Here is a 55,871-nt window from a genome sequence, read left to right on the forward strand (position 1 = left end):
CGGACTAAGTGCAAATGAGAGTTGAGGCTGGAACATGATATTCACCCTTCCGACGTGATACTGAAAGTATACAAGAAAAAAGGCACAGCGCCCTCAAAATATTGAGGGTCTGTGCCTTTATATCTAACGGACTTTTTCAGTGGCCTCCCAATATGGGAGGCCTCTTTTGTTACTCGTTGCTCGGGAGGAAGAGATAGCTATAGTCTCTTTCCTGCGCGATTCATATGTTGCATATTTACGTTAAGTTAAACAGGCCTAAAGTTGAGCATTTGTCGTATTCATCAGCAATAACTTCATCCAGTTGAATGTCCAGCAAATTACATAAAGCAGTCATATAAAACAAATTGCGGCCAAGATCGGCCTTGAGCGCATCGCGGCAATGCTCGCATACGGCTCCAGTGAGATGACTTTGCAGCGTCGTTTTCGCATTTTCAAGATTTAGTTCGTCCGAGTATTGTTGTTTGCGGGCATTTAGTTCAATACATCCACAGTCTGTGACTGCTTTCGTGACTGCACGATTTACCGAAGCGCCTGACTGTCCAAATTTGGACATAACATCTAGCAAGCTGCGGTGCCGAAGCAACAATTCGGATACTTGCTGCTGAAATTGATCCAGTGTAGGAGCGCTCATCGGTTCCACCTCTTTCACCAACCTCTTATGTTTTCTTCCTAATATCCATTATAAGCCTCCTATCCCCCTTTTACAAAATGTGAATTATTAAAAATTATAAATGTTTTCAATTAATCCGTGCCCCCACGGTTAGCGATCCAATTATTGGAACATAATTATAGTGGAGGTGAACCATAATGGTTAGACGAATAATTCAAATATTGGGTATGTTGTTCGGTGGTATGGCAGGCGGTGAAGTATACGGATGGATAAATGGAGCGGCCGTATGGTCTGGCTCATCCTTCGGAATGCTACAGCGATCCGGCACTTATTACATGAATGTAGCAATTGGCGCGGTTTTTGGTGTAGTTGTAGCAACGATGGTTGCAGGGCAAGTCATTCGCTATATGCAGAAGGGTGCGGAGCAAACCGCAGCGCTTCCTATGCAGCAGCTGATTGCTGGAGCTGGCGGTCTTCTAGCAGGTTTATTGCTTACGGTTCTGATCTATCCCGCAGTATCGGGTCTAGATGGTATAGGAAGTCTCCTTCCTGCTGCTATGATGTTATGCTTCGGTTATTTGGGCATGCGAATTGGTCTGCATAAGCAGGAGGAGCTGGCAGAAGGTTTTGCAGCTCTGCTGGAGAAACGGAGAGTCGCGCCTGTAGATGAGGCGGGTGGTTACGAGGAGCATAAGATACTCGATACCAGCGTTATTATTGACGGCCGTATTGCAGACATCTGTAAAACTGGATTTATTGAAGGCACGTTAGTCATTCCTGAGTTTGTGCTTGAGGAGCTGCAGCATATTGCTGATTCATCTGATTTATTGAAGCGCAATAGGGGACGCCGTGGACTTGATATTTTGAACAAGATTCAGAAAGAGCTGGACGTAAAGGTTCTTATTTATGAAGGAGATTTTGAAGAAATCGGAGAAGTAGACAGCAAGCTGGTCAAGCTGGCTAAGGCGCTTCATGGTAAAGTTGTTACCAACGACTTCAACTTAAACAAAGTATGTGAGCTTCAAGGCGTGTCGGTGCTCAATATTAATGATTTGGCTAATGCTGTGAAGCCGGTTGTTCTACCTGGAGAAGAAATCATCGTACAAGTGATAAAGGACGGCAAAGAGCATGGACAAGGTGTCGCATATTTGGATGATGGCACGATGATCGTTGTTGAGGGCGGACGTGAATATATCGGGACAACGATGGAAGTGCTTGTAACGAGCGTGCTTCAAACCTCTGCGGGCCGAATGATATTTGCAAAGCCGAAGCTGTTGGAAAAAGCGCAGTAACAAGGTATGATAGTACTATTGTTATAGCGCAAACGGCTAACGTCGACAAAAGACGGCACAAGCTCGTTTCGCAGAGAAACGTAAGTTTATTTATAAGAAGCTAGGTTTATAAATACTTATGTTTTAACTCAGTGTAAGGCGGGTCGAGGCATGGGAGCAGATTGGGGAGTTATCATCGTAGCAGCCGGACGAGGCACGCGGATGGGAACGAAAGAAAGCAAGCAGTATTTGAAGCTGGCGGACAAGCCTATTCTTGTGCATACGCTAGAGCTGTTTCAATCGATGGATTTGGTAAATGAAGTGGTTCTGGTCGTAGGCAGCGAGGACGTGGAGCGTTGCCGCAATTGGGCTTCCCTATATGGTATAACGAAGGTAACCGCTATTGTTGCCGGGGGGAAAGAACGACAGCACTCGGTATACTTAGGTCTGCAGGAGCTGAAGAGCGATTGGGTGATGGTGCATGACGGTGTACGTCCGCTGGTATCGGCGAATGCCGTCCGTGCTTGCTGTTCGCAGGCTGAGCAGAGCGGTGCATCTGTGCTGGCTGTTCCAGTAAAGGATACGATTAAACAAGTCAATGAAGCGGGAGTTATCGTTTCGACTCCGGACCGCCGAAGCTTGTGGGCGATACAAACGCCGCAAGCTTTTCGACGTGTTCTATTGCAGGAGGCGCATGAGCGTGCACTTGCAGAAGAGTTCATTGGAACAGATGACGCAATGGTTGTAGAGCGCATGGGCGCAAGCGTTACTGTTGCAGAAGGCGAATATACGAATATTAAAATTACGACGCCTGAAGATTTGCCGTGGGCGGAATTTTTGCTTGCGAAGCGTCATGCCAATAGGGCAGAGGGGAAAGGTGAGCAAGGATGATTCGAGTTGGTCAAGGATTTGATGTGCATCAATTGGTAGAAGGACGTCCATGTATTATTGGGGGAGTAACGATTCCATATGAGAAGGGGCTTCTTGGTCATTCTGATGCGGATGTTCTGTTGCATGCCATAACGGATGCAGTGCTGGGCGCGCTTGGACTTGGCGATATCGGTAAACATTTTCCGGATACAGACGCCGCTTTTAAAGATGCCGACAGCTTAAAGCTGCTGGAGGAAGTATGGAAGCTTGTGCGTGAGCGCGGATATAAGCTTGGGAACATTGATTCCACGATTATTGCTCAAAAGCCAAAAATGCTGCCTTATATTCCGCAAATGGCTGAAATTATAGCGAAGGCGCTTGAGGCTGATGTAACACAGGTGAATGTGAAAGCAACGACAACCGAGCAGCTTGGATTCACAGGACGCGGTGAAGGAATTGCAGCGCAATCCGTTGTCTGTCTAATCAAGGATGTGCTATGATCGGGAGTATTCATTAATCAGCATATGCTTCGCAAAACTTTATCTGTATATGCTTACGAAGCTAGATTTTGCTTCGCAAAACTTTTAGGAGGTTATATATATGACTGCAGAAGTTCGTGTACGTTATGCCCCATCCCCAACGGGTCATTTACATATTGGTAATGCAAGAACGGCCTTATTCAATTATTTGTTCGCGAGAAACCAGGGCGGTAAATTTATTATTCGGATCGAAGATACGGATGTAAAGCGCAATGTTGAGGGCGGAGAAGAGAGCCAGCTTAAGTACTTGAAATGGCTGGGCATGGATTGGGATGAGAGTATCGATATTGGCGGCGGGTACGGACCTTACCGTCAGACTGAACGTCTTGATATATACAACAAATACTGGCAGGAACTGCTTGATCGTGGTCTTGCTTATCGCTGCTACTGCTCGGAAGAGGAGCTTGAGAAGGAGCGGGAAGAGCAAACGGAGCGCGGCGAAACGCCTCGTTATTCCGGGCGCCATCGCAATCTGACGGAAGAACAGCGCCAAGCATTCGAAGCGGAAGGACGTGTGCCGAGTATTCGTTTCCGTGTACCGGAGAATCGGACTTATGCTTTTGACGATATCGTAAAAGGCTCAATCAGCTTCGAAACAACAGAGATGGGCGATTTCGTCATCGTGAAGAAGGACGGTATCCCGACTTATAACTTCGCTGTAGTACTGGACGATTATTTGATGAAAATCAGCCACGTATTGCGTGGAGAAGACCATATCTCGAATACGCCGCGCCAGTTGATGATTTATGAAGCTTTTGGCTGGGAAGCTCCAAAATTCGGCCATATGACGCTAATCGTGAATGAGCAGCGCAAAAAACTAAGTAAACGAGATGAATCCATCATTCAGTTTATTTCGCAGTATGACGATCTCGGTTATTTGCCGGAAGCGATGTTTAACTTTATTACATTGCTTGGATGGTCGCCCGAGGGTGAACAGGAAATGTTTACTCGCGAAGAATTGGTTAATGTGTTTAATCCTGAACGTCTTAGTAAAAGCCCAGCCGTATTCGATACGCAGAAGCTTAGCTGGATGAACAATGAATATTTGAAAAAAGCGGACTTGAACCGCGTTGTTGATCTTTGCCTGCCACATTTGCAAAATGCGGGTCGTGTCGCTGCTGAACTTGATGCAGAAGGCAGAGCCTGGGTGACTGCGCTAGTAGCGCTGCATCAGGACAAACTGCGTTCCGCCTCAGAAATCGTTCCAATGACAGAGCTATTTTTCCGTGATACGGTAGAGGATGAAAGCGAAGCGGTAGAGGTTCTTGCCGAGGAGCAAGTGCCTACTGTTTTGCAGGCCTTCCTGTCAAAAATCGAAGCGGGAGAAACAGCCTTTGAAGTGGATGGCATCAAAGAGATGATCAAAGCTGTACAGAAGGAAACTGGATTTAAAGGCAAGCAGCTGTTCATGCCGATTCGTGCAGCCCTTACTGGACAAACGCATGGTCCTGATTTGAATCAATCGCTTGCTTTGCTAGGCAAAGATAAGGTTGCTGATCGTCTGCGTGCGCGTTTGGCAGGATCTTTAGCTTAATTCTTGTAGATGAGAGTATGCATAATGCCCTTGTCACATTTTTGGGTATTCGGTATACTATGACTAATAAATGAATGAATCAAACGGCCATGAACAGGAGAAGTACGTTTGCTTGTGGATTCGCAGAGAGGACAACCGTCATTCGAGTCGGAGTCGCATCACCATGTGACTATGAGGAAACGTAATGGGGCTGCAAGTTGTCTGGTCCGCCGAACGGAAATATGCACCTGGGAGCTTTGTTCCGAGCTGTGTCAGCAGGTAATGCGCAATGATGAGGATGGCGGCGACGCTTAATCGGCAATATTGGCATATATTTGGCTGGACAGGGTAGGCAGCAACGTATCGTCTGCGTTAAAGACCTTAAGGTGAATAAACTTCAGCGAGGATAGCTGTCGATTTATTCAAGCAGAGTGGAACCGCGAGATCACACGCCTCTGCAGCATATTATGCTGCAGAGGCTTTTCTTTTATTAGAAATTTATGAGCGTAGGAAAAAGGAGCATTGTTTATGTTTCGTCATTTTCGATCGGACATACTAGCTGTTTTTGAGAATGATCCGGCTGCTCGCAGTCGCTTCGAGGTTATTTTCACCTATTCAGGTGTGCACGCTATTTGGGCGCATCGCATTGCCCATCCCTTATACCGTAGAGGTTGGTATACTACAGCGCGCTTGATCTCCCAGGTTAGCCGCTTTATGACTGGCATCGAAATTCATCCAGGTGCTCGTATCGGCGAGCGATTGTTTATCGATCATGGCATGGGTGTCGTCATTGGTGAAACCTGTGAGATTGGCGATGATGTCGTTATTTATCAGGGAGTAACTCTTGGCGGAACGGGTAAAGAAAAAGGGAAGCGTCACCCGACAATTGGCAATAATGTAGTTATTGGCTCAGGAGCGAAGGTGCTCGGCTCATTTCAAGTGGGCGAATTTTCTAACATAGGATCAAACGCGGTTGTACTCAGAGAGGTTCCTGCCAATTGTACGGTAGTTGGAAACCCGGGACGCGTGGTCAAAAGAAACGGCGAGCGTGTAGGCGATCGACTTGATCATACGAAGCTGCCCGATCCGGTCATCGAAATGTTCCGTACAATGCAGAAGGAAATAGACGAATTAAAATCCGAGCTCGATAAGCTTCGGAATCCTGTAGCTGGAGGAGAAATGCGAAAATGACAGTATCCATTTATAATACAGTATCGCGGCTAAAAGAGCCTTTTGTATCGCAAGAGCCAGGTAAGGTGAAAATGTACGTTTGCGGACCAACCGTTTATGACTACATTCATATTGGAAACGCTCGTCCGGTTATTTTCTTTGACGTTGTTCGTCGTTATTTGGAGGACGTAGGTAATGAAGTTCAATATGTGGTTAACTTTACAGATGTCGATGATAAGCTGATTCGTAAAGCAGAACAGCTTGGTACGACAGTCCCTGAAGTAGCGGAGACGTTTATTGCGGCATTTTATGCAGATATCGAATCGCTGGGTGTTCATAAGGCGACACTTAATCCAAGGGTAACGGAGCATATTCCGCAAATCGTTGCGTTTATTCAAGGCTTGATAGATAAAGGCTATGCTTATATGAGTGACGGAGACGTTTATTATCGTACGTCTGCATTCGCGGATTACGGCAAGCTCTCTCATCAGAATATTGAAGAGCTTCAATTCGGTATTCGAGTAGAGATTGGCGACCGCAAAGAGAATCAACAGGATTTTGTATTATGGAAAGGCGCTAAGCCGGGCGAAATCAAATGGGAAAGCCCTTTCGGCGATGGACGCCCAGGCTGGCATATCGAATGTTCGGCTATGGCTCGCGCATACCTTGGGGATACTCTTGATATCCATGGCGGCGGTCATGATTTGCAGTTTCCGCATCATGAATGCGAGGTTGCGCAATCTGAGGCGCTGACAGGCAAACCGCTGGCGAACTATTGGATGCATAACGGCTATATTCATATAAATAATGAGAAAATGTCCAAATCGCTTGGCAATGGCATTTCGGTGCATGAGCTGGTGAAGCGGGTTAAACCTCATGCGATTCGTTATTTTATGCTCTCTACACACTACCGCAGTCCACTCAACTTCAGTGATGACACGGTTGCACAAGCTGAGAACAGTGTAGAGCGGATTGCAAACAGTGCAGCGAATCTAAAGCATAGGCTTTCATCGTTTGAAGGCAAGCTAAATGAAGCGGCAGGCAGTGGCAACGGACTTGTCCCTTCTGGCGATGAAGCGCTGGATGCAAGACTAAAAGTGATTCATGAACAATTCCATGCCAAAATGAGCGATGATTTCAACACCCCTGATGCGATTACAACGGTGTTTGATTTGGTAGCTGAGGCTAATCAATATTTGAATCGTGCAGACGCCTCTGCTGAAGCGATTTATGCATTGCTTACATTGTTTGAGCGTATGGATGCTGTACTTGGCTTGCTGCCGCAGCAACAAGCGGATGCTGAACTGCTGGATGCGGATATCGAACAGCTTATAGTGGAGCGGACCGAAGCTCGCCAGTCCAAAAACTGGGCTAGAGCGGATGAAATTCGTGATTTGCTCATAGAGAAAAACATCGTCCTTGAGGATACACCGCAAGGTATCCGCTGGCGGCGTAAATGAGCGAGCATATCGATTCGAACCGCTTGCTCTTTTACCCGCCGTCCAAGACACCGCAGCTGATGAACCCGGTCGTTCTCGCTTATATGGGCGATGCTGTGTTTGAGCTTCTTGTAAGACAATATTTTATTTCACTGCCGAATCAGAAATCGCATCACCTTCACCGTGAGGCAACAAAATTTGTTTCTGCCAAAGGACAAAAGAAAACGTTGGATCTCTGGCAGCCGCATTTAACCGAGGAGGAGGCGGACATCGTCCGCCGAGGCCGCAATTCAAAATCGGGAGCGCCTCCCAAAAACGCTGATTTAGCTGATTATCGTCTAGCAACAGCGTTGGAGAGCTTGGTTGGATTTCTTTATTATGAAGGCCGAATCGAAAGAATACATGAACTATTTGCCATTGCAATAAAGAAGCATGAGAATTAACAAAGCTCATGAAGCTATTTTGTAAATGAAAAAATAAAGGAGGGTTACCGATGACAGAAGAAACGATTCAAGATCAAGATGAAATGATAGCCGGTAAACATCCTGTGCTCGAAGCACTGCGTTCCGGACGAGAAATTAATAAAATATGGATTGCTGACGGTGCTCAAAAAACGTTGACGCAGCCCATTGTAGCGGAAGCTAAGAAATCCGGTATCATCGTACAGTTTGTCGACAAGCGGAAACTCGACAGCTTAGCACCTGGAGTTACACATCAGGGAGTTGTCGCTCAAGCAGCGGCTTTCGCTTATGTGGATGTTGAGGACATTCTGGAACGAGCAAAACAACGGGACGAGGTTCCATTTATTTTGCTATTGGATGAAATCGAAGATCCTCATAATTTGGGCTCTATATTGCGGACAGCGGAATGCACAGGCGTACATGGCGTTATCATTCCAAAACGTCGTGCAGCAGGGCTGACGGCTACGGTGCTTAAAACATCTGCGGGTGCTGCTGAGCATGTGCCGGTTGCACGCGTTACTAATTTGGCGCAAACGATCGATAGGCTGAAGGAAGCGGGCGTATGGGTAGCGGGAACCGATGTAAGTGCAAAGCAGGATGTTTATAAAATGAAATTCGACATGCCGCTGGTTGTCGTTATAGGCAACGAGAGTAAAGGCATGGGAAGACTGATTAAGGAGAAATGTGATTTTCTCGTTAAACTTCCTATGCTTGGTCAGTTGAACTCGCTAAATGCTTCCGTTGCAGCTGGTGTTCTTATGTATGAGGTCGTTCGGCAGCGCCGGAGCATTTAGGTTATGAACCGGCGCGACGATATTTTATTAGTCGACGGTTATAACATAATTGGCGCTTGGCCGGTACTCGAGAAGCTGAAGGAACATGATCTGGAAGAAGCGCGGGATAAATTGCTCGATTTAATGGCGGATTATCAAGGTTTTACAGGAATGAAAGTGTATGTTGTGTTTGATGCGCATCAGGTGCCTGGATTAGGCGCTACTTACAGGCACCACAGGCTGACTATCGTTTACACAAAAGAGAAGGAAACAGCTGATGAATGCATCGAGCGTTTATGCTCGGAGCTGTTCGTCAGACGCAGAAATATATATGTAGCCACTTCGGATTTGGTCGAGCAGCATGTGGCATTCGGTAAAGGTGCGCTTCGTGTATCGGCACGGGAATTGCTTATTGATATAGGCCAGAATCGCAAAAATATCGAGCAGACACTCCGTGAGGAACAGCCGGGAAAACGGAATTCAGTAGACGGCAGAATTAGTTTAGAGGTTCGAAGCCAGCTGGAGAAACTTCGGCGCGGAGAGAAATAAAAGATTGGAAAAGCGATAATCTTCAAATAGATATAGAATGATTGACTCGGGTCGTTCCACTAAGTTACAAAATTCCCAGTATATCTGTGGTTGTCGGGGCTCAGATTGGTTGACGGTGTAAGGTTACATAATGTATACTGACTCTATTATTAGCGATAAGAACGTGTTGATTTTGTTCAGTATACATTCTTATCTTTCGACGTGAAGCGCTGTATGAGCTCAGACTTTGAGTTCAATCAGATAGGTTTGCGTGAATAAGAATCTAGCGGTGTACGCCTTGCAGGCCGGAGGGATAGTTCGTGAGTATCGACCTCAAAGAATGGAGTACGCTCGAGTATGACAGCAGTACGGACGAGGATATCGTCGAAGCGGTCCGCAATGGTGATAGCATAGCGTTGGAATATTTGATAAACAAGTATAAGAATTTTGTGAGAGCCAAAGCGCGCTCGTATTTTCTTATCGGTGCGGATCGTGAAGATATCGTGCAGGAGGGTATGATTGGTCTTTATAAGGCAATTCGTGATTTTAAAGGGGACAAGCTAGCAAGCTTCAAAGCCTTTGCTGAATTGTGTATAACCAGGCAAATTATTACCGCCATCAAAACAGCCACGCGTCAGAAACACATTCCGCTAAATTCCTACGTTTCGCTAGATAAGCCCATTTATGATGAAGATTCGGATCGCACACTGCTGGATGTCATTTGTGGTACGCGAGTATCTGATCCAGAAGAATTAATTATTAATCAAGAAGAATTCATTGGCCTTGAAGATAAGATGTCCGAAATATTAAGCGACCTTGAACGCAAGGTGCTTATGCTTTATTTGGATGGAAGGTCCTATCAGGAAATTGCTGTTGATTTGGATAGACATGTGAAATCTATCGACAACGCTCTTCAAAGGGTGAAACGCAAGCTCGAACGTTACTTGGAAGTCAGAGACATTAGCGGCTAGCCGCATTTATACGTAAATCATTTTTACGAGGACTGTCTTCCATCTGGCGGTGTCTAGGTGGAATATACGGTCCTTTTAGTTTTAAACGGACAAAAGTAGACTATACTGGTAGATACGAGACCGATGGCGCTTTTGTTTCCAATCATTCACAGGCTTAACACTTATCTTTTACATTGACATCAAAATTGCTGTATGATAAAGTGTTTAGGTAGGCCTAAAATCGAGGTTTTATTTCGTTTTGGCGTTGGAATCAATGAACTTTCATATAGAGCTTCATGATTCGTATTTTGTAGCAGTTCGGGAGGTGTAATTCAATGCGGGTAATTATCACGTTGGCATGCACAAACTGCAAACAGAGAAACTATGCGAGCAGCAAGAACAAACGCAATCACCCCGACCGCATCGAGTTGAAGAAGTTTTGCAAGTTCTGTAACGAGCAGACTCCTCATCGCGAGACGAGATAGTCAATTGGAGGTGTGAACGTGGCATTTTTGGCTAAACTAAAGCAAAGCTTTGGTACAACGTTTAGTTTTTTTGCCGACAGCTGGGCGGAACTTAAGAAGGTTCGCTGGCCAAGCCGTAAAGAGTTGACAAGCTATTCGATCGTGGTTTTGCTCACGATTACGCTTGTGACTATTTACTTCTGGCTTCTTGACATCGGGATCTCGTCTCTGGTTGAACTCATTGTTTAAGAAGGGTCCAAAGGTGGATTTGTGATGGAAAAAAGATGGTACGTCGTGCATACCTACTCAGGTTATGAGAACAAGGTGAAAGCCAATTTGGAACGCCGTGTTGAATCAATGGGCATGGAAGATAAGATTTTCCGTGTGCTTGTTCCTATGGAAGAAGAAGTGGTAGAGAAGGATGGTAAGAAGAAGACTGTCCAACGTAAGGTCTACCCAGGCTATGTTCTTGTGGAAATGGTTCAAACCGACGATTCATGGTACGTTGTTCGAAATACACCAGGTGTAACTGGATTCGTAGGATCAACAGGTTCCGGTTCAAAACCGATTCCTCTATTGCCAGATGAGGTTGAGCAAATACTCAAACACATGGGCATGGAAGAACCAAAACCGAAAATCGAGTTCGATTTGAAAGAAACGGTTCGCGTCAAAGTGGGTCCTTTCGCAGATTTTGTTGGTACAGTAGAAGAAATTTTGCTGGACAAAGCGAAGTTGAAGGTTCATGTAAACATGYTTGGCAGGGAGACCCCACTAGAGCTGGATTACACTCAAGTGGAAAAGATATAATATCTGGTTTCCGAACCCACTGGGTTAAACTAGTGGTGGTTTGGACGCGAAATAGCAATGCCCCCTTGCGGAGGCGGATGCTATTTACGCATGGAATAAAGGGTTAGGAGGTGTGTCAGGCATGGCAAAAAAGGTCATCAAGATGGTCAAATTGCAAGTTCCTGCAGGTAAAGCAAACCCAGCGCCGCCGATCGGTCCAGCACTTGGTCAAGCAGGCGTTAACATCATGGCGTTTTGTAAAGAGTTTAATGCTCGTACCGCAGATCAAGCAGGCTTGATTATTCCGGTTGTTATTACAGTGTTTGAAGACCGTTCTTTCACTTTCGAAACAAAAACGCCGCCCGCAGCAGTATTGCTTCGCGTCGCAGCTGGTATCGAAAARGGTTCAGGCGAACCGAACAAGAAAAAGGTCGCTACTGTAAAACGTGACAAAGTTCGCGAAATCGCTGAGCAAAAAATGCCGGATCTTAACGCAGCGTCTGTAGAATCAGCGATGCGTATGGTTGAAGGTACTGCTCGCAGCATGGGCGTAACTATTGTTGACTAATACCGCGAGGTAGCTTGCTTTGCGTAAGCTTCGGCTTTCGCGAGTGGGAGGATCATCCCTAGGAGGATTTTCCGCTACAACCACATGAGGAGGAAATTACAATGGCTAAACAAGGTAAAAAATATGTAGAAGCTGCTAAGCTATTTGATAGCGAAGCAACTTACGAGCCTCTAGAAGCGATTGAGCTTGTTAAGAAGGCTGCAACAGCTAAATTCGACGAGTCCGTTGAAGTAGCAGTTCGTTTGGGTGTAGACCCACGTAAACAAGACCAAGCTGTTCGTGGCGTAGTTGTACTACCACACGGCACTGGTAAAACAAAACGCGTTCTCGTTTTCGCAAAAGGCGAAAAAGTGAAAGAAGCGGAAGCTGCGGGTGCTGATTTTGTCGGCGATGCAGACATGATCAACAAAATCCAACAAGGCTGGTTCGAATTCGACGTTTGCGTAGCAACGCCGGACATGATGGCTGAAGTTGGTAAACTTGGACGTATCCTTGGTGGTAAAGGCTTGATGCCAAACCCTAAAGCTGGTACAGTAACGTTTGACGTTGCTAAAGCCGTTCAAGAAATCAAAGCCGGTAAGATTGAATACCGTCTTGATAAAGCAGGTCAAATCCATGCGCCAATCGGTAAAGTATCTTTCGATGCTGAGAAACTCAACGAGAACCTCAAATCATTGATCGATGCACTTAATCGTGCTAAACCGGCTGCGTCAAAAGGTGTTTACCTGAAAAACATTGCCGTTTCTTCAACAATGGGCCCTGGCGCTCGTGTTTCTACAGCGGTTTACCGCTAAGAAGAACGGAACTAAATTCGAATACGCATACCGTAGACAGTAGGTGCCTTAAGGCTTAATTTCCTACCGAGGTGTTATGATAAAACGTTTGTAAGCAACATTCGATCCTTTAGGGTTGATGCGCGATAACGACATCATGGCCTTCGCAGTGTCTGCGAAGGCCTTTCTCATGCATCGAGGCGTGGAAAGCCCGTCGTAATTAACGGAATGTATACTATTACGGGAGGTGTACAGTTTGGCTAACGCAAATATCATCCAAGAGAAACAAGAGGCAGTTGCCGTAATCGCGGCAAAAATTGCTAATAGCTCTAGCACAGTAGTAGCTGACTATCGTGGATTGAACGTTGCTCAAGTAACTGAACTTCGGAAACAACTTCGTGAAGCAGGAATTGAATTCCAAGTTCTTAAAAACTCGCTCGTTCGTCGCGCAACTGAAGGTACGGATTATGTAGAATTGAACAACATTCTTACAGGTCCCACAGCAATTGCATTCGGTAAAGAAGACGCTGTTGCTCCAGCTAAAATTTTGAACGATTTCGCTAAGAAAAACGATGCTTTGAAACTTAAAGGCGGCGTTGTTGAAGGTAAAGTCGTATCTCAAGAAGAAATTAAAGCTCTTGCGGAACTTCCGTCCCGCGACGGTTTGCTCTCTATGCTCCTCAGCGTATTGCAAGCTCCAGTGCGCAACTTCGCGCTTGCAGTTAAAGCAGTCGGCGAGAAACAAGAAGCACAAGCTTAATTTTTTTCAAGAGTCCCTTATAGTAATGAACCGACGCAAGTCGGCTGTAGGATAAACCAAAAAAAATAAACCATATTCCCGGAGGTATAATCATGTCTAAAGAACAAATCTTAGAAGCGATTAAAGTTATGAACGTTCTTGAACTGAACGATCTTGTTAAAGCAATTGAAGAAGAATTCGGCGTAACTGCAGCAGCTCCAGTAGCAGCAGCAGGTGCTGGCGCAGCTGTAGAAGCTGAGCAAACTGAATTCGACGTTATCCTTAACGGCGCTGGCGCTTCAAAAATCAACGTAATCAAAGTTGTTCGCGAAATCACAGGTCTTGGCCTGAAAGAAGCGAAAGACTTGGTTGATAGCGCTCCTAAAGCAGTTAAAGAGAAAGTTGCTAAAGAAGAAGCAGAAGCTGTTGCAGCTAAGCTTACTGAAGCTGGCGCTTCCGTAGAAGTTAAGTAGTATTTCTTCCAATAAAATAAGCTGATCATGCGATTGAATGATGAATCGGCCGGCGAGCCCCTTGAAACGTCAGGTTTCAAGGGGTTCGTTGTATGTTGAAGGATAAGAATGTGCAAGTTTTTGGCTTGTCCATTCTTATCCTTCAACGAGAATCGAGTATTTTTTCGCTGAAGCAAGGCGATATCAATATACTCGATGCAATATGGAATAGCGGGGAGTGATGAATAATGTCGAATCACTATTACTCACAGAGCCCAGATGTTAAGCATAATCGTCAAGTTCATGAAGCAATTCTCCGAGGCTTTTCTTTGAAGTTTATAACGGATGCCGGCGTATTCTCGAAATCAGGAGTTGATTACGGGAGTCAGGTATTGATCGATGCTTTGGAGCTGAATGCAAATGCAAACATTCTTGATGTTGGCTGTGGTTATGGTCCTATTGGATTAACATCAGCAAAACTCGCTGAGCATGGGCAAGTAACGATGATTGATATAAATGAAAGAGCGGTAGAGCTTTCGCGTGAGAACGCAAAGCTTAACCAGATATCTAATGTTACCGTTTTGCAAAGTGATCTATTTGAAGCAGTTAAGCAAATGAAGTTCGATGTCATCGTTACAAATCCGCCTATCAGGGCTGGGAAGTCAGTCGTTCATCGGATTTTTGAAGAGGGTTATGAATTGCTCGAACAAGGCGGCAGCATGTGGGTTGTCATACAGAAGAAGCAAGGGGCACCTTCGGCGAAAGCTAAATTAGAGTCATTATTTGCAAATGTAGAAGAAGTAACGAAGGATAAAGGCTACCGTATTTTCCGAGCTGTAAAAGCTTAGAAAATTAGAGAAAAATATGTTTTGAAAATATGTTTGAAAACTGAATAATATTTATTGACTTGACATTTGCGATATGGTAAGATTATAAAATGTCAGCATTAAATTGGGCTCGATCTCTTTAGTTAACTAAAATGTCAAGTGTAAATTTAAAGCGCGGAATGCATAAGTTTTACACATTTGACGTATAATGTTTACGTTTTGGGCAAAATTATTTGATATGAGACTGTCACGGCCGCGCTGTGATTAGTTAACTGCCGGAACATGCTCTTTTTTCGAACCATTCGATAAGGGCTTTTCTTTATTTGACTATATAGGCGGCTGGTTCGTCTATAGTGACGCAGTGATTATCGATGCTGTGATACAGACATGAGGGGTGAGGTTAAGTTGGCAGGACAACTTGTTCAGTATGGTCGGCGCGCGCGCAGAAGCTACGCCAGGATCAACGAGGTGCTGGAAGTCCCGAACCTGATTGAAATCCAACAAAAATCGTATGAGAAGTTTTTGGACAGCGACCTAATTGAGTTGTTCCAAGATATTTCTCCGATTTCGGACTTTACGGGCAATCTATCGCTTGAGTTTATCGACTATAGCTTGGGCGAACCGAAATATTCGGTCGATGAATCAAAAGAGCGCGATGTGACGTATGCAGCTCCTTTACGCGTTAAGGTGCGACTTTTCAATAAGGAAACTGGCGAAGTAAAGGAACAAGAAGTTTTCATGGGTGATTTCCCGCTTATGACAGAGACGGGTACGTTTATTATTAACGGAGCCGAGCGTGTCATAGTCAGCCAATTGGTTCGATCCCCGAGTGTGTACTTCAGCACGAAGGTCGATAAGAACGGGAAGAAAAACTACACAGCTACTGTTATTCCTAACCGTGGCGCTTGGCTAGAGCTTGAAACGGATGCTAAAGATATCATCTACGTTCGTATTGACCGGACCCGGAAAATACCGGTAACGGTACTTTTGCGTTCGCTTGGATTCGGTACTGACGCTGAGATTCTTGAACTGCTAGGCCATGATGAGTACATTCGCAACACGTTAGACAAAGATAACACGGATTCGACTGAAAAAGCGCTTATTGAAATTTATGAGCGTCTTCGTCCAGGCGAGCCTCCGACTTTGGATAATGCAAAGAGCTTGCTAGTTGCTCGTTTCTTTGATCCAAAACGTTATGACTTGGCCAATGTAGGCCGTTACAAAATAAACAAAAAACTTCACATCAAGAACCGTTTGTTTAATCAACGTCTTGCGGAAAATCTAATTGATCCTGCGACTGGCGAAATTATTGCTGAGTCCGGACAAATGATTGACCGCCGCTTGCTTGATGAAATTCTCGAGAAGCTTGAGAAGGATGTTGGTTTCAAAACGTATCATGTAGCTAATGGCGTTCTTGATGCTGATAGTATTCCACTACAAACGATCAGCGTATTCTCACCATATGACGAAAGCAAAGTAATTAAAGTTATTGCGAATGGAATTATTGATAAATCCGTCAAGCATATCACGCCTGCGGACATCATTTCTTCCATTAACTACTTTATCAACTTGCTTCATGGCGTAGGCAGCACGGATGATATCGATCATCTGGGTAACCGTCGTCTGCGTTCTGTTGGCGAGCTGCTTCAAAACCAATTCCGTATCGGTCTGTCTCGTATGGAGCGCGTAGTGCGTGAGAGAATGTCCATTCAAGACGCGAATGCAATTACGCCGCAAGCGCTAATTAACATTCGTCCGGTTATTGCATCTATAAAAGAGTTCTTCGGCTCCTCGCAGCTGTCCCAGTTTATGGACCAAACGAATCCGCTTGCTGAATTGACGCATAAGCGTCGTTTGTCAGCACTTGGACCCGGCGGTTTGACTCGGGAACGCGCGGGCTTTGAAGTTCGTGACGTCCATCACTCCCACTATGGGCGGATGTGTCCGATCGAGACGCCAGAGGGACCGAATATCGGTTTGATCAACTCCTTGTCTTCCTTTGCTCGTATTAACGAATATGGCTTCATTGAAGCACCATATCGTTGGGTAGATCCGAAGACTGGAATTGTTACAGAACAAATCGCATATCTGACTGCTGACGAGGAAGATAACTACGTAATCGCGCAAGCGAATGCGAAGCTGACTCCAGACGACAAGTTTGCAGAAGAGAATACGATCGTTCGTTACAATAAACAAGCCGACAACATTTTGACTATGCCTAGTGATCGCGTTGATTACATGGATGTATCGCCTAAACAGGTAGTATCTGTTGCGACAGCGTTAATTCCTTTCTTGGAAAACGATGACTCCAACCGTGCCCTCATGGGATCCAACATGCAACGTCAAGCGGTACCGCTTCTTATACCTAGATCACCACTTGTTGGTACAGGTATGGAGCACAAAGCAGCGAAAGACTCAGGCGTTTGTATCGTAGCGAAGCATGACGGTATAATCGAACGTTCTTCCGCAAATGAAATCTGGCTTCGTCGCGTCGAGCAAATCGATGGCAAGCCGGTTACTGGTGACTTGGTAAAACATAAACTACACAAGTTTATGCGCTCTAACCAAGGAACGTGCATCAATCAACGCCCGCTTGTACGTAAAGGCGACGTTATTAAAAAAGGTGATATCCTTGCGGATGGTCCTTCCACTGAAAAAGGCGAATTGGCTCTTGGACGCAACGTCGTTGTTGCATTCATGACGTGGGAAGGCTACAACTATGAGGATGCGATCCTGCTAAGTGAAAAGCTAGTGAAAGAGGATGTTTATACATCCATTCACATCGAGGAATACGAGTCTGAGGCTCGTGATACGAAGCTTGGACCTGAAGAAATTACACGCGACATTCCAAATGTCGGTGAAGAAGCTCTTCGCAACCTAGATGAGCGCGGAATCATTCGTGTCGGAGCTGAAATCGGCGCTGGCGATATCCTAGTTGGTAAAGTAACGCCTAAGGGTGTAACAGAGCTAACTGCGGAAGAAAGATTGCTGCACGCTATCTTTGGTGAGAAGGCTCGTGAAGTACGTGATACATCGCTACGTGTGCCGCATGGTACAGACGGTATCGTTGTTGACGTTAAAGTATTTACGCGGGAGAATGGCGACGAATTGCCACCAGGCGTTAACCAGCTGGTTCGTGCTTATATTGCTCAAAAACGGAAAATTTCCGAAGGCGACAAAATGGCCGGACGTCATGGTAACAAAGGGGTAATCGCTCGTATCATGCCTGAAGAAGATATGCCTTTCCTACCGGATGGCACACCTGTAGAAGTTGTTCTTAACCCGCTCGGCGTACCGTCGCGGATGAACATCGGTCAGGCGCTTGAAGTTCACTTGGGTATGGCTTGTAAGCATCTCGGCATCCACGCGGCTACGCCAGTATTTGACGGCGCGCGCGAGAATGACGTTTTCGATACGATGGAAGAAGCAGGCATGCAGCGTAACGGTAAAACCGTACTGTATGACGGACGGACAGGCGAGAATTTCGAACGTGAAGTTACGGTTGGGGTCATGTACATGATCAAACTGGCGCACATGGTCGACGATAAAATCCATGCCCGTTCCACTGGTCCTTACTCACTCGTTACACAACAGCCGCTCGGTGGTAAAGCACAGTTCGGTGGACAACGTTTCGGGGAGATGGAGGTATGGGCGCTTGAGGCATATGGCGCTGCGTACACGCTTCAAGAAATATTGACTGTTAAATCCGATGACGTGGTTGGTCGTGTTAAAACGTACGAATCCATCGTTAAAGGCGAAAACGTACCAGAGCCAGGTGTTCCGGAATCGTTCAAAGTTTTGATCAAAGAGCTTCAAAGTTTGGGTATGGACGTTAAAATTCTATCCGAGAATGAAGAAGAGATCGAAATGAAGGAAATGGATGATGAAGACGAGGCAACAGGCGATAAGCTTAACCTCAATATAGAAGGTGCCGAAGTCGGCGCTGCTGAATAAACTAGTTGCTAGATTCCGTCAAATGGTCACGCGCCTATGACGGAATCTAGCTGATTAGATAGACATTGTCATACATGACGGAGGAGGGTTGCTCCTTGTTGGACGTGAACAACTTCGAGTATATGAAGATAGGTCTGGCTTCGCCGGATAAAATTCGCTCGTGGTCCCGCGGAGAAGTTAAAAAACCGGAGACGATCAACTATAGGACCTTAAAACCGGAGAAGGAAGGACTCTTCTGCGAGAAAATTTTTGGACCTACAAAAGACTGGGAATGTCATTGCGGTAAATACAAACGTGTACGCTATAAAGGTGTCGTTTGTGATCGCTGTGGCGTTGAAGTAACTCGCGCTAAAGTTCGCCGCGAACGTATGGGTCACATCGAGCTAGCAGCTCCAGTTTCTCATATTTGGTACTTCAAAGGGATTCCAAGCCGTATGGGCCTTGCACTTGATATGTCACCTCGTTCGCTTGAGGAGATCATTTATTTTGCATCCTATGTCGTAACGGATCCAGGTGATACCCCACTTGAGAAGAAACAACTTCTATCGGAGAAAGAATATCGCAGCTACCGTGAGAAATACGGGTATGGATTCCATGCTGGTATGGGTGCCGAAGCTGTTAAAAAACTTTTGCAAGATATCGACGTTGACAAAGAATTGGAGCAATTGAAAGAAGAACTGCGTACTGCTCAAGGACAACGACGCAATCGTGCGATCAAACGTCTTGAAGTGGTAGAAGCATTCCGCAATTCCGGCAACGAACCGGAATGGATGATTCTAGACGTGCTTCCTGTCATCCCTCCTGAGCTTCGTCCGATGGTACAGCTTGATGGCGGTCGTTTTGCGACTTCTGACCTCAATGACTTGTATCGTCGTGTTATTAACCGTAACAACCGTCTGAAGCGTTTGCTTGATCTGGGCGCTCCTGATATTATCGTGCAAAATGAAAAACGGATGCTGCAAGAAGCGGTTGACGCATTGATCGATAACGGTCGTCGCGGTCGCCCTGTTACAGGTCCGGGTAACCGTCCGCTTAAATCCCTCAGCCATATGCTTAAAGGTAAGCAAGGACGTTTCCGTCAGAACTTGCTAGGTAAACGGGTTGACTACTCTGGTCGTTCGGTTATCGTAGTAGGTCCAAACCTCAAAATGTTCCAGTGCGGTCTTCCTAAGGAAATGGCACTAGAATTGTTCAAGCCTTTCGTTATGAAAGAGCTTGTTAATAAAGGCCTAGCACATAACATTAAGAGTGCGAAGCGCAAGGTTGAACGCGTAAGCCCTGAGGTATGGGATGTTCTTGAGGAAGTAATCAAGGAGCACCCAGTATTGCTTAACCGTGCCCCGACGCTTCACAGACTAGGTATTCAAGCGTTTGAGCCTATCTTGGTTGAAGGTCGCGCAATTAAGCTTCACCCACTCGTATGTACAGCTTACAACGCTGACTTCGACGGTGACCAAATGGCCGTTCACGTTCCATTGTCTGCTGAAGCACAAGCGGAAGCACGTTTGCTAATGCTTGCATCAGGCAATATCCTTAACCCGAAAGACGGCAAACCGGTCGTTACTCCTTCACAGGATATGGTACTAGGAAGCTTCTACTTGACGATGGATAACAAAGAGGCTAAAGGCAGTGGTTCCGTATTTGGTACCATTAACGAAGCGATCTCTGCTTACCAACGTGGTATTGTTTCCTTGCACGCCAGAATTTTCATTCCGGTTCGTGTGCTTAAAAAAGTTAACTTCACCGAGCAGCAGCAAAATTCGTTACTCGTTACGACAGTTGGTAAAGTCATCTTCAATGAAATTTTCCCTGAAGATTTCCCTTATATCAACGAAGCAACGAAAACGAACCTATTGCACGGTACACCAGATAAATATTTCGTTTACGAAAAAGGCGCCGATCTTCCTAAATTCCTGGATGCAATCGAAACGCCTGGTGCGGTAGGTAAAGACTATCTTGCATTAGTTATTGCAGAATGTTTCCGCCAATACCACACTACGCTTACTGCGATGCTTCTTGACCGCATTAAGCAGCTTGGTTTCACTTACTCAACTAAGGCTGGTATTACGATCGGCGTGTCTGACGTTATCATTCCGAAAGAGAAAGACGAAATCATGAAGCGCTCCGATGAGAAGGTTGCTACCGTTATGAATCAATACCGTCGTGGTTTGATTACAAACGAAGAGCGCTATGACCGGATCATTACAATTTGGGGTAAATGTAAAGACGAGATCACCGAAGTTCTTATGAAATCGATGGATCGTTACAACAACATCATGCTCATGGTGGACTCCAAAGCACGGGGTAACAAATCTCAAATTACACAGCTTGGCGGTATGCGTGGTTTGATGGCCAATCCATCCGGTCGTATCATCGAGTTGCCAATTAAATCGAACTTCCGCGAGGGTCTTACAGTACTCGAGTACTTTATTTCCACTCACGGAGCGCGGAAAGGTCTTGCCGATACTGCACTTCGTACTGCCGATTCCGGTTACTTGACTCGTCGACTTGTTGACGTTGCACAAGACGTAATCGTGCGTGAAGAAGATTGTGGTACCGACAAAGGCTTCTCTGTAAGCAAAATTCAAGACGGTAAAGAGGTTATTGAAGATCTTTATGACCGTATTGAAGGCCGCTATGCGTTTGAAACGGTTCGTAATCCAAAAACAGGCGAGATCATTGTTAACCGCAGTGAGTTGATTGACTCGAACAAAGCGGATGCAATTATCGACGCTGGCGTTGAAAAACTGCAAATTCGTTCCGTACTAAGCTGCCGTGCTCGTCATGGCGTATGTAAGATCTGTTACGGACGTAACCTTGCAACTGGTAAACACGTTGAGATTGGGGAAGCGGTAGGTATTATCGCAGCTCAATCCATCGGTGAGCCAGGAACACAGCTCACAATGCGTACGTTCCATACGGGCGGCGTTGCGGGAGACGATATCACACAAGGTTTGCCGCGTATCCAAGAGTTGTTTGAGGCGCGTAATCCGAAAGGTCAAGCGATTATTTCTGAGCTTGACGGTGTGGTTAAAGAAATCCGTGAAGCTAAGGACCGTCGTGAAATCGAGGTTCAAGGTGAAGCGGAATCGAAAGTGTATGCTGTTACCTATGGTTCGCGTATCCGCGTAACGCAAGGTCAACAAATCGAAGCCGGCGATGAGCTGACGGACGGTTCAATTGACCCTAAAGATATGCTGCGTATCAAAGGTATCCGTGGCGTTCAAAACTACATTTTGCAAGAAGTACAGCGCGTTTACCGAAATCAAGGGGTAGAAATCAATGACAAGCACGTTGAGGTCATGATTAAACAAATGCTCCGTAAAATTCGTATCGTAGATGCAGGCGGCACAACGTTGCTTCCTGGTGCGTTCGTTGATATTCATGAATATGAAGCTCAAAACCGCACTGCGATTTTCGCAGATCTCGAACCAGCTGTTGCAAAACCAGTTTTGCTCGGTATCACGAAGGCATCGCTTGAGACAGATTCGTTCTTGTCAGCAGCTTCCTTCCAAGAAACAACTCGTGTATTGACTGATGCAGCTATTAAAGGCAAAGTTGACCAGTTGCTTGGACTCAAGGAAAATGTTATTATCGGTAAGTTGATTCCAGCAGGTACTGGAATGGCCCGTTATCGTAACATTCGTTTTGCTGGACTTGAAGATGAAACAACTACTGCAGTTGAAGGCGAACTAGAAACAGAAGCTGTAACAGTCGACTAGTCGGCTTGAACAGATCATGTTCTTAAAACCGGATACTAACTAATATCGAAGGAGCGTCACATCTTCCGTTTCCTTGGAAGCGGAAGATGACCGCTCTTTTATATGTTTACAGTATGAAATTCATTTACAAAAAGTTTACAAGTGATTATCCTAGAAGGTTCTTGACACAAGCACATAGTAGGTGATATTATATCGAAGTGTGCCTAATTGTGTGTTCGCTGAATTGAAGGTGATTATCATGCAATTCAAAGTCGGCGCGAAGCAAACGACGAAGATGCTCGAGCAACAAAGAGCCATTAAAGTCTATATCGCACGAGATGCAGATCCGCAGATGAAAGAGAAGATTGTTCATCTATGTGAGCGGGCGGGAGTTCCAATGAAATGGATCGACACGATGGTAGAGCTTGGGGAAACCTGCGGCATCGATGTTGGGGCCGCGATGGCAGCGCTCGTAACCGAAGAAGAATAACGCAATAGCCGTTTTTGTTAGTTGATTATTTAACGATGATTAGCTGGCGAGAACTTTTGTTTGTTCTTTTATGATCCGCCTGGATCTGTGGGCTTAATTTTAGGTAAAATGTCTACCATACATGCGTAAACAGCTAATGCCGCCTTTTGGTGGGAAGAGCCCGCTTACGCGAAAGAATATAAGTTGATTTATAAACAACTTCTTTATAAATGCTTATATTTTCAAAAGACATGAATATAGGGAAGGGGGTGGCAACATGCCAACTATTAACCAGCTAGTCCGTAAAGGACGCCAAGCGAAAGTCGTTAAATCGAAATCGCCGGCATTGCAAAAAGGTTTCAATGCATTGAAACGTGAAGCTACAAACATCAGCGCTCCTCAAAAACGCGGTGTGTGCACTCGTGTAGGTACAATGACTCCAAGGAAACCGAACTCCGCACTTCGTAAATATGCTCGTGTTCGTTTAACGAACCGCTTAGAAGTTACGGCTTACATTCCAGGTATCGGACACAACTTGCAAGAGCATAGCGTTGTTTTGATCCGTGGTGGTAAAGTAAAAGACTTAGCAGGAGTACGTTATCACATCGTTCGCGGTGCACTTGATACTGCAGGTGTAAACAACCGTATGCAAGCTCGTTCGAAATACGGTACGAAACGTCCGAAAGCTAAAAAATCATAATCATAACCTTAACAGGTTATTGAAATGCTAGAAATAGCAACTATTAGAAGAAAGGGGGACTTTCTCATGCCACGCAAAGGTCCTGTAACGAAACGCGATGTGCTTCCAGATCCGCTATATAATAGCAAACTGGTAACGCGCCTAATCAACCGCATTATGCTTGACGGTAAAAGAGGCGTTGCACAAACACTATTGTATGATGCTTTCAAACTGATTCAAGAACGCACGGGTAAAGATCCGATGGAAGTGTTCGAAGCTGCTTTGAAAAATATTATGCCTGTACTTGAGGTTAAAGCACGCCGTGTCGGCGGTGCAAACTATCAAGTGCCTATCGAAGTTAAACCAGAGCGCCGTACGGCACTTGGTCTCCGCTGGCTCGTGAACTACTCACGTAACCGCGGTGAGAAAACGATGGAAGAGCGTTTAGCTGCTGAAATCACAGATGCTTCCAATAACACTGGCGCAGCTGTTAAAAAGCGCGAAGATACTCACAAAATGGCTGAAGCAAACAAAGCGTTTGCTCACTACCGCTGGTAGAATTTTTACATTCGAGAGGAGACAATTTTATGGCAAGAGAGTTCTCCTTGAAAAATACGCGTAACATCGGGATTATGGCGCATATTGATGCTGGTAAAACAACAACTACTGAGCGTATCTTGTTCTTCACGGGCCGTACTCACAAAATCGGAGAGGTGCACGAAGGTGCAGCTACGATGGACTGGATGGAACAGGAACAAGAGCGCGGTATTACGATTACGTCTGCCGCGACAACTGCTCAATGGCATGGACACCGCATTAATATTATCGACACCCCGGGACACGTTGACTTCACTGTTGAAGTTGAACGTTCCCTACGCGTATTGGACGGGGCCGTTGGGGTTTTCAGTGCAAAAGAAGGCGTTGAGCCACAGTCTGAAACCGTATGGCGTCAGGCTGACCGTTACAACGTACCTCGGATTGCCTACGTAAATAAGATGGATATCATTGGTGCTGATTACCTAAACGTAATCAAAGACATGCGTGAGCGTCTAGGTGCCAATGCCGTAGCAATTCAAATTCCAATCGGCGCGGAAAGCGACTTTAAAGGTATTATCGATATCGTTGAACGTGTAGCTTATATCTACAAAGACGATACTGGTAAAGACCCTGAAAAAGTTGAAGTTCCAGCTGAGTATGTAGAGCAAGTAGATGCACTACGTACGGAATTGATTGAGAAAGTAGCAGAATTGGATGAAGAATTAACGATGAAATATTTGGAAGGTGAAGAAATCACTATTCCAGAAATTAAAGCAGCACTCCGTAAAGGTGTTTGCGAAGTTAAAATCTTCCCAGTTGTAGCTGGCTCCTCATACCGTAACAAAGGTGTTCAACCGATGTTGGATGCTGTTGTGGATTACCTGCCTTCACCTCTTGATGTACCAGCTATCAAAGGTACTCTTGAAGACGGTGAAGAAGGAGAACGTCCATCTTCAGACACAGAGCCTTTCGCGGCTTTGGCATTCAAAATCATGACTGACCCTTATGTTGGTAGACTTACTTTCTTCCGTGTGTATTCTGGTGTACTAAAATCCGGTTCGTATGTCCTTAACTCAACAAAAGGCAAACGTGAACGTATTGGACGTATTCTTCAAATGCACGCAAACAGCCGTCAAGAGATCACGGAAGTTTATTCCGGCGATATCGCTGCAGCTGTAGGTTTGAAAGATACGACTACTGGTGATACACTTTGTGATGAGAAGCACATCATCGTTCTTGAATCGATGAACTTCCCAGAGCCGGTTATCTCGGTTGCTATCGAACCAAAAACGAAAGCTGACCAAGACAAACTAGGTATCGCTATTTCCAAGCTTGCTGAAGAAGATCCTACTTTCCGTGCACATACGGATGAAGAAACAAACCAAACAATTATCTCTGGTATGGGTGAGCTTCACCTTGAGATCCTTGTTGACCGTATGTTCCGCGAATTCAAAGTTGAGACAAACGTTGGTAAACCACAAGTTGCTTACCGTGAAACGTTCCGTCAAGCTGCGAAGGTTGAAGGTAAGTTCGTTCGTCAGTCCGGTGGTAAAGGTCAATTCGGTCATTGTTGGGTTGAGTTTTCACCACTTGAGCCTGGTACAGGCTTCATATTCGAAAACAAAACAGTTGGTGGATCAATTCCTCGTGAATTTATCGCTCCAATCCAAGCTGGTATCGAAGAGTCAATGAAGAACGGTGTTGTAGCCGGCTTCCCGCTCGTTGATGTTAAAGCTGTTGTTGTTGACGGATCTTACCATGATGTTGACTCCTCGGAGATGGCGTTTAAAATTGCAGGTTCGATGGCGCTTAAAGCTGCCAAAGAAAAATGTAAGCCAGTTCTTCTTGAGCCAATCATGAAAGTTGAAGTTACTGTTCCAGAAGAGTACATGGGCGATGTTATGGGTATGCTTAACTCCCGTCGTGGTCGTATCGAAGGTATGGATACTCGTGCAGGTGCACAAATTATCCGCTCCAAGGTACCTCTCTCCGAGATGTTTGGTTATTCCACTACACTACGTTCCGGTACACAAGGACGCGGCGTATTCTCCATGGAGCTTTCTCACTATGAAGAAGTTCCTAAATCAATCTCTGATGAAATTATTGCTAAAAACAAAGGCGAGTAATCGTTTTTGGACTAGCGCTCAACAAATTGCTTTTGCCGTCATTTTGGTTTGCTTGCGAGCCAAATGTCGGCCACACATAAAAAATATGATGTTAAATTGAGGAGGCTCAAGTTCAATGGCTAAGGCAAAATTTGAACGTAACAAACCGCACGTTAATATCGGTACTATTGGTCACGTCGATCACGGTAAAACGACTTTGACTGCAGCTATCACAACTGTACTTTCCAAAAAATACGGCGGTGCAGCAATCGCATTCGACCAAATCGATAAAGCTCCAGAAGAGCGCGAGCGTGGTATCACGATCTCGACAGCTCACGTTGAGTATGAGACGCCTGCTCGTCACTACGCACACGTTGACTGCCCAGGTCACGCCGACTATGTAAAAAACATGATCACTGGTGCTGCTCAAATGGACGGAGCTATTCTTGTAGTTTCCGCTACTGACGGTCCTATGCCACAAACTCGTGAGCACATCTTGCTTTCGAAACAAGTAGGCGTACCTTACATCGTTGTATTCTTGAACAAATGCGACATGGTTGAAGACGAAGAGCTTCTTGAGCTAGTTGAAATGGAAGTTCGTGACCTTCTTTCTGAGTATGAGTTCCCAGGCGACGACACTCCAATCATCCGTGGTGCAGCTCGTGAAGCACTTGCTAACCCAGATGGTCCTTGGGCTGAAAAAATCATCGAGCTTTTTGAGCAAGTGGATACTTATATCCCTACTCCTGAGCGCGATACTGCTAAGCCTTTCCTTATGCCTGTCGAGGACGTATTCACAATCACTGGCCGTGGTACTGTTGCTACAGGTCGTGTTGAGCGTGGCGTTATCAAAGTTGGCGACGAGATCGAAATTATCGGTCTTGCTGAAGAATCCCGTAAGTCCGTAGTAACAGGCGTTGAAATGTTCCGTAAATTGCTTGACTCCGCTCAAGCTGGTGACAACGTAGGTGCTTTGCTTCGTGGTGTAGACCGCAGCAACATCGAGCGTGGTCAAGTTTTGGCTAAACCGGGTTCGGTTAAACCACACACTAACTTCACTGCACAAATCTACGTTCTAACTAAAGAAGAGGGTGGCCGTCACAAGCCTTTCTTCACTGGTTACCGTCCACAGTTCTACTTCCGTACAACTGACGTAACGGGTATCATCAACTTGCCAGAAGGTACTGAAATGGTTATGCCTGGCGACAACATCACTGTAACGGTTGAGCTTATCGCTCCAATCGCTGTTGAAGAGGGAACTCGTTTCTCTATTCGTGAAGGCGGCCGTACTGTAGGCGCTGGCGCTGTAGCTTCTATCCAAAAATAATTCATTGCGGCTTAGCCGTTATGAATGACAAAAGCCCTCACTTCGGTGAGGGCTTTTTATTTTTCTGTGTAAAACGGTCAATAGGGCTTCTTACTTAATTTTACAAATAACTATTCATTGACTGCATGCCTTAAGCCCATTTAATATTAAGGAATAGTAGGTAGAGCTTGTCCTTCACTCATTAATTGAAGTCATTACGCACAGACATAGGCTTTAATGATAGAAAGCGATAATGCTTTGCTGTACATGTTTTTTTGCAAACGGCTTCATTACAAGAGAATTTATATGATGAGAGGGGTTTGAAGAATGAACAGAAAATTTTTACTTAGCTTGGTATTAGCTTCAGTTATGGTAGTAACAGCAGCATGTGGTGCAAACTCAGGTAAAGCAGGCACAGAGAACGAAGGAAATAAATCGGGTTCAGGCAACAGTGAGAAACAGTATACGATCGCGATCTCACAAATTGTTGAGCACCCATCATTGGATGCAACGCGCGAAGGCTTTATTGCAGCACTAAAAGACGGTGGATTTGAAGAAGGCAAAAACCTTAAAATCGACTTCAATAATGCGCAAGGTGAGCAAGCGAATATTGCTACAATTGCACAAAAGATTAAATCAAGTAAAAGTGACCTTGCATTAGGAATTGCAACTCCGACTGCACAAAGCTTGGCTGATGAAGTCAAGGACATCCCTGTATTATTCGCTGCAGTCACAGATCCGATTGATGCAGGAATCGTTACACAATTGAAAGCTCCAGGAGGAAATGTTACTGGTGCTTCTGATACGAATCCAGATGCCATTAAACAAACGATGGATTTTATCGCAGCTCAATTTCCTAATGTAAAAAATGTGGGCCTTGTTATTAATGAAGGAGAACCAAATGCGGTTGTAATGGGCGACATTGCTGAAAAGGCACTTGCTGAACATGGCATTAAGCTCGTTAAAGCTTCAGTAGCGAACTCTTCAGATGTTAAACAAGCGGCAGAATCTCTAGTTGGTCGTGTAGAAGCTATCTACATCACTTTGGATAATATGGTTGTAAGCGGCGTTGACGCTATTATTGAAGTGGCTAATAAAAATGATATTCCTTTCTTCTCTGCTGACCGTGATACGGTAGAAAAAGGTGCTTTCGCGGCAGTAGGCTTCAAATATTATGACCATGGTTATGAAGTTGGTCAAATGGCAGTTGAGATTTTGAAAAATGGTAAAAAACCAGCAGACATGGATGTTACAGTGCCACAGAAACTTGACTTCATTTTCAACTTGAAAGCAGCAGCTGAGCAAGGCATTACAGTTACTGACGAGATGAAAGCATTCGTTAAAGATCAAGCAAACAACATTATCGAGTAAATTAAAATTCATTTGCTAAAAATAACAGGCTCATAAGTTCAAAAGGGGTGACCGGGCTACTCGTTCACCCCCTTGTTATGAAAAAGGAGGTATGTCATATGCTCGTATCAATGCAGGGAGCTATAGAGAGTGGATTATTGTATGCGCTTATGGCACTTGGAGTATATATTACGTTTCGAATTCTTGATTTTCCGGATTTGACGGTAGATGGCAGCTTTACTACAGGTGCAGCTATCGGTACGGTTATGACGGTTAATGGAACAGCTCCATGGATTGCGGTATTATGTGCTTTTGCAGGTGGGGCTATAGCGGGTACATGTACAGGCTTACTCCATACAAAGGGTAAAATAAACGGATTATTGTCAGGCATTATTATGATGATAGCACTGTATTCAATCAATTTAAGAATTTTGGGAAAACCAAACGTATCCTTAAGGGGACAGGAAAATCTATTTAGTAATGTATCCACATTAGTTGTTATGATCATTTTTGTCGTTGTGGTTAAGTTGGTTCTCGATCTATTTTTCCGTACGGATCTCGGATTGAGTCTTCGCGCAACTGGGGATAACTCTCGAATGATTCGCAGCTTTGGCGCAAATACAGATGTTACGACGATTTTTGGCGTGGCTTTGTCGAATTCACTAGTTGCGACCTCAGGTGCATTAGTCGCACATTACAATAAATATGCGGATAATAGCATGGGTATTGGTATGATCGTTATTGGACTTGCATCCGTTATTATTGGTGAAGCGATATTCGGATCCCGCACAATCTTTAGAGCAACTTTGGCTGTAATACTTGGTTCGATTATTTATCGAATTATTTATGCATTTGCACTACGTGTTGAATGGTTGGATGCTTCTGATATGAAGCTTATTACAGCAGTAATCATCATTTTTGCATTGATCATACCTACGATAAGAAGAACATTGAAGCAAAAGAATATAGCCAAAAGACGAACGGCAGAAATGCTGGCATCCTTGGATAATATTCAGCCTGGAGGTGGACGCTAATGTTGGAGATCGCTAAAGTGTCCAAGCTGTTTAATCCTGGTACCGTTGATGAGAAGACAGCGCTCGTAGGTGCCAATCTTATTATGAAGCCAGGCGATTTTATTACGGTTATCGGTAGTAACGGAGCAGGCAAATCTACATTAATGAACATTATATCCGGCGTGATGAAGCCGGACGCGGGCGAAGTCCGAATTGACGGCAACAATATAAGTCATCTATCGGAATATGAGCGCAGCCGCTGGATTGGCCGAGTATTTCAGGATCCGATGGCAGGAACAGCGCCACGTATGTCCATTGAAGAAAATTTGGCGATAGCTTATGCTCGTGGAAAGTCACGTGGTTTTTCCTTTGGCGTAACACGCGCAAAACGTGCCATTTTTAAGAAAGAGCTGCAGCGCCTCGGTATAGGTCTCGAAAATCGACTTGGGGCAAAGGTGGGTTTATTGTCAGGTGGAGAACGCCAAGCGTTAAGCCTATTGATGGCTACCTTTACAAGACCACAAATCTTATTGCTTGATGAACATACGGCAGCGCTTGATCCTTCAAGAGCGGAGCTCATTACGACTTTAACGGAAAACCTAGTTCGCGAGATGAATTTGACTACGCTTATGGTTACTCATAATATGGAGCAGGCCATACGTCTAGGCAATCGACTTATTATGATGGACAAAGGCCGGATTATACTTGATGTACCAGAAGAACGCAAAAAGGATCTTACCGTACAACAACTGCTAGGTGAGTTTGAGTTGATAAGCGGAAAGAAACTTGCGGATGATCGTATCGTACTTGGTTAGGACGTTATAACTCTGAATATGAAGTGTTGGATGGAGAGTGTGCAGCTCTGTTAGAAAAGTCATAGCTGCCTGCACCTTCTAAACAAGTAGAATCAGAGCCTGCGGATACTTCACTTCAACCCTGTTATTATAGAAGGAAAACACGCAGCGACATGTGGTCGCTGCGTGTTTTTTATGTAAATGTGAAGGTTGGCGTTATTTGGTGGTGTATTTTCATCCGGATGATGTATATAATCATATAGCGCCCATTAAGTCCGTTATTATAATGATAGTGTTCTAAATACTTGTAATAAGGGACATAATGGGCGAATGTAGAGATGGCTTACAAGACATTATTGTTAATCTTTCTGCAGTTGTACGACGGTAAAAAGAAAGAAGAAACTTTATGTTGCATTTGCCTATTAGATTCGGTATAATATTGACTGTTGGTCTGACGTTGCGATGATGTGAGAGGTTGCCGACACACCCGGCCCCTTTGCCATGGGGCATGTGCAGGGTTTTCTCACGGAGTATGTCCGATAATAAATTGGGCGAAAGAAGGAGGGACTTATATGGCAAAGCAAAAGATTCGTATCCGCTTGAAAGCATACGATCACAGGATTCTTGATCAATCCGCAGAGAAAATCGTTGAAACTGCAAAACGTTCCGGTGCAGGCGTATCCGGGCCGATTCCGTTGCCAACGGAAAAGCAAATCATCACCATTCTCCGTGCGGTACACAAGTACAAGGATTCTAGGGAGCAATTCGAACAACGCACTCATAAGCGTTTGATCGACATTGTAAACCCAACGCCGCAAACGGTTGATGCGTTGATGCGCCTGGATTTACCATCCGGTGTAGATATCGAAATCAAACTGTAATATCAGCATATGCGATTATAGAAAGGAAATGAGGTGTCAACATGAAAGGTATCTTAGGAAAAAAACTTGGTATGACTCAAGTGTTTACTGCTGAAGGTAATGTCGTTCCTGTAACGGTTATCGAAGCTGGACCTTGCGTAGTACTTCAAAAGAAAGACCAAGAAAACGATGGCTACGAAGCAGTTCAATTCGGTTTCTCCGATAAGAAGGAGAGCAGATCGAACAAGCCAGAAGCTGGTCACGCTAAAAAAGCTAACACAACACCTAAGCGCTACGTTCGTGAAATTCGCGGAATTAATCTAGGTGATTATGAAGTTGGCCAAGAAGTTAAAGCTGACCTATTCACAGAAGGCGAATTCGTTGACGTAACAGGTATTTCAAAAGGTAAAGGCTTTGCCGGCGTTATCAAACGTTGGGGACAAAGCACGGGTCCTATGTCTCACGGTTCCCGTTACCACCGTGGACCAGGTTCGATGGGTTCTATCCAAGCGAACCGTGTACCGAAAGGCAAACGCCTTCCAGGACATATGGGTCACGAAACAATTACGATTCAAAAACTTGAAGTTATCCGTGTAGATGTAGAACGTAACGTTCTTCTAATAAAAGGTTCGATTCCGGGCCCGAAAAACGGATTCGTAAAAGTTAAGCAAACTGTTAAGAAATAATTGATCTTAAAGAAAGGAGGAACAGGAAATGCCAAAAGTAACAGTATATAACGTGAGTGGCGCGCAAGTGGGCGAACTTGAACTGGCTGAAACGGTTTTCGGAATTCAACCAAATGTTCACGTTTTGCACAGTGCTGTTGTTAATCAACAAGCATCTGAACGCTTCGGCAATCACAAAACTAAAGGACGCTCCGAAGTACGTGGTGGCGGTCGTAAACCTTGGAAACAAAAAGGTACTGGCCGTGCTCGTCAAGGTAGTATTCGCTCCCCGCAATGGGTTGGCGGCGGTGTGGTTTTCGGACCTACTCCACGCTCTTATGGCTTCAAACTTCCTAAGAAAGTTCGTCGTCTAGCGATTAAATCAGCATTGTCTTCGAAAGTGATTGCAAACGAGATTATCGTTTTGGATCAACTGACATTTGCAGCTCCTAAGACGAAAGAATTCGCAGCAATTCTAAGCAACCTTAAAGTTGGCCGCAAAGCTCTTGTAGTAACGGCTAATTATGAAGATAACGTAGCATTGTCTGCTCGTAACATCCCAGGTGTGAAGTTCGTTGCAGCTGACGGCATCAATGTTCTGGATGTTTTGGTGCATGACAACCTTATCATCACTAAAGAAGCAGTAGAGAAAGTACAGGAGGTGCTTGCGTAATGAAAAATCCACGCGATATTATCAAGCGCCCGGTTATCACGGAACGTACGAGCGATTACATGGTTGATAAAAAGTATGTTTTCGAAGTTGATCTTCGTTCAAACAAAACTGAAATCAAACTTGCGATTGAATCAATCTTTAAAGTAAAAGTAACCGGCGTTAACACAATGCGTGTTGCGGGTAAACCGAAACGTTATGGTAAACATAGCGGATACAGACCGGATTGGAAAAAAGCCATCGTTCAATTGAGCGCTGATAGCAAAGAACTTGAATTCTTTGAAACGTCTGTTTAGAAAAGGAGGAAATCAAAGTGCCTATTAAAAAGTACAAACCGACCTCTCCTGCACGTCGTAACATGTCGGTCTCGACTTTCGAAGAGATCACGACAAGTACACCGGAGAAATCGTTGCTTGCTCCACTTTTCAAAAAAGCTGGACGCAACAACCAAGGTAAAATTACGGTTCGTCACCATGGCGGCGGACACAAACGTAAATACCGTATCATCGACTTCAAACGTACTAAAGACGGTATCGTTGGTAACGTAGCTACGATCGAGTATGATCCAAACCGTTCTTCCAACATCGCTTTGATCCATTATGTTGATGGTGCAAAAGCATATATCATCGCTCCTAAAGGTTTGAAAGTTGGAGATCAAGTGGTATCTGGAGTAGGCTCTGATATTAAACCCGGCAATGCAATGCCGCTTGTTAATATCCCTGTCGGTACAGTTATCCACAACATCGAATTAAAACCAGGCAAAGGCGGACAACTTGTTCGTGCAGCTGGTACTAGTGCTCAACTTCTTGGTAAAGAAGAAAACTATGTATCCGTTCGTTTGTCTTCAGGTGAAGTTCGTCGTATCTTGAACACTTGCCGTGCAACAATTGGTTCTGTTGGTAACGAAGATCACGAACTCGTGAAAATCGGTAAAGCCGGCCGTAACCGTTGGTTAGGCAATCGTCCAACTGTACGTGGTGTTGTCATGAACCCTAACGATCACCCACACGGTGGTGGTGAAGGCCGTGCTCCAATCGGACGTAAATCTCCGTTGTCACCATGGGGTAAACCAACTCTTGGTTACAAAACACGTAAGAAGAAAAAAGCATCAAGCCAATACATTATTCGTCGTCGCACGAAATAATAGCTGCTTGATAAAAACCGCGTGATACGAAAGTATCGCTACCGCTTATTTGAAGGGAGGAACACAAATGGGTCGCAGTTTAAAGAAAGGTCCGTTTATTGACGGATACCTGCTTAAAAAAGTCGAGGTATTGAACGAAGCTGAGAAAAAGGTCGTTATCAAAACCTGGTCCCGCCGCTCGACCATTTTCCCACAATTCATAGGTCACACGTTTGCGGTATATGACGGACGCAAGCACGTGCCTGTATATGTAACGGAAGATATGGTTGGACACAAGCTTGGTGAATTTGCACCAACTCGTACGTATAAAGGCCATGCCGGTGAAGACAAAAAAACGGGCAGACGTTAATTTGCCCTTAAACATCTCTAACTGAACGAGAGGAGGTTCCTACATGCCAGAAGCTAAAGCGCACGCTAAATATATTCGTATTGCACCTCGTAAAGCACAGCTTGTTGCGGATTTGATTCGCGGTAAACAAGTTGGCGAAGCAATCGCGATTTTGCGTCACACGCCTAAGTCTGCATCCCCAATTTTGGAGAAGCTGTTGAACTCTGCGATTGCTAACGCTGAGCATAACTACCAGCTTGACGTGAACAAATTGGTTATCTCGCAAGCCTTTGTTAACCAAGGGCCAACGATGAAACGTTTCCGTCCACGTGCGATGGGTCGCGCAAGCCGGATCAATAAAAGAACCAGCCACATTACCTTGGTGGTATCTGAAAAATAAGGAGGGAATACGTGTGGGTCAAAAGGTAAATCCAATAGGCTTCCGGGTCGGTGTTATCCGTGATTGGGAGTCCAAATGGTTCGCTGGCAAAGATTTCGGCGATCTTCTTATGGAAGACGTTAAAATCCGTGAATATTTGAAAAACAAGCTGAAAGACGCAGCAGTTTCTCACATCGAGATCGAACGTGCAGCTAACCGCGTGAACGTTACGATTCAAACCGCAAAACCAGGTATGGTTATTGGTAAAGGCGGTTCAGAGGTAGAAAACCTACGTACTGAGCTTGGTAAAATTTCTAAAGGCAAAAAAGTTCACATCAACATTTCTGAAATCAAACATGCAGATCTTGACGCTATTCTTGTAGCTGAAAGCATTGCACAACAACTTGAGCGTCGTGTATCTTTCCGTCGCGCATTGAAGCAAGCAATTCAACGCTCCATGCGTTCAGGTGCTAAAGGGATCAAAACCGCAGTTAGCGGTCGTCTCGGTGGCGCGGAAATCGCACGTTCGGAAGGCTACAGCGAAGGAACAGTACCACTTCATACACTACGTGCAGATATCGATTATGGCACGGCTGAAGCGGCTACAACATACGGCCGTATCGGCGTTAAAGTATGGATCTATCGCGGCGAAGTCCTTCCGATTAAGAAGAAAGCTCCCCAGGAAGGAGGCAACTAATCATGTTGGTACCTAAACGTGTCAAACACCGCAAACAACAACGCGGTCATATGAAGGGTCGCGCTAAAGGCGGCACTACAGTAGCATTCGGTGAATTCGGTCTACAAGCTCTAGAACCATCATGGATCACAAACCGTCAGATTGAAGCGGCTCGTATCGCTATGACTCGCTACATCAAACGTGGCGGTAAAGTTTGGATCAAGATTTTCCCTGCAAAACCTATTACTCAAAAGCCTCTTGAAGTGCGTATGGGTAGTGGTAAAGGTAACGTTGAGAAATGGGTAGCCGTAGTTAAACCAGGTAAAATCCTGTTTGAACTTGCTGGTGTATCCGAAGAAACCGCTCGTGAAGCGATGCGTCTTGCGGCTCATAAATTGCCAATCAAGACTAAATTCGTGAAGCGTGAAGAAGTGGGTGGTGAAGCAAATGAAAGCTAGTGAATTTAGAAACCTAACCTCTGCTGAGCTTGAACAACAGGTCGCTGGTTTTAAAGAAGAGCTTTTCAATCTTCGTTTCCAACTGGCTACTGGCCAATTGGATAACCCGACTCGGATCCGTGATGTGCGTAAAGGAATCGCTCGTGCTAAAACGATTTTGCGTGAAAGAGAACTCGGAATTAGCAGCTAGTAAATCCCTTACATGAATGCATAATCATGGCTGAAGGAAGGAGGAAGAACATGAGCGAACGCAATGCCCGCAAAGTGTTAATTGGCAAAGTGGTAAGCGACAAGATGGATAAAACAATCGTAGTTGCTATTGAAACATATAAAAAACACGAATTGTACCATAAACGCATTAAAGTTACGAAAAAATTTAAAGCGCACGATGAAAATAACCAAGCGAAGATTGGCGACATCGTGAAAATCATGGAGACTCGTCCGCTATCGAAAGATAAGCGCTTCAGACTTGTGGAAGTTGTTGAAGTTGCTGTTATTATCTAATGAGCGTATGCAGTATCTGAGCATTTTTCCGAAAGGAGGACGTTGAAATGATTCAACCATTTTCGCGCTTAGCGGTTGCTGACAACTCTGGCGCAAAACAATTGATGTGTATCCGTGTACTTGGTGGAACGGGACGTCGCGTTGGACACATCGGCGATTTGATCGTTTGCTCAGTAAAACAAGCAACACCAGGCGGCGTTGTCAAAAAGGGTGACGTTGTTAAAGCGGTTATCGTTCGTACAAAACGTTCGGTTCGTCGTAAAGACGGTTCGTACATCGCATTTGACGAAAACGCAGCTGTTATCGTTAAAGAAGACAAAAGCCCACGTGGCACACGTATCTTTGGACCAGTTGCCCGTGAACTTCGCGATAGAGATTTCATGAAAATCGTATCGCTTGCTCCAGAAGTAATCTAACAACCTATATAAGCTTGAAAGCACAAGCGTGCAGGAGGTGTAACTCATGCCAAGGCTGAAAAAAGTACTCGAATCCCATAACAACAAATTGCACGTGAAAAAAGACGATACGGTTATCGTAATTACCGGTAAAGATAAAGGTAAGAAGGGCCGCGTTATCGCTGCATACCCGCGTGAAAATCGCGTTCTTGTAGAAGGTGTAAATACTGTTAAGAAACATACTCGTCCATCACAAGCTAACCCACAGGGCGGTATTATCGAACAAGAAGCACCAATTCACGTATCAAACGTTATGCATATCGATCCGAAGAGCGGTAAAGTAACACGTATCGGATACAAAGTGCTCGACAACGGCAAGAAAGTTCGGATCGCGAAACGTTCCGGAGAAGTAATCGACTAATCGTTACGGTAGGAAAGGAGGTCCATGATCAATGGCAGCAAGATTGAAAGGTCGTTTCTTAAACGAAATAACTCCTGCTCTTATGCAGAAGTTCAACTATACGTCTGTTATGCAAGTGCCGAAAATTGAGAAGGTAGTTATCAACATGGGGGTAGGCGAAGCGGTTTCCAATTCGAAAATCCTTGATGTAGCTGTTGAAGAACTACGTATCATTTCCGGTCAAAAACCAGTCGTTACTCGTGCGAAGAAGTCTATTGCAGGCTTTAAGCTTCGTGAGAACATGCCAATCGGGGTTAAAGTTACTTTGCGCGGTGAGCGTATGTACCATTTCCTTGATAAACTGTTCAACATTTCTCTTCCGCGTGTACGTGACTTCCGCGGTGTATCAAACAAAGCTTTTGATGGCCGCGGTAACTATACGCTTGGTTTGAAAGAGCAATTGATATTCCCAGAGATCGAGTACGACAAAGTCGATAAAGTGCGCGGTATGGACATCGTCATCGTCACGACGGCAAAAACGGACGAAGAATCTCGTGAACTGCTGACCCAAATGGGCATGCCGTTTACGAAGTAATCCACTTTTAGGAGGTGTAATACCCAGTGGCAAAAACTTCGATGAAAGTGAAGCAACAACGCACACCGAAATTTAAAGTGCGCGCGTATACGCGCTGTGAGCGTTGCGGCCGTCCGCATTCTGTTTTGCAAAAGTTTAAAGTTTGCCGGATTTGTTTCCGTGAGTTAGCACATAAGGGCCAGATTCCTGGCGTTAAAAAAGCAAGCTGGTAATCAGCCTAGTTTGGGAAGGAGGTTAACACAATGGTTATGTCTGATCCGGTTGCAGATATGTTGACGCGTATTCGTAACGCGAATGTCGTTCGTCACGAGACCGTGGAAATGCCCGCTTCGAAAATGAAGAAGCAAATCGCTGAGATTTTGAAGCGCGAGGGTTTTATCCGCGACGCTGAATATATCGAAGACAACAAACAAGGGATTATCCGTATTTTCTTGAAATACGGCCCTAACCAAGAACGCGTTATTACTGGCTTGAAACGTATTTCAAAACCAGGCCTTCGCGTTTATACACAATCAACTGAAATCCCTCGTGTACTCGGTGGACTTGGAATTGCAATTATTTCCACTTCCAAAGGGATTATGACTGATAAAGAAGCTCGCCAAGTTAAATCTGGCGGCGAAGTAGTTTGCTACGTTTGGTAAGTAACAAGTCACAAAGATAGGAGGTGTAACAATGTCCCGTATTGGTCGCAAACCAATCCAAGTGCCTAACGGCGTAACAATCAGCTTGGACAACACAGTTATTACTGTAAAAGGACCGAAAGGCTCACTTTCCCGTGAAATTCACAAAGATATGGTTGTGAATGTAACTGAAACTGAAATCCTAGTAGAACGTCCTTCCGATAATAAATTGCATCGCTCGTTGCACGGAACAACTCGCAGCATCATCGCTAACATGGTGAGCGGCGTTACTGAAGGCTTCTCCAAAAACTTGGAGCTAGTTGGCGTAGGTTACCGTGCAAGCAAAACTGGAGACAAAATCACACTTAACGTTGGTTACTCTCACCCAGTTGAGATCACTCCAGATAGCGGCATCGAGTTCGACGTTCCTGCGAACACTAAGATTACTGTTCGTGGTATCGATAAAGAACTAGTTGGCGCAACTGCAGCGAAAATTCGTTCCGTACGTGAACCAGAACCGTATAAAGGTAAAGGTATCAAGTATGAAGGCGAACGCATCATCCGTAAAGAAGGTAAAGCTGGTAAGAAAAAATAAGCAAACGGTTCGTTTGCTTAAGATAGCGTCTTAAGGCTGAAAGAAAGGAGTGAACTTTGTATGATTACGAAAGGCGACAAAAACAAGGCTCGTCTGAAAAGACACCTTCGTGTTCGTAAAAAAATTAACGGTACAGCTGCACGTCCGCGTCTATCTGTATTCCGTTCCTCCAAGCATATGTATGCTCAATTAATCGACGATGTTTCAGGAGTAACAATCGTTTCTGCATCCACACAGGATAAAGAATTGACTGAAGCAATTGGCAACGGTGGTAACATCGATGCAGCTAGCAAAGTCGGAGAATTGATTGCGAAACGCGCTCAAGCTAAGGGTGTAACCCAAGTAGTATTTGATCGCGGCGGTTACTTGTATCACGGCAGAATTCAGGCACTTGCTACAGCAGCTCGTGAAGCTGGCCTAGAATTCTAATCGACTTTATTTATAAGGAGGTTAAACGACTTGCGTGTAGATCCAAATACGTTAGAACTGACTGAAAAAGTTGTTAATATCAATCGCGTATCTAAAGTTGTAAAAGGCGGACGCCGTTTCAGCTTTAGTGCACTAGTAGTAGTCGGCGACGGTAAAGGCTACGTTGGCGCAGGGATCGGTAAAGCAGGCGAAGTACCTGATGCAATCCGCAAAGGTATTGAAGATGCTAAGAAAAACCTGATCCACGTACCAATCGTTGGCACGACTATTCCCCATCTTGTACTCGGACATTTCGGTGCAGGTGAAGTTCTTTTGAAGCCAGCTTCAGAAGGTACTGGCGTTATCGCTGGCGGCCCAGTTCGTGCAGTTCTTGAACTTGCTGGTGTCGGCGACATCTTGACGAAATCGCTAGGTTCTTCGAACTCCATGAATATGGTTAATGCAACGCTTGAAGGTCTTTCCCGTCTTAAACGCGTGGAAGAAGTTGCTAAGCTTCGTGGAAAAACAGTCGAAGAGCTGTTACGCTAAGGAGGGAAATAAGATGGCAAAATTGCAAATCACCCTCGTTCGCAGTTTAATCGGTCGCAACGAGAAACAACGTGCAACGGTTGAGTCTTTCGGTCTTAAGAAGATTCGTCAAGCAGTTGTTTTGAACGATAGCCCAGCTGTCCGCGGCATGGTTAACACTGTTAGTCACTTGGTAAAAGTTGAAGAAGTACAAGAATAGATAGCTGTTCTAAGAATTAAATAAGGAGGTGCACGAACGATGAAATTGCATGAGCTAGCACCAGCACCGGGCTCAACCCAAGCGCCAAAGCGCAAAGGTCGCGGTATCGGTTCCGGTAACGGTAAAACCGCCGGTAAAGGTCACAAAGGTCAAAACGCTCGTTCCGGCGGCGGCGTTCGTCCTGGTTTCGAGGGCGGACAAAATCCTTTGTATCGTCGAGTGCCGAAACGCGGATTTAACAACCCGTTCCGCAAAGAGTACGCAATTGTCAACATTGAAGAGCTAAATGCTTTTGCAGCAGGTACTGAAGTCACTCCAGAAGTTCTCATCGAGACTGGGATCGTTAAGAACCCGCTCGCAGGAATCAAAATTTTGGGTAATGGTGAAGTTAGCGTTACACTTACTGTTAAAGCAAACAAGTTCTCTCAATCTGCGGTAGAGAAAATCCAGGCTGCCGGCGGTAAAACCGAGGTGATCTAATTGTTCAAGACCGTGTCCAATATTTGGAAAGTGGCGGATCTTCGTACAAGGATCCTCTTCACCCTTTTCATCCTATTAATATACCGCATCGGTGCTTTTATTCCGGTACCTGATGTAAACAAAGATGTGTTTAAGCAAGTTAATACAGCCGGTTCGGAACTGTTCGGCTTGCTTAACACGTTTTCCGGCGGTGCTTTGTTCCAATTCTCTATCTTTGCAATCGGAATTACCCCATATATTACAGCGTCGATTATCGTACAGTTGTTGTCTATGGATGTTATCCCGAAATTTGCTGAGTGGGCAAAGGAAGGCGAGAACGGTAAACGTAAGCTCGCACAAATCACTCGTTATGGTACGATTGTTCTTGGTATGATCCAAGGTTTCGCAACAGCGATCGGCTTTAACCGTCAATACGGTTATGAAATGATCGTTGGCGCAACATTCGTTGATTACTTGCTTATCGCTATTATCTTGACAGCAGGTACTGCTTTCTTGATGTGGCTGGGTGAGCAAATTACGGAAAAAGGAATCGGAAATGGTATTTCCATTCTTATCTTTGCAGCAATCGCAGCTGGTATTCCTGGACACATTCGTACGATCGTCGAAGATCAGTTCGTAGGTGCTCAAGACCAACTGTTCCTGAACATTATCAAAATGGTACTGATTCTGATTGCGATTATCGCAATCATCGTCGGTGTTATATTCGTACAGCAAGGTATTCGTAAAATTCCTGTTCAATACGCAAAACGTGTTGTTGGACGGAAAATGTACGGCGGACAATCGACGCACATTCCGATGAAAGTGAACGGCGCAGGCGTTATTCCGGTCATTTTCGCGGTTTCACTCATCATGTTCCCGGTTACGATTGCTCAGTTTTGGTCCACTCAGGGTTGGGCAGACTGGATTATTAAGAATATGAGCTATGACCAGCCGCTTGGTATGGTATTGTACGTATTGTTAATCATCGGGTTTACCTTCTTCTACACTTTCGTTCAGATTAATCCGGTTCAAATGGCCGATCAAATGAAGAAAAATGGCGGATATATTCCAGGCATTCGTCCAGGAAAGCCAACTTCGTCTTACCTAACACGCGTTATGTCGCGTATTACGTTGACAGGTGCAATTTTCTTGGCGGTTATCTCAATCATTCCGGTATTCTTCGGGACACTTGCTGGATTACCTAAGTCAGTGCAGCTAGGTGGTACTTCATTACTAATCGTTATCGGTGTTGCACTTGATACGATGAAGCAAATCGAGAGCCAGTTGATCAAACGCCATTACAAAGGGTTTATCAATAAATAACAATAGGTTCTGACCGGGCTTCCGCGTTCGTCAACAGGCGCTCTGCGGCAGCCCGCCCGAGCCTATTGTGCTTAAAGCGAGGAACTCAGCAATGAACATTTTATTCATGGGCCCTCCGGGTGCCGGTAAAGGTACACAAGCTGAACGGATCGTAGAAGAGTTCGGTATTCCCCACATTTCCACTGGTGATGCATTCCGCCTCGCTATGAAACAAGGAACCGCACTTGGAATCAAAGCGAAAGAGTATGTCGATCAAGGCTTGCTCGTTCCCGATGAGATCACGAACGGCATTGTAAAGGAAAGACTTGAACAAGCCGATTGCAAAAATGGATTCTTGCTCGACGGGTTTCCTCGCACACTGCAGCAAGCAGAAGCACTTGATGTTATGCTTGCGGAGCTCGGACGCAGTATTGACCATGTTGTAAATTTAAAAGTTGATCGCAGCTTGCTGCTTGCTCGTTTGACGGGCAGACGCATATCGAAAACGACTGGTACGACTTATCATGTAATCTTTAATCCACCTAAGGTCGAAGGTATCTGCGACAAAGACGGCGGAGAATTGTATCAGCGTTCTGATGATACAGAGGAAAAGGTCGGAACTCGTTTGGATGAGTATACATCCAAAACCGCACCTCTACTCGATTACTACAGTGCTAAAGGTCTCCTTCGCGAAGTCGACGGCGAGAAGGACATTGATGTTGTAACATCAGACATCGTTTCCTGCTTGCGAGGTTCATTGTAATGATTATATGCAAATCCGAATCGGAGCTGCGTTATATGAGGGAAGCAGGACGCATTGTTGCGGAAACGCATCGATTGATGGCGCAGGCTGTGAAACCAGGCATCACTACTCGTGAGCTTGACCAAATCGCTGAAACGTACATTAAGAGTCAAAATGCGATTCCTTCCTTCAAAGGTTACAATGGTTTCCCTTCCAGCATTTGTGCTTCTGTGAATGATGAGCTGGTGCACGGCTTCCCTGGGTCACGCAAGTTGAACGAAGGCGATATAATTAGTATCGATATCGGTGCGCAATTTGAAGGCTATCACGGAGATTCAGCTTGGACCTATGCGGTAGGAGCTGTAACCCCTGAAGTTCAGAAGTTGCTCGATGTGACGGAAGCATCGCTTTATGCGGGGCTTGCGCTCGTCAAACCGGATATTAGGCTATATACAATTTCGCATGCTATTCAAAAGGTAATTGAAGATGCAGGATTCTCCGTAGTACGGGAATACGTAGGGCACGGAATCGGCGCGGACCTCCATGAGGAACCACAAATACCGAACTACGGCATACCAGATCGCGGACCTCGTCTGAAGACCGGAATGGTGCTTGCAATCGAACCAATGGTTAATATCGGTGAACGATATGTCCGGACGCTCGAAGACAATTGGACGGTTGTAACGGAAGACGGCTCATGGTGTGCTCATTTCGAGCATACAGTAGCTGTTACAGAGGACGGCTTTGAAATATTGACCATTTTGCCGCAGCAACCATAGTATGACGATGGAAGCTCGTCCCCAGATTGGTCAGTTCGTCAAAGTACTTCGCGGTAAAGATGAGGAAAGCTATGCTGTTATCCTAGCAATCGTTGATGAGCGATTCGTCATGATTGCCGATGGCCATAAGCGCCGATTCGATGGACCGAAGAAAAAGAACGTTCTGCATCTCGAGTTACAGCCTGCAATTAGTTCTGAGGTTTCAAGCAGTATGCAAGAGACCGGCAGGGTGACCAACGCAAAGTTACGTTATGCAATTCAGAAGTATTTAAATGCGAAAGGAGAATGACGGTTGGCTAAGGAAGACATCATTGAGGTCGAAGGTACGGTTATTGAACCGTTGCCGAATGCCACGTTCAAGGTGGAGCTGGAGAACGGTCATCAAATTCTCGCACATGTTTCCGGTAAGCTCAGAATGCACTTTATTCGCATCCTGACAGGAGACAAGGTGGTTATACAGTTATCGCCTTATGATTTATCAAAAGGGCGCATCACCTATCGTAAATAGGCTCAATTTGGGGCTTATTACGAAAGATTCGGGAGGTAATCACAATGAAGGTTAGACCTTCGGTAAAGCCGATCTGCGAAAAATGCAAAGTCATTCGTCGCAAAGGCAACGTTATGGTGATTTGTGAAAATCCGAAACACAAACAAAAACAAGGATAGAAGGAGGGGAATATAGCCTATGGCACGTATAGCTGGTGTAGACTTGCCGCGTGACAAACGCGTCGAAATCGCCCTGACATACATTTTCGGTATCGGCAAAACAACGTCGCAAAAACTTTTGAATACAGCTGAAGTTAGCTACGACACTCGTGTTCGTGACTTGACAGAAGACGAACTTGCTCGCCTTCGCGAAGCAATTGATAAATCTGTTAAAGTAGAAGGCGACTTGCGTCGTGAAATTTCACTTAACATTAAACGTCTGACTGAAATCGGATGCTACCGTGGACTTCGTCACCGTCGCGGCTTGCCTGTTCGCGGTCAACGTACTAAGACAAATGCACGTACGCGTAAAGGTCCTCGTCGGACTGTAGCTAACAAGAAGAAATAAGAAGGGAGGATAATGGACAATGGCTAAACCAAAAAAAGTCGTTCGTACAAAACGCCGCGACCGGAAGAATATTGAGACTGGCGTTGCGCACATTCGCTCGACATTCAACAATACGATCGTTACGATCACGGATCCTCACGGCAATGCAATTTCATGGGCAAGCTCTGGCAACATGGGCTTCAGAGGCTCACGTAAGAGCACGCCTTTCGCAGCGCAAATGGCTGCTGAAACAGCTGCTAAAGCTGCGATGGAGCATGGCATGAGAACTGTCGAAGTGATGGTAAAAGGACCAGGCGCTGGCCGCGAAGCTGCGATTCGTTCGCTTCAAGCTGCTGGATTGGAAGTTAACCTCATTAAAGACGTAACACCAGTTCCTCATAACGGATGCCGTCCTCCGAAACGTCGTCGCGTATAGTTGGATCTGATGTGGTATCAAATATCAACAACTTGTGAATAATGGTTGTGAAGGTTTGGCATACTACAAGGTTTGACTTAAAATAACGTAAGCTAACGGAGCGACGTTTGAAGGAGGGTACTATTAGTGATTGAGATCGAAAAGCCGAAAATCGAAACCGTAGAACTGAATGATGAAGGAACTTACGGACGTTTCGTCGTCGAGCCGCTTGAACGCGGATATGGCACGACGCTTGGGAATTCGCTTCGCCGAATTTTGTTGTCGTCGTTGCCGGGTGCAGCAGTAACTTCGGTTCAAATCGATGGAGTGCTTCACGAGTTCTCTACGGTTCCCGGAGTGATTGAGGATGTTACCGAAATCATTCTGAACCTGAAGGGCCTCTCGTTGAAAATCCACTCCGATGAAGAAAAGGTGTTGGAAATCGACGCGGATGGCGAAGGGAATATTACAGCGGGCGACATTCGAGCAGACAGCGATGTCGAGATTTTAAGCCCTGATCTTCACATCGCAACCTTGGCCTCCGGCGCGCGGCTCCATATGCGGGTATTTGCTAATCGGGGACGCGGTTACGTGCAAGCGGATCGCAACAAGAAAGACGAACAACCGATTGGTGTAATTCCTGTAGATTCGATTTACACGCCAATTACTCGTGTAAATTATAGCGTTGAAAATACGCGTGTTGGTCAAGTAACTAACTACGACAAGCTAACGCTTGAAGTATGGACTGACGGTAGTATTAGACCGGAAGAGGCTGTGAGCCTCGGCGCTAAAATTTTGACCGAGCATTTGGACTTGTTCGTTGGATTGACCGATGAAGCCAAAGACGCTGAAATAATGGTTGAGAAGGAAGAAGATAAGAAAGAGAAAGTTCTAGAGATGACGATCGAGGAACTTGATCTTTCCGTCCGTTCTTACAACTGCTTGAAACGCGCTGGAATCAACACGGTTCAAGAGCTAATTACGAAATCCGAAGAGGATATGATGAAGGTCCGTAACCTAGGCCGTAAATCCCTCGAGGAAGTTCAAGAGAAGCTTGAAGAGCTTGGTTTGGGCCTTCGCATGGAAGAGTAGTAACCAACTAGTGAAGACTTAAGAGCAAGGGAGGGGAAAACAAGATGGCATATCAAAAATTAGGACGTGACGCTAGTGCACGGAAAGCTTTGTTCCGTGACCTCGTTACTGACTTGTTCCTTTATGAGCGTATTCAAACGACTGAAGCTAAAGCGAAAGAAGTTCGTTCAATCGCTGAGAAGCTGATCACTAAAGCTAAGCAAGGTGATCTTCATGCTCGTCGTCAAGTAGCTGCTTATGTTCGTCGCGAAACTGTCGATGGTACACAAGACGCTATTCAAAAGCTATTCTCCGATCTAGCACCTCGCTATGCGGAGCGTGCAGGCGGCTACACGCGTATTCTAAAACTAGGACCCCGTCGCGGCGATGCTGCGCCTATGGTTTACCTAGAATTGGTTGACCGCGCGTAGGTTACCTAATAAATGAAATGTATAAGCTTGTCCACAGCGTTAAACCTTGTCCAAGCTTTATACGCGAGCGGTAAACGGCTTGTGCCTGCCAACGTGGGGGATGAGCTGCCAACGCAATAAAATATAAGTAAGTATTAGGGTCTCCCTATACTTCTTATATTTTAATGAAAAGGGTGGACCCTTGCGGCCACCTTTTTTTGTTTGAAAAGAATGATTTGTTATTCATGCCAGGGGCAATAGATGAGCTTGTGTGATACCTACAGGTGTCCATAAGGCTTAGCATCTTAGGTTCTCTTAGCAAGAGGGAATTTTGGACGTTTAGGTATCCCTATAGTTAAAGGGGGGGATAGGTTGAGGAATATATGCGTAAAGGTCAGTTATGACGGGGCAGGCTTCAACGGTTTTCAGACGCAGCCTTACGGCAGAACGGTTCAGGGTGAAATAGAGAAGGCCATAAAGAAGCTGACGGGCGAGACGACCATTATTATTGGCTCGGGTCGCACGGATGCGGGAGTGCATGCGCGGGGACAAATATTCAATTTCTATACGGAATCTACGATTCCGACAGAGAGATGGGCGATTGCGCTTAATACGCGGTTGCCGAAGGATATCGTCATTATTGAAGCATTCGATGTGCCAGAACATTTTCATGCAAGAAGATCCGCTAAGCGCAAAACGTATCGCTATACGATTGATACTGGTAAGTTTCCTGATGTATTTGGCCGACAATATCGCTTTCATCATCCGACGCCGCTTGATGTGGATGCGATGCGGGAAGGTCTCAGCTACCTAGTAGGTAAACATGACTTTACTTCCTTCACATCGATACATTCAACCAAGCCTCATCATATTCGTACGATCTATGAAGCAGATTTTGTTCAGGAAGGCCCAATCGTGCATATGTACGTGACAGGCAATGGTTTTCTGTACAATATGGTTCGAGTCATTATGGGAACTTTATTATGGGTTGGCGAAGGGAAGATGGCTTCATCGGAGATCAAAAACATCCTTGAGGGGCGAAATCGTTCGCTTGCTGGTCCTACGGCAATGCCGCATGGATTGATGTTGATGGATGTTGAATATTCCAGCGAAATACAGGGATAAATCACTATAAATTACTTGCACTTACTTATTCTTTATAGTAGAATATAACTTGTGCTTTCGAAGTGGCTAACCCACAGCCCCGACTGAGATTGTCACAAACTTGGCTATCAACAATGAACAAACAAATCAACGTTTACGTTGTTATAAAAACGATTAATGTATGAAATTAAGGAGGATCATCCATGCGTACCACTTATATGGCTAAATCAACTGAAGTTGATCGTAAATGGTTCGTCGTCGATGCGGAAGGCAAAACGCTAGGCCGCTTGGCGAGTGAAGTTGCTGCCCTGATCCGCGGCAAACACAAACCGACATTTACGCCACATGTTGATACAGGCGATTTCGTTGTTGTTATCAACGCTGAAAAAATCCATCTGACAGGTAAGAAAATGTCAGATAAAATTTACTACAGTCACTCCATGTACTCCGGCGGATTGAAATCCACTCCGGCTCAAGAGATGATTAAAAACAAGCCAGAACGCGTAATCGAACTGGCTGTACACGGCATGTTGCCTAAGAACCGTCTTGGTAACAAAATGAAGCTTAAACTTAAAGTATACGCAGGTGCTGAACATCCGCATCAAGCACAAAACCCTGAAGTTTACGAACTTCGCGGGTAATAAAGAGGAGGACAAGTTTCATGGCTCAAGTGCAATACTATGGAACCGGTCGTCGTAAACACTCTGTTGCACGTGTACGTCTTGTGCCGGGTGAAGGACGAATCATTATTAACAAACGCGACCTTAATGAATATTTTGGTCTAGAAACATTGAAGCTGATCGTAAAACAACCGCTTAACCTTACTGACACATTGTCTAACTACGATGTACTAGTAATTGCTAACGGCGGCGGTATGTCCGGTCAAGCAGGCGCTATCCGTCACGGTATTTCACGTGCTTTGCTTAAAGCAGACCCTGAATTCCGTCCGGCTCTAAAACGTGCTGGCTTCCTAACTCGTGATCCGCGTATGAAAGAGCGTAAAAAATACGGTCTTAAAGCGGCTCGTCGCGCTCCACAATTCTCGAAACGTTAATACTTCAAAATGTCTTCTCTGCTTGCCAGAGAGGGCATTTTTTTGTTTATAGAAGAAAAGCTACATCCAATTTAGATTTTTTTACTGCTATTCCCTTAAAAACACCTTTGCTGATCGGAAGACGCATAAGGTGTTTTTTGGTGCGTCCAATAAAATTTCAAACTTTATTTCATTTTGGTTAAAACTTATATTGAACATTTCACTTTTTGGACGTATAATTTTTATACAGAGCAATTTACTAGGAATTAAAAACGGAGGGCAAAAAAAATGAACCTTTTTGAAAAAGAAGCGCTTATCAAACAAAAGGAAGTTGAGCTCGAAAACGCAACACCGGAAGAAATTATTGCGTTTGCGGTAGAAACTTTCCCAAATATTACGTTTGCATGTAGCTTTGGTGCTGAAGATGTTGTGCTTGTTGATATGCTGCAGAAAATTAGCCCGAAAACGGACATTTTCTATTTAGATACGGATTACCATTTCAAAGAGACGTATGAGACTCGTGATTTGATGGCTAAGCGCTACCCAGGCATTCCATTCGTAGAAGTAAAGCCTGAAATTACACCTGAGGAGCAAGCTGCTCAGTTTGGCGAAGAGCTTTGGAAATCCGATGCGAACGCATGCTGCAACATTCGTAAAGTTAAACCATTAACCCAAATTCTTTCGAAATATGATGCTTGGATTACGGGTATTCGCCGCGATCAAGCACCTACTCGTGCGAATTCCAAAAAAATTGAGTACGACACAAAATTCGGGCTCGTTAAATTTAATCCAATCGCTCACTGGACATCCGAGGACGTATGGAACTATATTCGCGAGAATGATGTTATTTACAACCCATTGCATGATCAAAACTACCCGAGCATCGGTTGCGAGCAGTGCACGCGCAAAGTAATGCCTGGTGAAGATCCACGCGCTGGACGCTGGGCAGGTCAAGAAAAAACAGAATGCGGATTGCATAAATAAGCACTCTCGAGGAGGAGCAATATCAATGAGTCAAATTCTACCGCACGGCGGCGTACTCGTTAACCGTGTCGCTACGGGCGAACAACGTGAAGCATTACTAGCTGAAGCTGCTACCCTTAAATCGATTACGATCAACACTTGGGCTATATCTGACCTTGATTTGATCGCAGTTGGAGCATTTTCCCCACTTACTGGTTTTATGAACGAAGCTGATTACCAGTCCGTTGTGAAAGACATGCGTCTAGCAAATGGCACGGTATGGAGCATTCCTATTACGCTTGCTGTAGAAGAAGCGAAGGCAGCAGAGCTGTCCGCAGGAGAACGTGCAGCGCTAGTCGGTGAAGATGGCGTAACATACGCAATTATCAGCATTGATAGCATTTATTCGGTTGACCATAAAGTTGAAGCAGTGAATGTGTTCAAGACAGATGATTTGGAGCACCCAGGCGTTCAAAAGCTGTTCGAACGCTCTTCCATAAATGTAGGCGGAGAAATTACGGTGCTGAATCGTCCGCAGCCTGAGAAGTTTAACGAGTTTTATTTTGACCCAGCGGAAACGCGTCGTTTATTTGCAGAAAAGGGCTGGAAAACCGTAGTTGGCTTCCAAACTCGCAATCCGGTTCACCGCGCGCATGAATACATTCAAAAAACAGCAATGGAAATTGTTGATGCGCTTTTCCTCAATCCGCTCGTTGGTGAAACGAAATCGGACGATGTTCCTGCGAATGTACGGATGAAGAGCTATCTTGCACTGCTTGACAACTATTATCCGAAGGATCGTGTATTCCTTGGCGTATTCCCGGCAGCTATGCGTTACGCTGGGCCTCGTGAGGCGATCTTCCATGCTCTTGTTCGTAAAAACTATGGCTGCTCGCATTTTATTGTTGGACGCGATCATGCCGGTGTAGGCGACTACTATGGAACATACGAAGCTCAGGATCTGCTCAAAACGATTCCAGTAGAGGATCTAGGCATTACTCCACTTTATTTCGAGCACAGCTTCTTCTGCAAAGAGTGCGGCAACATGGCTACTTCAAAAACTTGCCCTCATGACAAGGAGCATCATTTGACGCTTTCGGGTACGAAGGTACGCGCATTGCTGCGCGATGGCATTTGCCCGCCGCCTGAGTTCTCCCGTCCTGAGGTTGCTAAAATACTGATTGAAGGCATGTCTGAGCAGCCAGTAGTTTAATTAACCGAATAACTTAAGGTTTGTCTCATAAACGACCATCTCGTCCCATATAAATGAATGTGTGCATTTGGCTAGATTAAGCTGTTTGCTGCTGTGTATTCATTTGATGGAAAACGGGGTGGTTTTTTTATGCGCCGAATTGATCGGCATGTTGTCATTTGGTTGACGTATAAGGGCTTAATTCGAATCAGTATCGGATTGCTGGTTATTGCACTAACGGGCATACTGCTTACACAATCGATGCCTTCAAAAAAAGCATGGTCGTATTGGACGCTGCCTTTGTCAGGCAAGACTATAGCCATTGATGCCGGGCATGGCGGGGCAGACGGCGGTGCGGTCAGTAAGCAGGGCATTATCGAAAAGGATTTAAACTTAGCGATTGCGCTGTATTTGCGCGATTATTTGCAGCAGGCTGGAGCGGTCGTTGTTATGACAAGGGAAGGGGATTACGATCTTGCAACAGGGGATTCAAGAGCCTATAGCAAGCGCAAGACAGAGGATTTAAAGAAGCGAGTGTCCCTTATTAAAAATAGCAATCCTGCCGCAGTCATAAGCATACATATGAACAGTATCCCTTCAGCTAAGTGGACGGGTGCACAAACCTTTTTTCATCCGGACAATCACCCAGACAATCGGATTCTCGCAACCTTCATACAAGATGAGATTAAACGCAATTTAGAAAACACGACAAGAGTTGCCGCTACCGTGAAGGATGTTTATGTGCTGAAGGCAATCGAGAACATTCCGACGGCACTCGTTGAGGTGGGCTTTCTATCTAACCCTGGGGAATCACAGCGACTTGCGGATACGGAGTACCAAAGATCAGTAGCTGCCTCCATCTATGAGGGTATTCTAAGATATACTGCAGGGGAGAAGCTGAGCGGAAGCGTGCTGCAAGACGAGGTAACCGACAAGTAAGAAACCTTTCGCCGAAAATGAAGCAAAGGTGCACCCTATGACTTGGTTCATGGGCTTACTGTGTTATACTAACTATTATATAGTTTTAATTATATAAAGGTGGGACACAACCTATGTTGACACGAGAGCAAGTTATAGAGGCCGTCGAAATCGTGACGGCACAGCATAAAGCGGATGGGGTTACCATCCGCGATGTAATGGTTCGGGACCGTCAAGTTTCGATGACGGTCCTTGGGTCTGGCGCGGCAATGGAGCCCGCGCTGGAAGCCTCGCTCCGCGAGGCGCTGGCGCGCCTGGGCGCCGAAACCGTGCATTTCCGGTTTCGGGCCGAGGCAGCGCCTGCCGCAGGCGCAGGCGCGTCTACGCCGCCGCCAGCGGCAGCTGCAGCACCGGCTGCGGCTAGCGCCGGTGCTGGCAAATCTAGCGGCCCAGCGCCCGTTCAGGGGCATGGGGCCGGCTTAGCTAACCCGCTGCTGGATCCTGCCAGCGGGGTGCAGTTCATCGCCGTCGCGAGCGGCAAGGGCGGCGTCGGCAAATCGACAGTGACCGTCAACTTGGCGGTCGCTTTAGCCCGCAGGGGCAAGCGCGTCGGCATCATCGATGCGGATATCTACGGCTTCAGCGTGCCGGATATGATGGGGATCGAAGAGCGCCCGGATGTTGTGAATGAACGGGTCATCCCTATTGAGAAGTTTGGTGTTAAGGTGATGTCCATGGGCTTCTTCGTAGAGGACAACAGCCCAATCGTGTGGCGCGGACCGATGCTTGGCAAAATGCTGCGCAACTTCTTCCAAGAGATTGAATGGGGCGAGCTTGACTACCTGCTGCTAGACCTTCCGCCGGGTACGGGAGATGTGGCGCTTGATGTTCATCAGATTATTCCGCAAAGCAAAGAAATTATCGTAACTACCCCGCATGCTACAGCAGCATTCGTTGCAGCTAGGGCAGGCGCAATGGCGATTAAGACGGAACACGAAATTATTGGAATCGTTGAGAATATGTCCTATTTCGAATCTAAAGTTACCGGCGAGAGAGAATATGTATTTGGCCGCGGTGGCGGCGCACGCCTCGCAGAGACGCTTCATTCAGATCTGCTTGCTCAAATTCCATTGGGGGCGCCAGACAATCATGTATCTGAGCCTGACTTTGCACCATCGGTATACAAAGCCGATACTGAAACAGGGAAGATGTACTTGGAGCTTGCAGACAGCGTATTAGCGAAATGCGGCAAATAGTCAAATAACAAAAGCCCGAACCATTGTCTAAGGCAGCTAATCCTTGCTGCCATGCGGACAACCTGTTCGGGCTTTTTTGAATTCATTTTATGCAGTGAAAACAATACTTCTACCGCTACATAGCCGAATCGCCGCCTTGTTCATCACCGCCGCCTGAATCGTCCCCGCCGCCGCCTTCCTCATCGGATTTTTGCTCACCGCCCGATTCTTCTTTCTTTTTATCTACTTTCTGGTCTGGGCTTGGTTTAAGCTCTTCTTGTACTGCTTTTTTCATCAGATCAAGCACTTCAAGTCGAAACAATGGATTTTGCATCGCATCCTGCATAAGGGACATCACTTCCTTGCGGTATTGCGTACTTTGCAGCACCTCAAGAATCATCTTGTCCATTTCAGGGTTTTTAAGCACCTTAATTAAATCAGCTTGATAGGAGGGGTCCTTTATTAGTTCTTTATGGATTTGTTTATTTTGCTTATTAACGGATTTGGCAAATTCCCCCGCGAAACGTGGATCAACCATAAGCTTTTTGATTACCTTGTCGTACTGAGGAGAAATAAGGACATCCTTAACCGCTAAGCGAACCTCCTCCTGATCCTGCACAGACAGCAGCTTAGAGGTTTGGCCACTATAACCGGAAATTTGCTGTGATGACTCCTGCAGTGCTTTTTGGGCATCCTCCGTTTTGAGGATATCAATAACCATCGTTTTTAAATCCTTGTAGCTGACCTGCTCATTACTACCTCCAGAGGACTCGGCGCCACAGCCTGATAAAACAAATAACATGGCTGTAATAACCGAAAATAAAGCAAAGCTCTTACGCATGATTCGCAAGCTCCTTCCTATGTCATTGCTGCTGCATACCGTTTGGATAAACAAATCGTTCGAAAAGTGATGGATCGTATAGTTATTATGTACAAAGTTCACCGGATTATCATGGACAGACTTTAGCTTTTTATTGTGAACGTGGTAAAATAAAGGGTAATGTGGATAACAGGAGGATAATGAACGTGAATTTAAAAAAGTGGTTCTTTTTATTTTGGAGCGGCATGGTAGTAGGCGGGCTTGCCTGCGTAATTACCGGTGCGTTGATGGCTTGGGTAGATCCGGAGTTTGGGTTCTTAGGCTTTAAAGCTGTCGGCTTTAATGCATTAATGATGGGTTTGGTCGGATTAATGATTGGAGCATTTAGCCAAATGGGCTTTTTCGCTTATTTAACGTTAAACTACATCGCTCTTAGCGTATTCGGCAAAAAATATTTATGGAATGCGCTGCAAGGCTATACGACGTTATTCGCAGCAATAGGGCTGGGGTATATGTTGTATGAGCAGCGCCTGAACAACTGGTTTTTCTGGACATTGCCGCTTACCCTGCTTCTATTTTCTGTTGCAGTATCATGGTTCAAGGTTAAGCAAACGAACAAAACCGCTTTTGTGCCAACCATGTTTTTGATGTTCTTCATTACATTCATTGAGTCTTGGCCTGCGCTGCAAGGTGAAACGAACGTATCTGCTATTGTATTTATGATGGTTCCTTTATTCGTCTGCAATGCATACCAAATTATGATGATGCRCCGTTTGGTCAAAAAAGAAACAACCGACTCAGCAGCGATTGCTGCGAAGCCGGTCGTTTAACTTAATATTCTAGTTCAGCAGCATTAATTTGCGGGAATGTAGAGGATGTCTTGTCCTGCACCGCTTTGCCGTCAACCTCAGTTTGTGTGATGAGGTCGGTTACCGTAACAAACTCATAGCCTTTTTCACGCAGCTGATCAATAACGATCGGAAGCGCCTCATGTGTCTGCTTTACGGAATCACTCGCATGGAACAAAATGATGTCGCCAGGATGAGCACGCGTAACGACCCGATTAATAATTTTGTCGGTGCCGATGTTCATCCAGTCGAGTGAATCCGTATCCCACTGAATTACCTTATATTGCAGCTCTTCAGCAATGCGCAGTACCCGCTTGTCAAAATCTCCGTTAGGAAGTCGGATCAATTTCGGTTGTTTTCCCGTTACGTCGGATAAAATGGTGTGTGCAGTCGTAATTTGTTTACGAATTTCTTCATCGCTAAGCTTGCTGTAATTATCATGCTTGTGGCCATGGCTGCCTATTTCATAACCAGCCTCTTGAATCTTTCTGACGATCTCGGGATGGGACTGGCTCCATGGTGAAGATAAGAAGAAGGTAGCCTGCTTAATGTTTTTCTCTTTTAGCACATTAAGAATGGGTTCCGTGCGTTTATCGCCCCAACTAATGTCAAAGGTAAGAGCAACAACCTTTTTGTCAGTGGGTACGCTGTAGATTGCAGCCGGCTGCTGCGGAGCAAAGACGGTGATGTTGTCACGTTCGGCATAAATGATGCCAATGGAAAATACGACAGCGATAGCAATTAAGAAATACCTTTTCAACTTTCGGCCATTCAGAACATAAAAAACGTTCATTGGGAAGGGCACTCCTCTCTAATGGAAGCTTGTACAAAGATAAGAAAGTATAAATCCGACCTTTATACTTCACTTATCCTTAATTGCGAAACGAGTATTTGCCTCCAACGAAGGCTGCCGTCGTTTACGCTTGTAGTACAATCTATGCTCGTACTACAGAGATATTCATCCATCTTGCGAACTTACAAGCTGCGGAGGGGATAAAATGTTTAAATGGCGTTTGATTTGGGAGCATTTTAAACAAATGAATCCCTATATAGCGTTTGGATCCATATTATTTTTAGCAGGCATGGTTATCGGAGGCACGAACCCAGCGTTCAGAGCTTTTCTTGATGAACAGCTGAAGGGGCTAGGACAGCTCGCTGAAATGATCGATGATTCCAAAAATCCAACGTTAACGATGATGATTTTCATTTTTTTGAATAATGCGGTCAAATCGATACTGGTTATGTACTTAGGTGCTTTGTTTGGGGTATTGCCTTTCTTTTTCTTAGTTGTAAATGGAATGATGATCGGTTATTTACTGAAAACGACAGCTGAGCTTCATGGCGGCGGGTATGTGATGGAGCTTATTGTTAAAGGTTTGCTGCCGCACGGAATTCTGGAAATTCCCGCGATTATTATTGCATGTGCTTATGGCATGCGTTTTGGAGTACTCATCTTCAAAG

At 45.3% G+C, this 55,871-nt stretch carries 72 protein-coding genes and 1 other annotated feature (1 of these 73 running past the window's edge); of the genes, 69 read left to right on the plus strand and 3 right to left on the minus strand.

Annotated features, from left to right (window positions below; all coding sequences use genetic code 11):
- Positions 1-235: 235 nt before the first annotated feature.
- Complete coding sequence (locus AC1DPK_RS27945) at positions 236-631, minus strand: nucleoside triphosphate pyrophosphohydrolase family protein (protein ID WP_054025352.1); 396 nt, start codon at positions 629-631, stop codon at positions 236-238.
- A gap of 176 nt (positions 632-807) precedes the next feature.
- Between AC1DPK_RS27945 and AC1DPK_RS27950 the strand changes: the two genes are divergently transcribed.
- From AC1DPK_RS27950 to AC1DPK_RS28280, 67 genes are all read left to right on the plus strand, one after another.
- A complete protein-coding gene (locus AC1DPK_RS27950; protein WP_076271450.1) occupies positions 808-1,902 on the plus strand; it encodes a PIN/TRAM domain-containing protein in 1,095 nt (364 codons plus the stop codon).
- 150 nt (positions 1,903-2,052) lie between these two features.
- Positions 2,053-2,772, plus strand: a complete 720-nt coding sequence (gene ispD / locus AC1DPK_RS27955) for a 2-C-methyl-D-erythritol 4-phosphate cytidylyltransferase (protein WP_477512330.1) — start codon at positions 2,053-2,055, stop codon at positions 2,770-2,772.
- Positions 2,769-3,251 (plus strand): 2-C-methyl-D-erythritol 2,4-cyclodiphosphate synthase, encoded by a 483-nt coding sequence (ispF, locus tag AC1DPK_RS27960; RefSeq protein WP_441885589.1) that lies wholly within the window; start codon positions 2,769-2,771, stop codon positions 3,249-3,251. Before ispD ends, ispF begins: the two co-directional genes overlap by 4 nt.
- A gap of 100 nt (positions 3,252-3,351) precedes the next feature.
- Complete coding sequence (gene gltX / locus AC1DPK_RS27965; RefSeq protein WP_477512331.1) at positions 3,352-4,824, plus strand: glutamate--tRNA ligase; 1,473 nt, start codon at positions 3,352-3,354, stop codon at positions 4,822-4,824.
- Positions 4,825-5,331: 507 nt separating this feature from the next.
- Positions 5,332-5,994 carry a serine O-acetyltransferase gene (gene cysE, locus AC1DPK_RS27970; protein WP_477512332.1) on the plus strand — a complete coding sequence of 221 codons (663 nt, stop codon included), beginning with the start codon at positions 5,332-5,334 and terminating at the stop codon, positions 5,992-5,994.
- On the plus strand, positions 5,991-7,433 hold the full coding sequence (cysS, locus tag AC1DPK_RS27975) for a cysteine--tRNA ligase (protein ID WP_441885595.1): 1,443 nt from the start codon (positions 5,991-5,993) through the stop codon (positions 7,431-7,433). The genes cysE and cysS overlap by 4 nt, the downstream gene beginning before the upstream one ends.
- On the plus strand, positions 7,430-7,855 hold the full coding sequence (locus AC1DPK_RS27980) for a Mini-ribonuclease 3 (RefSeq protein WP_477512333.1): 426 nt from the start codon (positions 7,430-7,432) through the stop codon (positions 7,853-7,855). Before cysS ends, AC1DPK_RS27980 begins: the two co-directional genes overlap by 4 nt.
- 50 nt (positions 7,856-7,905) lie before the next feature.
- Positions 7,906-8,667, plus strand: coding sequence for a 23S rRNA (guanosine(2251)-2'-O)-methyltransferase RlmB (rlmB, locus tag AC1DPK_RS27985; protein ID WP_076271442.1), 762 nt, complete (start codon positions 7,906-7,908; stop codon positions 8,665-8,667).
- A 3-nt stretch (positions 8,668-8,670) separates the two neighbouring features.
- Entirely contained in the window at positions 8,671-9,195 is a 525-nt protein-coding gene (locus tag AC1DPK_RS27990) for an NYN domain-containing protein (protein ID WP_477512334.1), read from the plus strand.
- A 299-nt stretch (positions 9,196-9,494) separates the two neighbouring features.
- Entirely contained in the window at positions 9,495-10,145 is a 651-nt protein-coding gene (gene sigH / locus AC1DPK_RS27995) for an RNA polymerase sporulation sigma factor SigH (protein WP_053373882.1), read from the plus strand.
- 314 nt (positions 10,146-10,459) lie between these two features.
- Entirely contained in the window at positions 10,460-10,609 is a 150-nt protein-coding gene (gene rpmG, locus AC1DPK_RS28000) for a 50S ribosomal protein L33 (protein WP_015847242.1), read from the plus strand.
- Positions 10,610-10,627: 18 nt separating this feature from the next.
- Positions 10,628-10,837 (plus strand): preprotein translocase subunit SecE, encoded by a 210-nt coding sequence (gene secE / locus AC1DPK_RS28005; protein ID WP_053373883.1) that lies wholly within the window; start codon positions 10,628-10,630, stop codon positions 10,835-10,837.
- 24 nt (positions 10,838-10,861) lie between these two features.
- Entirely contained in the window at positions 10,862-11,395 is a 534-nt protein-coding gene (gene nusG / locus AC1DPK_RS28010) for a transcription termination/antitermination protein NusG (RefSeq protein WP_477512335.1), read from the plus strand.
- 121 nt (positions 11,396-11,516) lie between these two features.
- Positions 11,517-11,942 carry a 50S ribosomal protein L11 gene (gene rplK, locus AC1DPK_RS28015; protein WP_054025340.1) on the plus strand — a complete coding sequence of 142 codons (426 nt, stop codon included), beginning with the start codon at positions 11,517-11,519 and terminating at the stop codon, positions 11,940-11,942.
- A 101-nt stretch (positions 11,943-12,043) separates the two neighbouring features.
- Positions 12,044-12,736: a 50S ribosomal protein L1 gene (rplA, locus tag AC1DPK_RS28020; RefSeq protein ID WP_477512336.1), complete on the plus strand. Its 693-nt coding sequence runs from the start codon at positions 12,044-12,046 to the stop codon at positions 12,734-12,736.
- A 12-nt stretch (positions 12,737-12,748) separates the two neighbouring features.
- Positions 12,749-12,914: a sequence feature (ribosomal protein L10 leader region), on the plus strand.
- Positions 12,915-12,971: 57 nt separating this feature from the next.
- A complete protein-coding gene (gene rplJ / locus AC1DPK_RS28025) occupies positions 12,972-13,475 on the plus strand; it encodes a 50S ribosomal protein L10 (protein ID WP_054025338.1) in 504 nt (167 codons plus the stop codon).
- A gap of 92 nt (positions 13,476-13,567) precedes the next feature.
- Complete coding sequence (gene rplL / locus AC1DPK_RS28030; RefSeq protein WP_076271439.1) at positions 13,568-13,927, plus strand: 50S ribosomal protein L7/L12; 360 nt, start codon at positions 13,568-13,570, stop codon at positions 13,925-13,927.
- Between the two features lie 92 nt (positions 13,928-14,019).
- Positions 14,020-14,148 carry a hypothetical protein gene (locus tag AC1DPK_RS28035; RefSeq protein ID WP_256711079.1) on the plus strand — a complete coding sequence of 43 codons (129 nt, stop codon included), beginning with the start codon at positions 14,020-14,022 and terminating at the stop codon, positions 14,146-14,148.
- Positions 14,149-14,154: 6 nt separating this feature from the next.
- Entirely contained in the window at positions 14,155-14,754 is a 600-nt protein-coding gene (locus tag AC1DPK_RS28040) for a class I SAM-dependent methyltransferase (RefSeq protein WP_477512337.1), read from the plus strand.
- A 384-nt stretch (positions 14,755-15,138) separates the two neighbouring features.
- On the plus strand, positions 15,139-18,687 hold the full coding sequence (gene rpoB / locus AC1DPK_RS28045; RefSeq protein WP_076271437.1) for a DNA-directed RNA polymerase subunit beta: 3,549 nt from the start codon (positions 15,139-15,141) through the stop codon (positions 18,685-18,687).
- Between the two features lie 95 nt (positions 18,688-18,782).
- Complete coding sequence (gene rpoC, locus AC1DPK_RS28050) at positions 18,783-22,409, plus strand: DNA-directed RNA polymerase subunit beta' (protein ID WP_441885610.1); 3,627 nt, start codon at positions 18,783-18,785, stop codon at positions 22,407-22,409.
- 238 nt (positions 22,410-22,647) lie between these two features.
- Positions 22,648-22,878, plus strand: coding sequence for a ribosomal L7Ae/L30e/S12e/Gadd45 family protein (locus AC1DPK_RS28055; protein WP_441885613.1), 231 nt, complete (start codon positions 22,648-22,650; stop codon positions 22,876-22,878).
- 256 nt (positions 22,879-23,134) lie between these two features.
- Positions 23,135-23,557: a 30S ribosomal protein S12 gene (gene rpsL / locus AC1DPK_RS28060; protein WP_441885615.1), complete on the plus strand. Its 423-nt coding sequence runs from the start codon at positions 23,135-23,137 to the stop codon at positions 23,555-23,557.
- 66 nt (positions 23,558-23,623) lie between these two features.
- Positions 23,624-24,094 (plus strand): 30S ribosomal protein S7, encoded by a 471-nt coding sequence (rpsG, locus tag AC1DPK_RS28065; RefSeq protein ID WP_028609662.1) that lies wholly within the window; start codon positions 23,624-23,626, stop codon positions 24,092-24,094.
- A gap of 29 nt (positions 24,095-24,123) precedes the next feature.
- Positions 24,124-26,199: an elongation factor G gene (gene fusA, locus AC1DPK_RS28070; protein WP_441885619.1), complete on the plus strand. Its 2,076-nt coding sequence runs from the start codon at positions 24,124-24,126 to the stop codon at positions 26,197-26,199.
- Between the two features lie 115 nt (positions 26,200-26,314).
- Positions 26,315-27,505: an elongation factor Tu gene (tuf, locus tag AC1DPK_RS28075; RefSeq protein WP_076271433.1), complete on the plus strand. Its 1,191-nt coding sequence runs from the start codon at positions 26,315-26,317 to the stop codon at positions 27,503-27,505.
- Positions 27,506-27,811: 306 nt separating this feature from the next.
- Entirely contained in the window at positions 27,812-28,855 is a 1,044-nt protein-coding gene (locus AC1DPK_RS28080; RefSeq protein WP_076271432.1) for an ABC transporter substrate-binding protein, read from the plus strand.
- A gap of 98 nt (positions 28,856-28,953) precedes the next feature.
- A complete protein-coding gene (locus AC1DPK_RS28085) occupies positions 28,954-29,868 on the plus strand; it encodes an ABC transporter permease (protein WP_477512338.1) in 915 nt (304 codons plus the stop codon).
- Positions 29,868-30,662, plus strand: coding sequence for an ABC transporter ATP-binding protein (locus tag AC1DPK_RS28090; protein WP_076271430.1), 795 nt, complete (start codon positions 29,868-29,870; stop codon positions 30,660-30,662). Before AC1DPK_RS28085 ends, AC1DPK_RS28090 begins: the two co-directional genes overlap by 1 nt.
- Positions 30,663-31,213: 551 nt before the next feature.
- Positions 31,214-31,522, plus strand: a complete 309-nt coding sequence (rpsJ, locus tag AC1DPK_RS28095; protein WP_017692074.1) for a 30S ribosomal protein S10 — start codon at positions 31,214-31,216, stop codon at positions 31,520-31,522.
- 41 nt (positions 31,523-31,563) lie between these two features.
- Positions 31,564-32,187: a 50S ribosomal protein L3 gene (rplC, locus tag AC1DPK_RS28100; protein ID WP_076271429.1), complete on the plus strand. Its 624-nt coding sequence runs from the start codon at positions 31,564-31,566 to the stop codon at positions 32,185-32,187.
- A 28-nt stretch (positions 32,188-32,215) separates the two neighbouring features.
- Entirely contained in the window at positions 32,216-32,839 is a 624-nt protein-coding gene (gene rplD / locus AC1DPK_RS28105; RefSeq protein WP_053373899.1) for a 50S ribosomal protein L4, read from the plus strand.
- Complete coding sequence (rplW, locus tag AC1DPK_RS28110) at positions 32,839-33,132, plus strand: 50S ribosomal protein L23 (RefSeq protein ID WP_054025324.1); 294 nt, start codon at positions 32,839-32,841, stop codon at positions 33,130-33,132. Before rplD ends, rplW begins: the two co-directional genes overlap by 1 nt.
- A 17-nt stretch (positions 33,133-33,149) precedes the next feature.
- Positions 33,150-33,980, plus strand: a complete 831-nt coding sequence (gene rplB / locus AC1DPK_RS28115) for a 50S ribosomal protein L2 (RefSeq protein ID WP_076271428.1) — start codon at positions 33,150-33,152, stop codon at positions 33,978-33,980.
- Positions 33,981-34,047: 67 nt separating this feature from the next.
- Entirely contained in the window at positions 34,048-34,329 is a 282-nt protein-coding gene (gene rpsS / locus AC1DPK_RS28120; protein WP_053373902.1) for a 30S ribosomal protein S19, read from the plus strand.
- A 43-nt stretch (positions 34,330-34,372) separates the two neighbouring features.
- Entirely contained in the window at positions 34,373-34,708 is a 336-nt protein-coding gene (gene rplV / locus AC1DPK_RS28125) for a 50S ribosomal protein L22 (RefSeq protein WP_076271427.1), read from the plus strand.
- Positions 34,709-34,721: 13 nt separating this feature from the next.
- Complete coding sequence (gene rpsC / locus AC1DPK_RS28130) at positions 34,722-35,384, plus strand: 30S ribosomal protein S3 (protein ID WP_054025321.1); 663 nt, start codon at positions 34,722-34,724, stop codon at positions 35,382-35,384.
- Positions 35,385-35,386: 2 nt separating this feature from the next.
- Positions 35,387-35,821 (plus strand): 50S ribosomal protein L16, encoded by a 435-nt coding sequence (gene rplP / locus AC1DPK_RS28135; protein ID WP_028609647.1) that lies wholly within the window; start codon positions 35,387-35,389, stop codon positions 35,819-35,821.
- Positions 35,811-36,011: a 50S ribosomal protein L29 gene (rpmC, locus tag AC1DPK_RS28140; protein ID WP_053373905.1), complete on the plus strand. Its 201-nt coding sequence runs from the start codon at positions 35,811-35,813 to the stop codon at positions 36,009-36,011. The genes rplP and rpmC overlap by 11 nt, the downstream gene beginning before the upstream one ends.
- Before the next feature lie 50 nt (positions 36,012-36,061).
- Complete coding sequence (rpsQ, locus tag AC1DPK_RS28145) at positions 36,062-36,325, plus strand: 30S ribosomal protein S17 (protein ID WP_076271426.1); 264 nt, start codon at positions 36,062-36,064, stop codon at positions 36,323-36,325.
- A 47-nt stretch (positions 36,326-36,372) separates the two neighbouring features.
- A complete protein-coding gene (rplN, locus tag AC1DPK_RS28150; protein ID WP_076271425.1) occupies positions 36,373-36,741 on the plus strand; it encodes a 50S ribosomal protein L14 in 369 nt (122 codons plus the stop codon).
- Between the two features lie 46 nt (positions 36,742-36,787).
- On the plus strand, positions 36,788-37,141 hold the full coding sequence (gene rplX, locus AC1DPK_RS28155; protein WP_076271424.1) for a 50S ribosomal protein L24: 354 nt from the start codon (positions 36,788-36,790) through the stop codon (positions 37,139-37,141).
- A 31-nt stretch (positions 37,142-37,172) separates the two neighbouring features.
- Positions 37,173-37,715 carry a 50S ribosomal protein L5 gene (gene rplE, locus AC1DPK_RS28160; protein WP_053373908.1) on the plus strand — a complete coding sequence of 181 codons (543 nt, stop codon included), beginning with the start codon at positions 37,173-37,175 and terminating at the stop codon, positions 37,713-37,715.
- A 26-nt stretch (positions 37,716-37,741) separates the two neighbouring features.
- Positions 37,742-37,927, plus strand: a complete 186-nt coding sequence (locus AC1DPK_RS28165) for a type Z 30S ribosomal protein S14 (RefSeq protein ID WP_054025317.1) — start codon at positions 37,742-37,744, stop codon at positions 37,925-37,927.
- Positions 37,928-37,957: 30 nt separating this feature from the next.
- A complete protein-coding gene (gene rpsH, locus AC1DPK_RS28170; protein ID WP_053373909.1) occupies positions 37,958-38,356 on the plus strand; it encodes a 30S ribosomal protein S8 in 399 nt (132 codons plus the stop codon).
- A gap of 31 nt (positions 38,357-38,387) precedes the next feature.
- Entirely contained in the window at positions 38,388-38,930 is a 543-nt protein-coding gene (rplF, locus tag AC1DPK_RS28175) for a 50S ribosomal protein L6 (RefSeq protein WP_076271423.1), read from the plus strand.
- A 60-nt stretch (positions 38,931-38,990) separates the two neighbouring features.
- Positions 38,991-39,359 carry a 50S ribosomal protein L18 gene (gene rplR / locus AC1DPK_RS28180; RefSeq protein WP_054025315.1) on the plus strand — a complete coding sequence of 123 codons (369 nt, stop codon included), beginning with the start codon at positions 38,991-38,993 and terminating at the stop codon, positions 39,357-39,359.
- 30 nt (positions 39,360-39,389) lie between these two features.
- Positions 39,390-39,887 (plus strand): 30S ribosomal protein S5, encoded by a 498-nt coding sequence (gene rpsE, locus AC1DPK_RS28185; protein WP_054025314.1) that lies wholly within the window; start codon positions 39,390-39,392, stop codon positions 39,885-39,887.
- A gap of 13 nt (positions 39,888-39,900) precedes the next feature.
- The gene (gene rpmD / locus AC1DPK_RS28190; RefSeq protein WP_076271422.1) at positions 39,901-40,086 is read left to right on the plus strand and encodes a 50S ribosomal protein L30; all 186 of its coding nucleotides are present in this window, start codon (positions 39,901-39,903) and stop codon (positions 40,084-40,086) included.
- 39 nt (positions 40,087-40,125) lie between these two features.
- Entirely contained in the window at positions 40,126-40,566 is a 441-nt protein-coding gene (gene rplO, locus AC1DPK_RS28195; RefSeq protein WP_053373914.1) for a 50S ribosomal protein L15, read from the plus strand.
- Positions 40,567-41,868: a preprotein translocase subunit SecY gene (gene secY, locus AC1DPK_RS28200; protein WP_076271421.1), complete on the plus strand. Its 1,302-nt coding sequence runs from the start codon at positions 40,567-40,569 to the stop codon at positions 41,866-41,868.
- Between the two features lie 91 nt (positions 41,869-41,959).
- Entirely contained in the window at positions 41,960-42,610 is a 651-nt protein-coding gene (locus AC1DPK_RS28205; RefSeq protein ID WP_076271420.1) for an adenylate kinase, read from the plus strand.
- The gene (gene map, locus AC1DPK_RS28210; RefSeq protein ID WP_339205286.1) at positions 42,610-43,368 is read left to right on the plus strand and encodes a type I methionyl aminopeptidase; all 759 of its coding nucleotides are present in this window, start codon (positions 42,610-42,612) and stop codon (positions 43,366-43,368) included. The genes AC1DPK_RS28205 and map overlap by 1 nt, the downstream gene beginning before the upstream one ends.
- Before the next feature lie 7 nt (positions 43,369-43,375).
- On the plus strand, positions 43,376-43,657 hold the full coding sequence (locus AC1DPK_RS28215) for a KOW domain-containing RNA-binding protein (RefSeq protein ID WP_144376900.1): 282 nt from the start codon (positions 43,376-43,378) through the stop codon (positions 43,655-43,657).
- A 3-nt stretch (positions 43,658-43,660) separates the two neighbouring features.
- The gene (gene infA / locus AC1DPK_RS28220) at positions 43,661-43,876 is read left to right on the plus strand and encodes a translation initiation factor IF-1 (RefSeq protein WP_053373919.1); all 216 of its coding nucleotides are present in this window, start codon (positions 43,661-43,663) and stop codon (positions 43,874-43,876) included.
- Between the two features lie 44 nt (positions 43,877-43,920).
- The gene (gene rpmJ / locus AC1DPK_RS28225; RefSeq protein ID WP_003333770.1) at positions 43,921-44,034 is read left to right on the plus strand and encodes a 50S ribosomal protein L36; all 114 of its coding nucleotides are present in this window, start codon (positions 43,921-43,923) and stop codon (positions 44,032-44,034) included.
- A gap of 19 nt (positions 44,035-44,053) precedes the next feature.
- Entirely contained in the window at positions 44,054-44,422 is a 369-nt protein-coding gene (gene rpsM, locus AC1DPK_RS28230; RefSeq protein WP_054025308.1) for a 30S ribosomal protein S13, read from the plus strand.
- A gap of 19 nt (positions 44,423-44,441) precedes the next feature.
- Entirely contained in the window at positions 44,442-44,837 is a 396-nt protein-coding gene (rpsK, locus tag AC1DPK_RS28235; protein ID WP_054025307.1) for a 30S ribosomal protein S11, read from the plus strand.
- 126 nt (positions 44,838-44,963) lie between these two features.
- Positions 44,964-45,908: a DNA-directed RNA polymerase subunit alpha gene (locus tag AC1DPK_RS28240; RefSeq protein WP_053373922.1), complete on the plus strand. Its 945-nt coding sequence runs from the start codon at positions 44,964-44,966 to the stop codon at positions 45,906-45,908.
- A 44-nt stretch (positions 45,909-45,952) separates the two neighbouring features.
- Positions 45,953-46,318 carry a 50S ribosomal protein L17 gene (gene rplQ / locus AC1DPK_RS28245; RefSeq protein WP_076271417.1) on the plus strand — a complete coding sequence of 122 codons (366 nt, stop codon included), beginning with the start codon at positions 45,953-45,955 and terminating at the stop codon, positions 46,316-46,318.
- Positions 46,319-46,669: 351 nt separating this feature from the next.
- Positions 46,670-47,422 (plus strand): tRNA pseudouridine(38-40) synthase TruA, encoded by a 753-nt coding sequence (gene truA, locus AC1DPK_RS28250; protein ID WP_054025305.1) that lies wholly within the window; start codon positions 46,670-46,672, stop codon positions 47,420-47,422.
- A gap of 182 nt (positions 47,423-47,604) precedes the next feature.
- Positions 47,605-48,042 carry a 50S ribosomal protein L13 gene (rplM, locus tag AC1DPK_RS28255; protein ID WP_054025304.1) on the plus strand — a complete coding sequence of 146 codons (438 nt, stop codon included), beginning with the start codon at positions 47,605-47,607 and terminating at the stop codon, positions 48,040-48,042.
- A 20-nt stretch (positions 48,043-48,062) separates the two neighbouring features.
- A complete protein-coding gene (gene rpsI / locus AC1DPK_RS28260) occupies positions 48,063-48,455 on the plus strand; it encodes a 30S ribosomal protein S9 (RefSeq protein WP_054025303.1) in 393 nt (130 codons plus the stop codon).
- Between the two features lie 267 nt (positions 48,456-48,722).
- Positions 48,723-49,418, plus strand: coding sequence for a phosphoadenylyl-sulfate reductase (locus AC1DPK_RS28265; RefSeq protein ID WP_076271416.1), 696 nt, complete (start codon positions 48,723-48,725; stop codon positions 49,416-49,418).
- 25 nt (positions 49,419-49,443) lie between these two features.
- Positions 49,444-50,610: a sulfate adenylyltransferase gene (gene sat / locus AC1DPK_RS28270; RefSeq protein WP_441885667.1), complete on the plus strand. Its 1,167-nt coding sequence runs from the start codon at positions 49,444-49,446 to the stop codon at positions 50,608-50,610.
- A gap of 129 nt (positions 50,611-50,739) precedes the next feature.
- Positions 50,740-51,528 (plus strand): N-acetylmuramoyl-L-alanine amidase CwlD, encoded by a 789-nt coding sequence (gene cwlD, locus AC1DPK_RS28275; RefSeq protein WP_076271459.1) that lies wholly within the window; start codon positions 50,740-50,742, stop codon positions 51,526-51,528.
- Positions 51,529-51,641: 113 nt separating this feature from the next.
- Positions 51,642-52,763, plus strand: a complete 1,122-nt coding sequence (locus tag AC1DPK_RS28280) for a P-loop NTPase (RefSeq protein ID WP_076271414.1) — start codon at positions 51,642-51,644, stop codon at positions 52,761-52,763.
- A 115-nt stretch (positions 52,764-52,878) separates the two neighbouring features.
- On the opposite strand, the gene gerD is transcribed toward AC1DPK_RS28280, so the two are convergent.
- Positions 52,879-53,583, minus strand: coding sequence for a spore germination lipoprotein GerD (gene gerD / locus AC1DPK_RS28285; RefSeq protein ID WP_477512339.1), 705 nt, complete (start codon positions 53,581-53,583; stop codon positions 52,879-52,881).
- A gap of 185 nt (positions 53,584-53,768) precedes the next feature.
- Between gerD and AC1DPK_RS28290 the strand changes: the two genes are divergently transcribed.
- The gene (locus tag AC1DPK_RS28290) at positions 53,769-54,392 is read left to right on the plus strand and encodes a KinB-signaling pathway activation protein (RefSeq protein WP_477512340.1); all 624 of its coding nucleotides are present in this window, start codon (positions 53,769-53,771) and stop codon (positions 54,390-54,392) included.
- Between the two features lies 1 nt (position 54,393).
- Here the strand turns inward: AC1DPK_RS28290 and pdaB are convergent, their stop codons facing one another.
- Positions 54,394-55,203, minus strand: a complete 810-nt coding sequence (pdaB, locus tag AC1DPK_RS28295) for a polysaccharide deacetylase family sporulation protein PdaB (RefSeq protein WP_076271411.1) — start codon at positions 55,201-55,203, stop codon at positions 54,394-54,396.
- A gap of 205 nt (positions 55,204-55,408) precedes the next feature.
- On the opposite strand from pdaB, the gene AC1DPK_RS28300 reads away from it, so the two are divergent.
- Positions 55,409-55,871: the 5' portion of a stage II sporulation protein M gene (locus AC1DPK_RS28300; protein WP_430058125.1), read on the plus strand. Its footprint extends 164 nt past the window's final position; only the first 463 of its 627 coding nucleotides appear in the window; the start codon lies at positions 55,409-55,411; its stop codon lies beyond the right edge, outside the window.

The organism is Paenibacillus sp. 01T424 (assembly GCF_056398745.1).

Excerpts from the sequence above, each read along its gene's own strand:
- rpsK (WP_054025307.1), top strand. The coding sequence starts at position 44,442 with ATGGCTAAACCAAAAAAAGTCGTTCGTACAAAACGCCGCGACCGGAAG.
- rpsG (WP_028609662.1), top strand. The coding sequence starts at position 23,624 with ATGCCACGCAAAGGTCCTGTAACGAAACGCGATGTGCTTCCAGATCCG.
- rpsL (WP_441885615.1), top strand. The coding sequence starts at position 23,135 with ATGCCAACTATTAACCAGCTAGTCCGTAAAGGACGCCAAGCGAAAGTC.
- rplE (WP_053373908.1), top strand. The coding sequence starts at position 37,173 with ATGGCAGCAAGATTGAAAGGTCGTTTCTTAAACGAAATAACTCCTGCT.
- AC1DPK_RS28080 (WP_076271432.1), top strand. The coding sequence starts at position 27,812 with ATGAACAGAAAATTTTTACTTAGCTTGGTATTAGCTTCAGTTATGGTA.
- rpsS (WP_053373902.1), top strand. The coding sequence starts at position 34,048 with ATGGGTCGCAGTTTAAAGAAAGGTCCGTTTATTGACGGATACCTGCTT.
- AC1DPK_RS27990 (WP_477512334.1), top strand. The coding sequence starts at position 8,671 with ATGAACCGGCGCGACGATATTTTATTAGTCGACGGTTATAACATAATT.
- pdaB (WP_076271411.1), bottom strand. The coding sequence starts at position 55,203 with ATGAACGTTTTTTATGTTCTGAATGGCCGAAAGTTGAAAAGGTATTTC.
- ispD (WP_477512330.1), top strand. The coding sequence starts at position 2,053 with ATGGGAGCAGATTGGGGAGTTATCATCGTAGCAGCCGGACGAGGCACG.
- rplW (WP_054025324.1), top strand. The coding sequence starts at position 32,839 with ATGAAAAATCCACGCGATATTATCAAGCGCCCGGTTATCACGGAACGT.
- gltX (WP_477512331.1), top strand. The coding sequence starts at position 3,352 with ATGACTGCAGAAGTTCGTGTACGTTATGCCCCATCCCCAACGGGTCAT.
- AC1DPK_RS27945 (WP_054025352.1), bottom strand. The coding sequence starts at position 631 with ATGAGCGCTCCTACACTGGATCAATTTCAGCAGCAAGTATCCGAATTG.
- ispF (WP_441885589.1), top strand. The coding sequence starts at position 2,769 with ATGATTCGAGTTGGTCAAGGATTTGATGTGCATCAATTGGTAGAAGGA.
- rpsQ (WP_076271426.1), top strand. The coding sequence starts at position 36,062 with ATGAGCGAACGCAATGCCCGCAAAGTGTTAATTGGCAAAGTGGTAAGC.
- rplX (WP_076271424.1), top strand. The coding sequence starts at position 36,788 with ATGCCAAGGCTGAAAAAAGTACTCGAATCCCATAACAACAAATTGCAC.
- rpmG (WP_015847242.1), top strand. The coding sequence starts at position 10,460 with ATGCGGGTAATTATCACGTTGGCATGCACAAACTGCAAACAGAGAAAC.
- rplP (WP_028609647.1), top strand. The coding sequence starts at position 35,387 with ATGTTGGTACCTAAACGTGTCAAACACCGCAAACAACAACGCGGTCAT.
- tuf (WP_076271433.1), top strand. The coding sequence starts at position 26,315 with ATGGCTAAGGCAAAATTTGAACGTAACAAACCGCACGTTAATATCGGT.
- rpsH (WP_053373909.1), top strand. The coding sequence starts at position 37,958 with ATGGTTATGTCTGATCCGGTTGCAGATATGTTGACGCGTATTCGTAAC.
- rpsJ (WP_017692074.1), top strand. The coding sequence starts at position 31,214 with ATGGCAAAGCAAAAGATTCGTATCCGCTTGAAAGCATACGATCACAGG.
- cysS (WP_441885595.1), top strand. The coding sequence starts at position 5,991 with ATGACAGTATCCATTTATAATACAGTATCGCGGCTAAAAGAGCCTTTT.
- rplF (WP_076271423.1), top strand. The coding sequence starts at position 38,388 with ATGTCCCGTATTGGTCGCAAACCAATCCAAGTGCCTAACGGCGTAACA.
- rplQ (WP_076271417.1), top strand. The coding sequence starts at position 45,953 with ATGGCATATCAAAAATTAGGACGTGACGCTAGTGCACGGAAAGCTTTG.
- rplM (WP_054025304.1), top strand. The coding sequence starts at position 47,605 with ATGCGTACCACTTATATGGCTAAATCAACTGAAGTTGATCGTAAATGG.
- AC1DPK_RS28090 (WP_076271430.1), top strand. The coding sequence starts at position 29,868 with ATGTTGGAGATCGCTAAAGTGTCCAAGCTGTTTAATCCTGGTACCGTT.
- sat (WP_441885667.1), top strand. The coding sequence starts at position 49,444 with ATGAGTCAAATTCTACCGCACGGCGGCGTACTCGTTAACCGTGTCGCT.
- AC1DPK_RS28215 (WP_144376900.1), top strand. The coding sequence starts at position 43,376 with ATGGAAGCTCGTCCCCAGATTGGTCAGTTCGTCAAAGTACTTCGCGGT.
- gerD (WP_477512339.1), bottom strand. The coding sequence starts at position 53,583 with ATGCGTAAGAGCTTTGCTTTATTTTCGGTTATTACAGCCATGTTATTT.
- rpmJ (WP_003333770.1), top strand. The coding sequence starts at position 43,921 with ATGAAGGTTAGACCTTCGGTAAAGCCGATCTGCGAAAAATGCAAAGTC.
- rplC (WP_076271429.1), top strand. The coding sequence starts at position 31,564 with ATGAAAGGTATCTTAGGAAAAAAACTTGGTATGACTCAAGTGTTTACT.
- AC1DPK_RS28205 (WP_076271420.1), top strand. The coding sequence starts at position 41,960 with ATGAACATTTTATTCATGGGCCCTCCGGGTGCCGGTAAAGGTACACAA.
- AC1DPK_RS28040 (WP_477512337.1), top strand. The coding sequence starts at position 14,155 with ATGTCGAATCACTATTACTCACAGAGCCCAGATGTTAAGCATAATCGT.
- AC1DPK_RS28280 (WP_076271414.1), top strand. The coding sequence starts at position 51,642 with ATGTTGACACGAGAGCAAGTTATAGAGGCCGTCGAAATCGTGACGGCA.
- rplV (WP_076271427.1), top strand. The coding sequence starts at position 34,373 with ATGCCAGAAGCTAAAGCGCACGCTAAATATATTCGTATTGCACCTCGT.
- rplN (WP_076271425.1), top strand. The coding sequence starts at position 36,373 with ATGATTCAACCATTTTCGCGCTTAGCGGTTGCTGACAACTCTGGCGCA.
- cysE (WP_477512332.1), top strand. The coding sequence starts at position 5,332 with ATGTTTCGTCATTTTCGATCGGACATACTAGCTGTTTTTGAGAATGAT.
- AC1DPK_RS28055 (WP_441885613.1), top strand. The coding sequence starts at position 22,648 with ATGCAATTCAAAGTCGGCGCGAAGCAAACGACGAAGATGCTCGAGCAA.
- AC1DPK_RS28085 (WP_477512338.1), top strand. The coding sequence starts at position 28,954 with ATGCTCGTATCAATGCAGGGAGCTATAGAGAGTGGATTATTGTATGCG.
- map (WP_339205286.1), top strand. The coding sequence starts at position 42,610 with ATGATTATATGCAAATCCGAATCGGAGCTGCGTTATATGAGGGAAGCA.
- AC1DPK_RS27950 (WP_076271450.1), top strand. The coding sequence starts at position 808 with ATGGTTAGACGAATAATTCAAATATTGGGTATGTTGTTCGGTGGTATG.
- AC1DPK_RS27980 (WP_477512333.1), top strand. The coding sequence starts at position 7,430 with ATGAGCGAGCATATCGATTCGAACCGCTTGCTCTTTTACCCGCCGTCC.
- AC1DPK_RS28265 (WP_076271416.1), top strand. The coding sequence starts at position 48,723 with ATGAACCTTTTTGAAAAAGAAGCGCTTATCAAACAAAAGGAAGTTGAG.
- cwlD (WP_076271459.1), top strand. The coding sequence starts at position 50,740 with ATGCGCCGAATTGATCGGCATGTTGTCATTTGGTTGACGTATAAGGGC.
- rpmC (WP_053373905.1), top strand. The coding sequence starts at position 35,811 with ATGAAAGCTAGTGAATTTAGAAACCTAACCTCTGCTGAGCTTGAACAA.
- rpsI (WP_054025303.1), top strand. The coding sequence starts at position 48,063 with ATGGCTCAAGTGCAATACTATGGAACCGGTCGTCGTAAACACTCTGTT.
- rpsM (WP_054025308.1), top strand. The coding sequence starts at position 44,054 with ATGGCACGTATAGCTGGTGTAGACTTGCCGCGTGACAAACGCGTCGAA.
- rplO (WP_053373914.1), top strand. The coding sequence starts at position 40,126 with ATGAAATTGCATGAGCTAGCACCAGCACCGGGCTCAACCCAAGCGCCA.
- rpmD (WP_076271422.1), top strand. The coding sequence starts at position 39,901 with ATGGCAAAATTGCAAATCACCCTCGTTCGCAGTTTAATCGGTCGCAAC.
- fusA (WP_441885619.1), top strand. The coding sequence starts at position 24,124 with ATGGCAAGAGAGTTCTCCTTGAAAAATACGCGTAACATCGGGATTATG.
- rplR (WP_054025315.1), top strand. The coding sequence starts at position 38,991 with ATGATTACGAAAGGCGACAAAAACAAGGCTCGTCTGAAAAGACACCTT.
- rlmB (WP_076271442.1), top strand. The coding sequence starts at position 7,906 with ATGACAGAAGAAACGATTCAAGATCAAGATGAAATGATAGCCGGTAAA.
- rplA (WP_477512336.1), top strand. The coding sequence starts at position 12,044 with ATGGCTAAACAAGGTAAAAAATATGTAGAAGCTGCTAAGCTATTTGAT.
- rplL (WP_076271439.1), top strand. The coding sequence starts at position 13,568 with ATGTCTAAAGAACAAATCTTAGAAGCGATTAAAGTTATGAACGTTCTT.
- AC1DPK_RS28035 (WP_256711079.1), top strand. The coding sequence starts at position 14,020 with ATGTTGAAGGATAAGAATGTGCAAGTTTTTGGCTTGTCCATTCTTATC.
- rplD (WP_053373899.1), top strand. The coding sequence starts at position 32,216 with ATGCCAAAAGTAACAGTATATAACGTGAGTGGCGCGCAAGTGGGCGAA.